At 50.1% G+C, this 57,671-nt stretch carries 48 protein-coding genes and 1 pseudogene (1 of these 49 running past the window's edge); 21 read left to right on the top strand and 28 right to left on the bottom strand.

The genetic code is table 11. The features are described 5' to 3' along the window. The 3 genes from Q7P68_RS06305 to Q7P68_RS06295 all read right to left on the bottom strand — a co-directional run. Nucleotides 1–238, bottom strand: partial view of a hypothetical protein gene (locus Q7P68_RS06305; RefSeq protein ID WP_304224172.1) — the start only. The gene continues 446 nt to the left of window position 1, outside the view; 238 of the gene's 684 nt are visible here — the first part of the coding sequence; it begins with the start codon at nucleotides 236–238; the stop codon falls past the left edge of the window. Nucleotides 239–378: 140 nt separating this feature from the next. Further along, complete coding sequence (locus Q7P68_RS06300) at nucleotides 379–1,446, bottom strand: DUF6175 family protein (RefSeq protein ID WP_304224169.1); 1,068 nt, start codon at nucleotides 1,444–1,446, stop codon at nucleotides 379–381. Nucleotides 1,447–1,539: 93 nt separating this feature from the next. After that, entirely contained in the window at nucleotides 1,540–3,087 is a 1,548-nt protein-coding gene (locus Q7P68_RS06295) for a hypothetical protein (RefSeq protein ID WP_304224166.1), read from the bottom strand. Between the two features lie 111 nt (nucleotides 3,088–3,198). Between Q7P68_RS06295 and alr the strand changes: the two genes are divergently transcribed. Together alr and Q7P68_RS06285 are read left to right on the top strand one after the other, a co-directional pair. Continuing rightward, nucleotides 3,199–4,317, top strand: a complete 1,119-nt coding sequence (gene alr / locus Q7P68_RS06290; protein WP_304224164.1) for an alanine racemase — start codon at nucleotides 3,199–3,201, stop codon at nucleotides 4,315–4,317. Nucleotides 4,318–4,334: 17 nt separating this feature from the next. After that, nucleotides 4,335–6,089, top strand: coding sequence for a formate--tetrahydrofolate ligase (locus tag Q7P68_RS06285; protein WP_304224162.1), 1,755 nt, complete (start codon nucleotides 4,335–4,337; stop codon nucleotides 6,087–6,089). Here the strand turns inward: Q7P68_RS06285 and Q7P68_RS06280 are convergent. From Q7P68_RS06280 to Q7P68_RS06270, 3 genes are read right to left on the bottom strand one after another with little or no spacing between them, the layout of a single operon-like run. Further along, a complete protein-coding gene (locus Q7P68_RS06280; RefSeq protein WP_304224160.1) occupies nucleotides 6,086–6,760 on the bottom strand; it encodes a tetratricopeptide repeat protein in 675 nt (224 codons plus the stop codon). The two genes, Q7P68_RS06285 and Q7P68_RS06280, sit on opposite strands and share 4 nt — an antisense overlap. Nucleotides 6,761–6,814: 54 nt before the next feature. Continuing rightward, on the bottom strand, nucleotides 6,815–7,093 hold the full coding sequence (locus Q7P68_RS06275) for a rhodanese-like domain-containing protein (protein WP_304224157.1): 279 nt from the start codon (nucleotides 7,091–7,093) through the stop codon (nucleotides 6,815–6,817). A gap of 15 nt (nucleotides 7,094–7,108) precedes the next feature. Beyond that, nucleotides 7,109–8,812 carry an FAD-dependent oxidoreductase gene (locus Q7P68_RS06270; RefSeq protein WP_304224154.1) on the bottom strand — a complete coding sequence of 568 codons (1,704 nt, stop codon included), beginning with the start codon at nucleotides 8,810–8,812 and terminating at the stop codon, nucleotides 7,109–7,111. A 167-nt stretch (nucleotides 8,813–8,979) separates the two neighbouring features. Here Q7P68_RS06270 and Q7P68_RS06265 point away from each other — a divergent pair, with 167 nt between their 5' ends. Together Q7P68_RS06265 and Q7P68_RS06260 are read left to right on the top strand one after the other, a co-directional pair. Beyond that, the gene (locus Q7P68_RS06265) at nucleotides 8,980–9,603 is read left to right on the top strand and encodes an ATP-dependent Clp protease proteolytic subunit (RefSeq protein ID WP_304224151.1); all 624 of its coding nucleotides are present in this window, start codon (nucleotides 8,980–8,982) and stop codon (nucleotides 9,601–9,603) included. Between the two features lie 64 nt (nucleotides 9,604–9,667). After that, nucleotides 9,668–10,615: a formylglycine-generating enzyme family protein gene (locus Q7P68_RS06260; RefSeq protein ID WP_304224148.1), complete on the top strand. Its 948-nt coding sequence runs from the start codon at nucleotides 9,668–9,670 to the stop codon at nucleotides 10,613–10,615. A gap of 55 nt (nucleotides 10,616–10,670) precedes the next feature. Here the strand turns inward: Q7P68_RS06260 and Q7P68_RS06255 are convergent, their stop codons facing one another. Genes Q7P68_RS06255 through Q7P68_RS06245 form a run of 3 tightly spaced genes read right to left on the bottom strand, consistent with a single transcriptional unit; the run spans nucleotide 10,671 to nucleotide 14,594 of the window. Continuing rightward, nucleotides 10,671–11,003, bottom strand: a complete 333-nt coding sequence (locus tag Q7P68_RS06255) for a hypothetical protein (RefSeq protein ID WP_304224145.1) — start codon at nucleotides 11,001–11,003, stop codon at nucleotides 10,671–10,673. Nucleotides 11,004–11,016: 13 nt separating this feature from the next. Next, a complete protein-coding gene (locus Q7P68_RS06250; RefSeq protein WP_304224142.1) occupies nucleotides 11,017–12,672 on the bottom strand; it encodes a putative manganese-dependent inorganic diphosphatase in 1,656 nt (551 codons plus the stop codon). 2 nt (nucleotides 12,673–12,674) lie between these two features. Next, complete coding sequence (locus tag Q7P68_RS06245) at nucleotides 12,675–14,594, bottom strand: glycoside hydrolase family 36 protein (protein WP_304224139.1); 1,920 nt, start codon at nucleotides 14,592–14,594, stop codon at nucleotides 12,675–12,677. Nucleotides 14,595–14,659: 65 nt separating this feature from the next. On the opposite strand from Q7P68_RS06245, the gene pth reads away from it, so the two are divergent. Genes pth through Q7P68_RS06230 form a run of 3 tightly spaced genes read left to right on the top strand, consistent with a single transcriptional unit; the run spans nucleotide 14,660 to nucleotide 17,083 of the window. Further along, nucleotides 14,660–15,328 carry an aminoacyl-tRNA hydrolase gene (pth, locus tag Q7P68_RS06240; RefSeq protein ID WP_304224135.1) on the top strand — a complete coding sequence of 223 codons (669 nt, stop codon included), beginning with the start codon at nucleotides 14,660–14,662 and terminating at the stop codon, nucleotides 15,326–15,328. Between the two features lie 32 nt (nucleotides 15,329–15,360). Next, complete coding sequence (mazG, locus tag Q7P68_RS06235) at nucleotides 15,361–16,176, top strand: nucleoside triphosphate pyrophosphohydrolase (RefSeq protein WP_304224132.1); 816 nt, start codon at nucleotides 15,361–15,363, stop codon at nucleotides 16,174–16,176. Next, on the top strand, nucleotides 16,166–17,083 hold the full coding sequence (locus tag Q7P68_RS06230) for a glycosyltransferase (protein ID WP_304224130.1): 918 nt from the start codon (nucleotides 16,166–16,168) through the stop codon (nucleotides 17,081–17,083). Before mazG ends, Q7P68_RS06230 begins: the two co-directional genes overlap by 11 nt. 50 nt (nucleotides 17,084–17,133) lie before the next feature. Here the strand turns inward: Q7P68_RS06230 and Q7P68_RS06225 are convergent, their stop codons facing one another. The 5 genes from Q7P68_RS06225 to Q7P68_RS06205 form a co-directional block, all read right to left on the bottom strand. Next, nucleotides 17,134–18,471: a GntP family permease gene (locus tag Q7P68_RS06225; protein ID WP_304224127.1), complete on the bottom strand. Its 1,338-nt coding sequence runs from the start codon at nucleotides 18,469–18,471 to the stop codon at nucleotides 17,134–17,136. A 92-nt stretch (nucleotides 18,472–18,563) separates the two neighbouring features. Next, the gene (locus Q7P68_RS06220) at nucleotides 18,564–19,841 is read right to left on the bottom strand and encodes a glycosyltransferase family 4 protein (RefSeq protein WP_304224124.1); all 1,278 of its coding nucleotides are present in this window, start codon (nucleotides 19,839–19,841) and stop codon (nucleotides 18,564–18,566) included. A 12-nt stretch (nucleotides 19,842–19,853) separates the two neighbouring features. After that, a complete protein-coding gene (locus Q7P68_RS06215; RefSeq protein ID WP_304224122.1) occupies nucleotides 19,854–21,209 on the bottom strand; it encodes a sigma-54-dependent transcriptional regulator in 1,356 nt (451 codons plus the stop codon). A 206-nt stretch (nucleotides 21,210–21,415) separates the two neighbouring features. Next, nucleotides 21,416–24,973 carry a pyruvate:ferredoxin (flavodoxin) oxidoreductase gene (nifJ, locus tag Q7P68_RS06210; RefSeq protein ID WP_304224121.1) on the bottom strand — a complete coding sequence of 1,186 codons (3,558 nt, stop codon included), beginning with the start codon at nucleotides 24,971–24,973 and terminating at the stop codon, nucleotides 21,416–21,418. Nucleotides 24,974–25,073: 100 nt separating this feature from the next. Beyond that, nucleotides 25,074–26,648: a DUF5312 family protein gene (locus Q7P68_RS06205; protein ID WP_304224118.1), complete on the bottom strand. Its 1,575-nt coding sequence runs from the start codon at nucleotides 26,646–26,648 to the stop codon at nucleotides 25,074–25,076. Between the two features lie 14 nt (nucleotides 26,649–26,662). On the opposite strand from Q7P68_RS06205, the gene Q7P68_RS06200 reads away from it, so the two are divergent. Further along, complete coding sequence (locus tag Q7P68_RS06200; RefSeq protein WP_304224116.1) at nucleotides 26,663–27,628, top strand: epoxyqueuosine reductase; 966 nt, start codon at nucleotides 26,663–26,665, stop codon at nucleotides 27,626–27,628. 1 nt (nucleotide 27,629) lies between these two features. Here the strand turns inward: Q7P68_RS06200 and Q7P68_RS06195 are convergent, their stop codons facing one another. Further along, complete coding sequence (locus tag Q7P68_RS06195; RefSeq protein WP_304224114.1) at nucleotides 27,630–28,214, bottom strand: DUF4398 domain-containing protein; 585 nt, start codon at nucleotides 28,212–28,214, stop codon at nucleotides 27,630–27,632. A gap of 123 nt (nucleotides 28,215–28,337) precedes the next feature. Here Q7P68_RS06195 and Q7P68_RS06190 point away from each other — a divergent pair, with 123 nt between their 5' ends. Then, the gene (locus Q7P68_RS06190; protein WP_304224111.1) at nucleotides 28,338–30,602 is read left to right on the top strand and encodes a hypothetical protein; all 2,265 of its coding nucleotides are present in this window, start codon (nucleotides 28,338–28,340) and stop codon (nucleotides 30,600–30,602) included. Here the strand turns inward: Q7P68_RS06190 and Q7P68_RS06185 are convergent. From Q7P68_RS06185 to Q7P68_RS06150, 8 genes are all read right to left on the bottom strand, one after another. Continuing rightward, nucleotides 30,574–31,716 (bottom strand): NlpC/P60 family protein, encoded by a 1,143-nt coding sequence (locus tag Q7P68_RS06185; protein WP_304224108.1) that lies wholly within the window; start codon nucleotides 31,714–31,716, stop codon nucleotides 30,574–30,576. The two genes, Q7P68_RS06190 and Q7P68_RS06185, sit on opposite strands and share 29 nt — an antisense overlap. A 7-nt stretch (nucleotides 31,717–31,723) precedes the next feature. Beyond that, nucleotides 31,724–32,140: an OsmC family protein gene (locus tag Q7P68_RS06180; protein ID WP_304224107.1), complete on the bottom strand. Its 417-nt coding sequence runs from the start codon at nucleotides 32,138–32,140 to the stop codon at nucleotides 31,724–31,726. 79 nt (nucleotides 32,141–32,219) lie between these two features. Then, nucleotides 32,220–32,561: a DUF190 domain-containing protein gene (locus tag Q7P68_RS06175; RefSeq protein ID WP_304224105.1), complete on the bottom strand. Its 342-nt coding sequence runs from the start codon at nucleotides 32,559–32,561 to the stop codon at nucleotides 32,220–32,222. Next, nucleotides 32,554–32,952, bottom strand: coding sequence for a fluoride efflux transporter CrcB (gene crcB / locus Q7P68_RS06170; RefSeq protein WP_304224102.1), 399 nt, complete (start codon nucleotides 32,950–32,952; stop codon nucleotides 32,554–32,556). The genes Q7P68_RS06175 and crcB overlap by 8 nt, the downstream gene beginning before the upstream one ends. A gap of 41 nt (nucleotides 32,953–32,993) precedes the next feature. Beyond that, entirely contained in the window at nucleotides 32,994–34,373 is a 1,380-nt protein-coding gene (gene mgtE / locus Q7P68_RS06165) for a magnesium transporter (protein WP_304224098.1), read from the bottom strand. A gap of 272 nt (nucleotides 34,374–34,645) precedes the next feature. Then, nucleotides 34,646–35,446, bottom strand: coding sequence for a glucosamine-6-phosphate deaminase (nagB, locus tag Q7P68_RS06160; protein ID WP_304224095.1), 801 nt, complete (start codon nucleotides 35,444–35,446; stop codon nucleotides 34,646–34,648). 24 nt (nucleotides 35,447–35,470) lie between these two features. Continuing rightward, a complete protein-coding gene (gene nagA, locus Q7P68_RS06155; protein WP_304224092.1) occupies nucleotides 35,471–36,640 on the bottom strand; it encodes an N-acetylglucosamine-6-phosphate deacetylase in 1,170 nt (389 codons plus the stop codon). Between the two features lie 20 nt (nucleotides 36,641–36,660). Further along, a complete protein-coding gene (locus Q7P68_RS06150) occupies nucleotides 36,661–37,854 on the bottom strand; it encodes an ROK family transcriptional regulator (protein ID WP_304224089.1) in 1,194 nt (397 codons plus the stop codon). A 122-nt stretch (nucleotides 37,855–37,976) separates the two neighbouring features. Here Q7P68_RS06150 and Q7P68_RS06145 point away from each other — a divergent pair, with 122 nt between their 5' ends. From Q7P68_RS06145 to Q7P68_RS06130, 4 genes are all read left to right on the top strand, one after another. Continuing rightward, nucleotides 37,977–38,177 (top strand): type II toxin-antitoxin system VapB family antitoxin, encoded by a 201-nt coding sequence (locus Q7P68_RS06145; RefSeq protein ID WP_304224086.1) that lies wholly within the window; start codon nucleotides 37,977–37,979, stop codon nucleotides 38,175–38,177. Beyond that, entirely contained in the window at nucleotides 38,174–38,590 is a 417-nt protein-coding gene (gene vapC, locus Q7P68_RS06140; RefSeq protein WP_304224083.1) for a type II toxin-antitoxin system VapC family toxin, read from the top strand. The genes Q7P68_RS06145 and vapC overlap by 4 nt, the downstream gene beginning before the upstream one ends. A gap of 38 nt (nucleotides 38,591–38,628) precedes the next feature. Next, nucleotides 38,629–39,696 carry an alpha/beta hydrolase gene (locus Q7P68_RS06135; protein WP_304224081.1) on the top strand — a complete coding sequence of 356 codons (1,068 nt, stop codon included), beginning with the start codon at nucleotides 38,629–38,631 and terminating at the stop codon, nucleotides 39,694–39,696. A 73-nt stretch (nucleotides 39,697–39,769) separates the two neighbouring features. Next, the gene (locus Q7P68_RS06130; RefSeq protein ID WP_304224078.1) at nucleotides 39,770–44,212 is read left to right on the top strand and encodes an acyl-CoA dehydratase activase; all 4,443 of its coding nucleotides are present in this window, start codon (nucleotides 39,770–39,772) and stop codon (nucleotides 44,210–44,212) included. On the opposite strand, the pseudogene Q7P68_RS06125 reads toward Q7P68_RS06130, so the two are convergent. After that, nucleotides 44,196–44,591 (bottom strand): annotated as a pseudogene (locus Q7P68_RS06125) (PIN domain-containing protein); the annotation flags it as partial. The gene Q7P68_RS06130 and the pseudogene Q7P68_RS06125 overlap by 17 nt on opposite strands. A 141-nt stretch (nucleotides 44,592–44,732) precedes the next feature. Here Q7P68_RS06125 and Q7P68_RS06120 point away from each other — a divergent pair. The 6 genes from Q7P68_RS06120 (at nucleotide 44,733) to Q7P68_RS06095 (ending at nucleotide 50,429) form a co-directional block, all read left to right on the top strand. Next, entirely contained in the window at nucleotides 44,733–45,182 is a 450-nt protein-coding gene (locus Q7P68_RS06120; protein ID WP_304224075.1) for a nuclear transport factor 2 family protein, read from the top strand. A gap of 1 nt (nucleotide 45,183) precedes the next feature. Further along, nucleotides 45,184–46,161, top strand: a complete 978-nt coding sequence (locus tag Q7P68_RS06115; protein WP_304224073.1) for an SDR family NAD(P)-dependent oxidoreductase — start codon at nucleotides 45,184–45,186, stop codon at nucleotides 46,159–46,161. Continuing rightward, a complete protein-coding gene (locus tag Q7P68_RS06110) occupies nucleotides 46,158–47,750 on the top strand; it encodes a phytoene desaturase family protein (RefSeq protein WP_304224071.1) in 1,593 nt (530 codons plus the stop codon). The genes Q7P68_RS06115 and Q7P68_RS06110 overlap by 4 nt, the downstream gene beginning before the upstream one ends. A gap of 113 nt (nucleotides 47,751–47,863) precedes the next feature. Next, complete coding sequence (gene purE / locus Q7P68_RS06105) at nucleotides 47,864–48,358, top strand: 5-(carboxyamino)imidazole ribonucleotide mutase (RefSeq protein ID WP_304224069.1); 495 nt, start codon at nucleotides 47,864–47,866, stop codon at nucleotides 48,356–48,358. Next, the gene (locus tag Q7P68_RS06100) at nucleotides 48,355–49,515 is read left to right on the top strand and encodes a 5-(carboxyamino)imidazole ribonucleotide synthase (protein WP_304224067.1); all 1,161 of its coding nucleotides are present in this window, start codon (nucleotides 48,355–48,357) and stop codon (nucleotides 49,513–49,515) included. Before purE ends, Q7P68_RS06100 begins: the two co-directional genes overlap by 4 nt. Nucleotides 49,516–49,523: 8 nt before the next feature. Further along, nucleotides 49,524–50,429, top strand: coding sequence for an alpha/beta hydrolase (locus tag Q7P68_RS06095; protein ID WP_304224065.1), 906 nt, complete (start codon nucleotides 49,524–49,526; stop codon nucleotides 50,427–50,429). On the opposite strand, the gene Q7P68_RS06090 is transcribed toward Q7P68_RS06095, so the two are convergent. After that, a complete protein-coding gene (locus Q7P68_RS06090; RefSeq protein ID WP_304224063.1) occupies nucleotides 50,426–51,352 on the bottom strand; it encodes a radical SAM protein in 927 nt (308 codons plus the stop codon). The genes Q7P68_RS06095 and Q7P68_RS06090 overlap by 4 nt on opposite strands. Before the next feature lie 151 nt (nucleotides 51,353–51,503). Here Q7P68_RS06090 and Q7P68_RS06085 point away from each other — a divergent pair, with 151 nt between their 5' ends. After that, on the top strand, nucleotides 51,504–52,532 hold the full coding sequence (locus Q7P68_RS06085) for a glycoside hydrolase family 5 protein (RefSeq protein WP_304224062.1): 1,029 nt from the start codon (nucleotides 51,504–51,506) through the stop codon (nucleotides 52,530–52,532). A 150-nt stretch (nucleotides 52,533–52,682) separates the two neighbouring features. Continuing rightward, on the top strand, nucleotides 52,683–54,770 hold the full coding sequence (locus Q7P68_RS06080; protein ID WP_304224060.1) for a methyl-accepting chemotaxis protein: 2,088 nt from the start codon (nucleotides 52,683–52,685) through the stop codon (nucleotides 54,768–54,770). On the opposite strand, the gene hisD is transcribed toward Q7P68_RS06080, so the two are convergent. The 3 genes from hisD to hisE form a co-directional block, all read right to left on the bottom strand. Continuing rightward, the gene (gene hisD, locus Q7P68_RS06075) at nucleotides 54,771–56,084 is read right to left on the bottom strand and encodes a histidinol dehydrogenase (protein WP_304224058.1); all 1,314 of its coding nucleotides are present in this window, start codon (nucleotides 56,082–56,084) and stop codon (nucleotides 54,771–54,773) included. A 3-nt stretch (nucleotides 56,085–56,087) separates the two neighbouring features. Then, nucleotides 56,088–57,212, bottom strand: a complete 1,125-nt coding sequence (gene hisC, locus Q7P68_RS06070; RefSeq protein ID WP_304224057.1) for a histidinol-phosphate transaminase — start codon at nucleotides 57,210–57,212, stop codon at nucleotides 56,088–56,090. Continuing rightward, nucleotides 57,209–57,671: phosphoribosyl-ATP diphosphatase (gene hisE, locus Q7P68_RS06065; protein WP_304224055.1), on the bottom strand; the 463-nt coding region annotated here is incomplete at its 5' end. The genes hisE and hisC, both read right to left, overlap by 4 nt.

Raw genomic sequence — 57,671 nt, 5'->3', positions numbered from 1 at the left:
TGTATTTTGGCAGGGCTTCGATGTCCCGGAGACCGCCCCCATTCATATAGACTTCGAGCCAGTCTGGGATAGAGCCGCCTAATGCCATGGTTTTGTGGTCAATAACCACGTAATTCGGTCCTTTAGCCGGAACTTGGGCTTTAGAATCCTGTGCAGCGGGTTGACTTGCACAGCCGGCAAAAGAAAGTGCAACCAAAGCAACTGCTATAGCTGCCATAGCTACATAAATCTTTTTCACTTTCTCCTCCTTGCAACCGGTTTATAACCGGTAATAGGTCTTTTTAAAGGCACCTACCAGGCGCCATAGTAACCAGTATCACACTAATAACAATTTATCAGGTGAGGCTCTTTCAAAACTTAGAAAGTTTTGAAATGAGCTCAGGTCCCGGTATTAAACGTAATAGTTTTTCCGCGGGTATAGACCCAATAGGCTGATTCCATTCCAGGTGTTTTTTCAAAGGCGCTGTAACAGGCGTCTTCCAGGTCAGAGAGGGACCCAAAAAAGTAGACATCCATGATAGTCTGATCTGCCGCGCTGGGGCCCATGACTATTTCTCGCACCCGGCTTCTTAAGTTTCTTCTAAAGGTGGAAACCGCTCGAGAGTCCGGGGTTCGTTGAATGATCACCTGGTATCTGATACCATTGGCATAGCGATTTCTCAGAACCGTGGTAGAATCCCGAATGATACGAGGCATGAGCTGTGCCGTCCCGGCGGTCAAAGCATTCAGCAAGGCATCTTCTTGGGAAGAGGTGCTGATTGAACGGTCGGTTCTAAAGGTAACTGAACCAAGCAGTTCCGCGGTAGAGGGATCATACATATTGGCGGTAAAATTCGCTTCTCCGTAGTGTCTGTTGTTTTCGGTGGATGAACGGGGTACACAGTCAAGCTCCACATAGACATCGGCTCCCAATTTTTGGGCTATGTACTGGGTGATGCTCATGGAAGCTCCTGCTTCGGCCTCATAGGCTGCACGCTGATCCTCTATGTTTTTCAGTAACTGATCATATTGTACCACATCGTAACCCTGTTTAAGCAGGACCTCATTTCCTTTAGTTAACATGGATCGTTTCTGAAATTCGGTAACGGCAGCTCCATCCTTTACGACCATCATGTATTTAAGCCGCTTAAGATAGTTTTCGAAAAATTGTTTTTCCTTTGGACTGAGCTCTGGCGGGGCTTCATCCTTCGGGGCTTCCGCAGTAGTAAGCGCTGGATTTGTGGTACTTGCTGTAGTAGTTGCCTCTGGGGCTGTCCCTGTTGTCCCGCTCGATTGACTCGCTGGTTTCTCTCCGGTGATAAGCTCCTGAGCTCGATTTCGAGCGTCAGATTTCGGGGCAGTGGCTGCCGGTTTCTCCTCTTGCTGTGGTGCCGGAGCTGGAGATGAAACACAAGATACAAGCCAGAAGATGGCTGCCAGTGGCAGAAACATTTTATATTTTGTCATCTAGAATCCTCCTTACATAATTGCCGCGTAGTAAAAAGTATACTGCAAGAAGGATTAAAAATCAAAAGCTTCCTTAGTTTAGGAGACCCTGAATTAGTTAGACGGGTTTTGAGTAATGTTGCTCAGTTTTACCGCAAATTCATCAATAATAGCTGTTATCGGTTGTGATGTGTTTGCTGCTGTTTGTTTGTCTTCTGAACTATTTCCTTCTGGTATAACGTCCAATGTGATAGTGGACAAAGATTTACCTGTATCGGAATTTCCAAGACTATAGGAGCCTGTACCGGGGTATACATAGTTTGTGGGGAGTTTTAGTACTAATAGTGGCGATTCTCCGCTGTTGTCAATGTTATATAAGATGAGTGATGCATTTCGTTGTTCTATGCCAAGAGAAAGCTGTGAAAATACCTTTGCTGAAACATTTTGATTGGGAAGTTCAGCCGCAGCTCGTGTTTCACCAATAGAGGCCTCAAGTGTAATTTTGCCGTTTTCAAGGTATAGATTAAAATTCAACGGTTTTTCAGGCTCATTTTGATTATCAAACTGGGCTGAGAATAGGGAGCCATATCCATTACGGGTGTAGGGGGCATAACGAAGTATAACGGTTCCCACTGGTATGGTGCCATCGACCGCGGGTAATAAAGGCTTATTTACCCTGTATTGATGGGCAGAGCCGATTGCTAAGCCAAAATTATCATCTCCAGGAAGCCAGAGCGGTTCTTGATTGCCAAGCTTCACAAATGAAAGGGGTCCTCCTGTTGAATCAGTCAGAGCTTCCAGGTTTCCCAGGAAGCGAAACCAATAGGTATAGGGGCCTTTATTTTTATCTAAGCCAGGAATGGGGGCGTTTCTAGAAATAGCGGCTTTTAGTGTAGCACTAACACTGGGTATCAGGTTTTGTTCACGGTTCGTACCAGGATTTTCAGGATAGAGTTCAAGTCTGATGGTCTGAAAACCCTCTGCTTCCGGTGTTTTCCAAAGTATATTTTGAGCTCCTTCTGTAAGCCGTCCCTGTTTGATAATCCGGCTCCCTTCGTACCAAATGAGGTAAGGATCGAGCCTTTTATCTGCGGCAACAACACCTTCAAGGAGAAGCTTTACAGCAGGTGGAAAGAGAGGGGCTGTTTCTGAGGGTTTTATGCCAGGGGGGTAGCTGCGAATTTCCTGAATATTCAGGATTGCGTCTCCAAGATAATAAAAGGGAAAGATCTTTTCGGCCAGAATTCCATCAACCCCTATAACTTTGAGCGACAGTGTGTAGGGGCCTATAGAAAGATCTGAAGGCAATGAAAAGGTCGGGAATGAGGAGTCCAGATTAGCGACGAAAACTCTGGTTGCGTTGGTATCGGTCTGGCTCTTAGAGTACAAGATTTCCTTACTTTGCTTATTGCCCTGGGTATCTAAAAGGGTTACAGACAGCCCCTGTACATCTGGGTCAGAACTTACGGATGTTAAAAAGGTTGGCCTCAGGTTGGCCGTTGCAGTAACGAAACCTCCCTGATCCAGTGTTTGGCTGCCATTATATACTGTGAACTTATATACGGTGGAACGTGGTGCCAGTGCAGAATAATCCTCACAGGAAAGGAGAATGAACAATATGAGTAACCTTGAAAAATGTTTAAAATGTCTAAACTGCAACATGGCTCATCTATTAGTATACGATATATACGATAAAAATACCAGCCTGCCGGCACAAACTGTCGATGCAGCCTGCTGACGCAGGCGAAAAATAATGATTTAATGTAATACATTATGCGTGCAACAAGGGCAATAATTCATCTTGAACGGCTCAAAGCGAATCTACTTGAAATTCGAAAAAAAATTGGTCCAAAACCTGCTATCTGTATACCGGTTAAGGCCGATGCTTATGGTCATGGTGCTGTCCGTATTGGTATTGCGGCGATTAAAGCGGGGGCAAAATATTTAGCGGTCGCTTCGGTACAGGAAGGCATAGAACTGCGGGAAGCGGGAATAGTAGCTCCCATCCTGCTCTTTTCTCTTCCTATCCCTGAGGAGTTAGAAGATGTGGTTCGGTATCATATTACCCCCTTGGTTCCCGATGCGGATTTTGCCCGTCTTGTGGGAGAAACGGCGGAACGGCTAGGAGAGCTGGTCCCGGTACACATTAAAATTGATACTGGCATGGGCCGGATTGGCTGCCGTCCGGGAGCTGTTGTAGATCTTGTTAAAACCATTTCGGCCTATCCGTTTCTGCATTGGGAAGGGACGGCGACCCACCTCTCGGTGGCAGACTCCCTCGATGCAGATGATGTGGCCTATACAAAGAAACAATTACAGCTTTTTACCCAAGCTATTGATGCTATTCGGCAGGCTGGATACAATCCGGGGACTCTCCATGCGGCCAATTCTGGTGCGGTGGTTCTTCATGAGGATTCCTATTTTGATATGGTCCGTCCAGGACTCTTGGCCTATGGCTATCCGCCGATACCGGAGATTCCTGAAACGGTCCCTGTTCGGCCGGTTATGGAATTACGTACCCATGTGGTGTTTATAAAAAAAGTATTGAGCGGTGAATCCATATCCTATGGCCGAATATGGAAGGCTCCTCAGGAGACAACAATAGCAACCCTGCCCATTGGTTATGCCGATGGGCTACCCAGGAGCCTTTCAGGCCGTCTTTCGTTGTCAATTAAAGGAAAGCGGTACCCCTTAGTTGGACGAATTTGCATGGATCAGTGTATGATAGACGTGGGTTTTGACAGCCCGGTGCAGCGATGGGAAGCGGTTACCGTTTTTGGAGGTACCCCGGAGGACCCCACCGCAGCTGACTTGGCGACCCTGTTAGGTACCATACCCTACGAGATAACCTGCGGAATCAACAAGCGGGTGCCGCGGGTGTATATTGAATAATAATAAAGGAGCATCAGATGGCAGTCGTTAAGCGCAATCCCGTACCAAAGGATATTGAAATCGCCCAGGAAGCCCAGGCTGAACCGATTCTGCAAATAGCCCGAGGGTTGGGGCTGCCTGAACAGGCTGTAGAGCTGTATGGCAATTATAAAGCAAAGGTAGATTGGAAACTGGTCCGGAATGAAATGCCGAAGCGGGCCCGGTATATCGATGTTACGGCGATAAGTCCTACACCTTTAGGGGAAGGAAAGACGACAACTACGGTCGGCCTTGTTCTGGGCCTGGGCTTCCTGGGCCGCCGGGCAGTGGCCACCCTCAGGCAGCCTTCCATGGGTCCTACCTTCGGCATTAAAGGCGGAGCGGCCGGCGGCGGCTACAGCCAGGTTATTCCCATGGAGGATATAAATCTGCATCTTACCGGTGATATTCATGCGGTTTCTGCGGCCCACAATCTCTGTGCCGCTGCTATAGATGCCCGGCTTTACCATGAGAGCCGCTGGTCCGATGCCTATTTTGAAAAACTCGGTTTGCAGAAGCTCAATATCGATCCTTACCGGGTAGGTATTGGCCGGGTCGTGGATATGAACGATCGGGTGCTCAGGCACATTATTACGGGCCTGGGCGACCGGGAAGACGGTCCAGTTCGCCAGAGCCGCTTTGATATTTCCGTGGCCAGCGAAGTCATGGCCATTCTTGCTCTGGCTCAAGATTTGGCGGACCTGCGCCGCCGGATCGGACGGATGGTGGTCGCCCAGGATACTAAGGGCAAACCTCTGACGGCAGAGGATTTTGGAGTTGCAGGCGCCATGACGGCCCTGCTCAGAGATGCTATAAAGCCGAATCTGCTCCAGACCCTGGAAGGCCAGCCCTCCTTCATTCATGCAGGGCCCTTTGCCAATATTGCCCACGGAAACTCCTCTGTTATTGCCGACCAGATCGCAGTTCGCTACGCAGACTATGTGGTAACCGAAAGTGGCTTCGGCGCCGATATGGGCATGGAAAAGTTTTTCGACATTAAATGCAGGACGAGCGGTCTTGTACCCGATGCGGTCGTTGTGGTTGCCACCGTGCGGGCCTTGAAATCCCATGGAGGCGGTCCCGCAGTAGTTCCCGGGAAACCGCTCCCCAATGAGTACAAAGAAGAGAATCTTGAGCTATTGGAAAAGGGTCTAGCCAATTTAGCAGCCCACCTTGGCATTGTAAAACGTTTTGGAATACCCTCTGTGGTTGCCATCAATGCGTTCCCCACCGATACCCAGGCCGAGTGGGATCTTATCAGGGAAACGGCGGTAAAGGCGGGGGCAAGCGAGGCAGTAGTGACCCACCATTGGGAAAAGGGCGGGGAGGGGGCCGCAGAACTTGCCGCGGCGGTAGAGAGAGCCTGCGAAGAGCCAAAACAGTTCCGCTATCTCTATGAACTGAACCAGAGCTTAAGCTCCAAAATAGAAACCATTGCCCGTGATGTGTACGGAGCTGATGGGGTTGATTACAGCGACGAAAGCCGGGAAACATTGGAAAAACTCGAAGCCGACGGTTATGGGGCCCTGCCCATCTGTATGGCGAAAACCCAGTATTCTCTGTCCCATGATCCGGCTTTGAGGGGGGCCCCCAAGGGCTGGCGGCTTCCCATCCGGGAAGTCCGGCTTGCGGCGGGGGCTGGTTTTGTTTACCCCCTCTGCGGCGATATGACCACCATGCCGGGCCTACCCAGCAAGCCCGCCTTTATGAGCATCGATATAGACGAGAACGGAAAAATTACCGGCCTTTCCTAATGCTGGTCTAATAAAGTATTGATCAATGCGAGGTTTTGCTGGATTGCAGGGGTGCTGCTCAATTTAGCTGCTTCGGTAAAGCAGCGCTGGGCTTCTTTGTAATCCTTGTAGATATTAAGGGCTATAGAACCCCGGTTGTTCCAGGCAGGAAAATTGGTTGGGTCAGCAAGTGTTGCGGTGCCGAATTCTTCGTAAGCCCTGTCCCACTCTTTTTTCGCCTGGGCTTCCAGGCCCCGCTGCAGGGCCGCATCTCCTACCATCGTTTTTGCAAAGGCCTCATTATCCAAGCAGAGGGCAAGACGGAGTTCAAGAAAATGTAAATCTATATTATAATTCGATCCGGCAGGCTTTGATTCGGCTTTTAAGAGGTTTATTGCGGATCTATAATGAGCTGCCGCCTCCGATGCTTTTCCCCAAGAAAAATAGAGGTCTCCCAAAGCCCGATGGCGGCTTACCGAATCTCCGTAATCCTGGAGTTCCTTAAGGAAACAGCTTTCGGCTGCGGGAAAGTCCCGGAGCCCTAAATACACAAGCCCCAGGTTGTGGCGGATGCCAATACGCTGGGGCCATTTTTTTAACATTTTGATGAACAGGTCTCGGGCCTTGGGAAAATTCTGTTCCACAAAGGCATTTAAGGCCCGTCGTTCGTAAAAGGTATACAGAAGGCTCATAAGATCTTCAGTATACCATGTAAGGCCTTTTTTCGCCTATGAAAAAATAGTGTATTAGTATCCGGGCATATCCCAGAGTCCGCCGGCGTTAATCACATCGGTCCAGCCTGCTGCCTTGAGTACCCGGGCTGCCAGAGCGCTGCGGGCCCCCGAGGCGCAGTAAAGAACGATGGGGCGATCCTTTGGTTCCAGGTCCTTCATGCGGGACTGCAGAGCCCCGACAGGGATATTGATAGCCCCAGGGTAAGCTTCATCCATAAATTCGTCTTCGGTGCGGACATCGACCACGAGGGCCCCTGCTTTGATTTTTTCTTCGACAATGTTTCCTGCCATTCTGTTCTTCCTTTGTTATGCTTCGATTGCTAGACCGTCACGCAGTCTTAAGGTGGCCCAGCCACCCGATATATATGCGGTATCCTGGTAGCCCTGTTGGGTCAGGATACGGTTCGCCAAATGGCCTTCGAAACCACCTTCGGAGATGATATGGATCGGTTTATCATGAGGGATTTCTTCAAGCCGGTCCCGAATTTCGTCCAGCGGAATATGGATTGCATCTGCGAGGTGTCCCTTTGCATATTCCCCGTAGGTACGTACATCAAGGATGAGGACCGAGCCGTCCAGGGGGAGTTCATCGGCAGAAATCTGATTGCTATAACCAGAGAGCGCATTCATTGCGGTAAATGCTGCCATATTAAGGGGGTCATTGGCAGATGAATAGGGCGGTGCATAGGCAAAATCAATTTCTGTCAGATTTTCCACCGTGAGCTGGGCATAAATAGTCACCGCCGTCGCATCAATTCGCTTCTCTACGCCCTCTTTCCCATAGGCTTGTGCTCCCAGCAGTTTTCCTGTTTTTGCCTCGTATACAAGGGTTAAGAGCAGATCCTGATCGCCGGGGTAATAGGTCGCATGATGGGCTTTTAGGATAGTAGTTTCCTTTGCATCGAAGCCCGCTTTCCGGGCTGCAGCAAGGGAAAATCCGGTGCTTGCGGCGGTTTCGTCAAAAATTTTAACTACCGAGGTCCCGATGGCGCCCTTATATTTGAGCGGTATTGGTCCTACTTCTCCCCGTGCTTCGGAAAGACTTGCCACTACGTTCGTTGCCGCAATGCGTCCCTGACGGTTTGCAGGTCCTGCGAGGGGTATCCGTACTTTAGCTCCCGAAATGCGAGATACCACTTCCACCATGTCTCCAGCGGCCCAAATGTATGGATCCTGGGTTTTGAGGTATTCATCCACAACGAGGGCTCCAGTGTTGCCAATTTCAAGGCCTGCTTTTTTGGCAAGTTCAGTATTGGGCCGTACACCTACCGATAGCAGCACCATATCTGCCGGGATTTCGCTCCCATCATTCAATGTTACCTTGTCTTTCTGTATGCTCTGTACTCCCTTCTTGACGAGTACAGTCGCTCCTGCAGCTTCGAAACGTTCTTGAATCCTCTTGCCGTATAGAAGATCCATAGGGGGCATTAGATGGTCGGTCAGTTCTACGATAGTTACCGATAAGCCCCGTTCCACAAAGGCTTCTGCGGTTTCTAGTCCGATGAAGCCGCCGCCCACAACAACAACATGCTTTGGCTGGTGTTCTTTTATGTATTTGTTGATGGCATCCATGTCTGGGATGGTCCACAGTTTAAAGACATGGCTTTGGTCCACGCCGGGGAGCGGGGGAATGATTGGAGTTCCACCCTGGGCGAGAATGAGGGCATCATAATCAATAGTGCTGAGTGCTTGTTCAGGATTGGGTGCCTTGTTGTCCCGTACCGTAACCTTTCGATTAGTTCTATCTATATCAACTGCTTCGGTGTTTAATAAAACTTGAACCCGGTACCGGCTGAAAAAACCCTCGGGGGTCTGCAGGAGCAGTTTGCTGCGTTTTTCTATGGTTCCTGCAATATGATAGGGAAGCCCGCAGTTTGCAAAAGAAACATAGGGTCCCCGTTCAAGCAGTATAATTTCCGCATTCTCATCGAGCCGGCGAATTCGAGCCGCAGCGGTAGCACCTGCAGCAACGCCGCCGACAATGATTATTTTTTTGGCCTTTTCTGGCATTGGTTCCTCCCAGTGAAATATCTGGTCTTTAATATATCAAAAATAATATATATGGTCAATATAAATATAGATAATTTTTTATGAATAGGGATTCCAAAAAATCATTTGATTGACCCTTTTGTCATATCCACGTATATTGTAGGTACGAAAAATTACAGGAGTAATCTATGAAATCTATACATAGTGAATACATTCGCAGAAACGAAGGTGAAGAAGAACAGGAAGAGCGGGATAATATGCCTCCTGCCGGGCCAGATCCGCTGGTTGGAAAAATGCTTAAAACACGGACTATTCTGCTTTCCGGTGAAATAAACAAGGAACTGGCCGAGCGAACTATCCGGCAGCTTCTATTATTGGAAGACATGGGAGATGAGCCCATCAAAATATTTATCGATTCCCCCGGCGGTGATGCCGATGCTGGCTATGCCATTTTTGATATGATTCGCTTTGTAAAGCCCGATGTCTGGACTATTGGTATGGGCCTTGTAGCGAGTGCCGCAGCAATCATTTTACTAGCCGCTCCTAAAGAACGGCGGATCGGGCTGCCTAACAGCCATTACCTTATTCATCAACCTTTATCGGGTATTCGCGGTGTAGCTACGGATATCGAAATTCATGCCCGGGAACTGGAAAAGCTCAGAGAAAAAATTAACCGGCTTATCGCCCAGGAAACCGGACAGGCCTTTACTCAGGTAGAAAAGGACACGGACCGGGACTTCTGGATGAATGCGGAAGAAGCAATCAAATACGGTCTTATCAGCCGGGTCGTGGAACGGCGTTCAGAATTATAATGGTGATCTGTAACCATTGGTTTTGCAGATGGTTATACCCAAAACAAAACACAGAAGGATGAGCATGAATATTTTTACCCTAGAACGATATAAAATGAGTAATGTAAAAATAATATTATTTTGGGGAATTCTTCTTATTTTTGTTCTTTTTACACCCCTTTCTCTTTCATCTCAAAATATTTCTATGGTTTTTGTTAAAGGGGGGACCTTTTGGCAGGGCAGTAACGAGGCCCCTTATTCTGCCAACGAGCGGGCCCACCAGACAACGATCAGTTCCTTTTACATATCTAAAACAGAAATAACGCAGACCCAATGGCAGGATGTAATGGGAACAAATCCCTCCAAATTTCTAGGAAAGGATAGGCCTGTAGAATATGTTTCTTGGTTTGATGCGGTTAAATTCTGCAATGCCCTGAGCCTAAAGGAAGGTTTAATACCGGCCTATAAAATAAGTGATTCAAAAGTAGAATGGGATAAAACAGCCAACGGCTACCGTCTTCCTACCGAGGCTGAATGGGAGTATGCCGCCCGGGGCGGACATTCCGGGGCTATTACCGATGGTCCTCTTGCAAAAGCCCCCTATTCAGGGGCGGATACAAGCGCAACTTCTGTTGGTTGGTTTGATGCGAACAGTAACAAAGCCACAAAACCGGTAGCCCAAAAAGGACCAAATGCACTGGAATTGTATGATATGAGTGGAAATGTCTGGGAGTGGTGTTGGGACTGGTATGGTCCTTATCCGAAAGATCCTGTGGTTAATCCCGATGGTGCTGAAAATAAAACAGGGCAAAAGGTCCTTCGGGGTGGTTCATGGTTTACCCCAGAAAAACTACTCAGAACAACCTACCGGTACTGGAATGTGCCGACCTTTAAAGTAAACTCAGTGGGATTCCGAATTGCCCGCAACGCGGAGGATCAAAAAATAGAAGAAAAGAAAATGGATGACGAACTTTCTCTTCCCGGAGGATTGAACCTGTTCGAAGCCCTCTCTCCACCGGGAAAAAGCCATTGAACCAATTGTGGATTTCATGGAGCGGTAGAGACCGCTCCATGGCTGTTTTCCCTGTTCAGTTAATCCTTTTCCGAACCTCTTCTACAAGTCCTTCCGGCGAGAAGCCTCCAAAGAAAAGCAGCTTCCCGTTTAATACAATAGCAGGAGTAAGCTCCGCCATTGAAAGAACCCGGTTTACGTCTTCGTGACGAGCCAAATTTTCTTTTGTTGCTTCGTAAAAGGTAACTTGAGCTGAAATCCCAGCATCATGCAACAATGCTTTAAATTCTTTTACTAAAGCTTCTGTCGTTTTTTTAGCCCCCGGACTGCATTCCCCATCACCGCAATGGCCTTCGCAGCCCGCGCAAATTTCTTGAGTGGCGTAACCATAAATTTCAATACTGTTCATAGTTGTACTGATTCTATCCAATCTGGGTTTTTTCAACAAGCTCTGCAAGAAGCGGCATAAGTTGTTTCTTTCGGGAAACGATATCCTTAAGCACATAGACTCCGTCTTCTAGTTTGGGGAATGTGAGCTGAGCTATAAAGGTCTTCTCTCCTTCTACAAAGAGGATAGAGGTTAATTCGGTCACATCGGTAACCATGAGAGCGCTAAAGAGCCTTTTTTCCGCTGTTTTTACGGCCCGTAGTTCTGCAATAATCTCATCTTTTCGCGCTACAAGCTCTTCCGGCGTATCTGTTTCTACCTGGCTGACAGTAAAGCGGGCTCCCTGTTCCTGGTATTCCTTCATATCCATACGGACAAGTTCGTCCGCGGGCCGATTGTTAATCTGGCTTGCGGCACTCATCAGTTCTTTACCCAGTACCGGAATTTCAAGGCCTGTAATAGATGCAAGGTAATCCGCTGCTTCGCGATCTATATCGGTTGTGGTGGCCGATTGCAGAACCAGGGTGTCCGCTAAAATACCGCATAGAAGGATGGATGCGGTGGGTCTATCCAGGGGTATCCGCTGCTCCCGATACAGGTTGGTGATAATGGTGCTTGTGGCGCCAACCACCTTGTTGATAAAGGTGATAGGATAGCGGGTGGAAAGGTTCCCAAGCCGGTGGTGATCGATAACTTCCAGGATTTTATAATTCTCTATGCCCTCAATAGCCTGGGTCGGTTCATTATGGTCTACCATAATAACCTCCAGGTTAGGTTCCTTAATAAGATCCCCTTCGGAAAGCACACCCGCAATTCGATTCTCATCATCTACCACGGGCAGGCATCGGGATGCAGACTGGGAAAGGCTTTGGCGAATCTTCCGCACCGGATCCCTCAGGTTTACAGCCTGGATCGTCTCGTCTCCCATAAAGCCAACGGGAGTCGAATAAATAATCAGCAGCGATGTGGAGCTCGTATCAAAGGGGCTAATAATGATGGAAACCTTATTTCGTTCAGCCAGCTCGATGATATCCTTTTCTAAGGTAATCCCATTGGTAATAACAAGGGCCCGTACTTTTTTTTCTATACAAAACCGTTGTATTTCGGTCCGATCCCCTACGATGACCAGGGTATTTTCCGGCATTTCGGCCGACAGATGGGTCCTAAACGTTTCTTCTGTGGAACCTGCCACCACAATCAGGGATTTCCGCACCTCTGTCTCATCGAAAACCGTTATTGGCTGAGCTCTGAGGGTAGAAATAAGCAGGTTTATAGAGGTAGGAATAGCAGACTTTTTATGGGGATTTATTTTCTGCAAGATATACTTGGCAAAGGCGTTGTAATGGAGCAGGCTTTTGTAAGTTCCATCCTGATTCACAATCGGAAGGACCTTGAGGGACTCCCGCTCCATCCGTTCCAATGCTTCCCACAAAGAAATGTCTGTAGGTACGCTCACGGGTTTATCGTTAAGGTAATAGGCTACTTTGGGAACCAGGTCCGGTATGAATTCCGGAATAGGCATTCCAAAGCGGTTAAAAATATACTCAGTTTGGGGATTAATTTTCCCCGCCCTTCCTGCCTTATAGTGAGTAAGCCCCTGCAGGTTTTTGAGCCGCGCATAGGCTGCGGCAGAAACGACCGAATCTGTATCGGGATTGCGGTGCCCGATGACGTAAACCTGTTTTTCCATGCCTAATTTTTCCTGAAAATGGTGATGCTGTGCCGGGCAAACGAAGCCTTTTGTTTTCCGATTCTTTGTATATGGTTGATGAGGGGCCGCCCGGTTTCGAGAGCGTCAAACAGCTGCGGGGCCTGGGCTCGGTTCACCTGCATCCCGCGATTCGTTAGATTAATAATTCCCTGCACTTTTCCATCTCGGCTAAAGACATGGAACAGGTCCCGTTTAAGGCGGAGTACCCCATAATCGCCATATGCGAGTTCATCGTAAAGCTGGGAAATTCGTTTTGTCAGTGCCCTGTCTTCTTCGGAAAGATGGGCAGGATCATCGGAGAACATAACCTGGCTTGCAAGCATAAAATTGGTTAGGGCCACCACTTCCTTTTCCTCTTCGGTAAGCTTACAGTTTTGTGAGCGCAGGAAGACTACGTCAGGATCGTTTACATATATCGTATTATCCATGTAGGAGCGTCCGATGGTGTCATGGAGGCTGACATAGGCTGCAGGCCGGCCCACATGACCAACGAGCTTAACCTTGAACCAGTCCCATTGTTCTTTAGTATCCGCTCCAATCCGGGAAAGGGGGAAATGTTTGTAGGAAGGGCCAAAGGGAACCCCGCAGCCTAAATAAGCCACAGGCAGCTCTGTTTTGGTTGTCTGCCGGGAGGTCAGAATTGCGCAGGCCCTTTCATAATGCTCATAGGCAGCTCCTCCTCCTGCAAAGTCTCCGTGAAGGAGGCCCGCATAAAGAAAATCTAATTTAAGATACCTGTAGCCCCATTCGTTAATGGCCCGATCCATTATACGGTCTAAATATTCCTGAACAGCAGGAAGCGATAGATCAAGGCAATAGAACTGTTTATCCCACAGGTCGTTGTATCCGGCTACGACAAGGGCTCCCTCTCTATCCTTTAGCACCCAATCGGGATGTTCTGTAAAGACAGGAGACTTCCGTGTAACCAAGAAGGGTGCAATCCATAGGCCGGGAATATAACCCTTAGCCTCTATCGCTTCGGAGACGGTTTTAAGCCCCTTCGGAAACTTGTTGGTGTCTATTTCCCAGTATCCGACTGCTTTTTCCCATCCATCATCGATCTGAAACACCGTAGGCCGCTTGCGGTCCACATACTGCAGCTTGATAAGGTTGTCTGTGGTCCCCAGGCTCTCCAGGTCCTCCAGGATGAGCTTTTCATTAATGTCTGTGTAGTGATTGTACCAGGATTCAAAACCGCCGGGCATATCGCGCTTGGTGATCCATGGACTAGCCTGCGGGATTCTCTCCCTTCCGCTGCCCTGTCTCAGGAAACTGAGGTCCGAAAACCGTTGTTCACTTTGGTACAGCCTGCGAAGTGTGTCTTTTAGATCAAAAAAACCTTCTGCACTAAACACATATAACTCAGCAATGGTCTCTCCCGAGGCCCATGCTTTATTCTGGGCAAAGGCTTCTATGGAGATGCGGCCTGATTTTCTGTCGATCCGATAGGTAACAGGCGGTAGTGCTCCCCCTTCTCTGGATGCAATACAGAGGTAGGTGCTGCCAGAACGGATGTACATAATAAAATGTCCCAATATTTCACCTTTTCCGGGGTTGTCACCGTCGCGATTGGTAAATTTCAGAAGCTCTGGCACCACATGTACTTTCCGTGGCAGGGATTCGTTCCCAACCAGTTCCCAGCCTGCAGACCAGGACTGCCAGCCCCCTGGATGAATGGCCAGTTTTGATTTTTTAGCAAGAGCCTTAACGAATACAGCATTAGCCTGTGCCAACTGGGCTGCCTCTTCAAAGGTTACCGAATCGATGAACAGTGCTGCCTGTTCATCGCTGTTTTGGACTTCTCTGATTTCTTCGGGAACACTGACAGTGTATTGGATTAAAACTCCATTTTGTAATGCATCGAAAGATCTGATGCTGCGTTGAATGCCATTAATTTCCATAGGTGCTGTCCTTTACTAAGTTTATGCTCCAGTTTACTATGACTGCGGGAGAACTGTAAATAAGAATGATTGAACTCATCGTATTGTTAGGAAACCATGGTAAGCAATATCAGAACAATCGGCACAATACAGCCTGGCTGCTCTGGGAAAAAACACGGCTTAGTTCACTTGTGTCGATGCAAAAAAAATTCAAAGGCCGTTATGGAAGCATCGATTATCAAAAATTAAAAGGTAATAGGGGGCTCCAGGAATGGCAGGATAAAGCAGAGCAGTTACTAAAACGAGGGCCTAAGGTTCATCAATTTCCGGATCAGTATCCGGATAAAATTCACTGTTTATTGCCCGAAACATATATGAATCTCTCGGGCGATGCTGCAGGAGAAGCGGCTTCGTTTTATAAAATACCTGCAGAACGTATTTTGGTTGTCCACGATGAACTTGAATTGCCCTTAGGAACGGTATCGTTTAAATTTTCTGGCGGTTTAGGGGGGCACAATGGACTCAGGTCTATGAAAGCCAACCTTGGTACCGCAGATTTCTGGCGTTTTAGGATCGGTATCGGCCGGCCGGATCACGGCGATATTGCTTCCTATGTGCTTTCAGATTTTACAAAAGAAGAATCAAGCATTCTTGAGGGTGTTCTTTCAATATCTGCCTTCGCTCTGGAGTTTGCCCTGGTGTTTGGCCCCGAGGTGATGCTCCCTGCTTGGAATAAACGATCTCTCATTACTTGACCCTTTTGGTTCTTTTATAGCTAATAGTTGTTATGGAAACAAAAAAAAATACCACAGAATCATTTGATGAGCTCTATTCGGTGGTAAAACGGCTTCGGGCAGACGATGGCTGCCCCTGGGATCGGGAGCAGAGTCCGGAAAGTCTTCGGGGCGCGCTGATTGAGGAAACCTATGAATGTGTTGAGGCCATAGATTCAAAAGACTGGCTCCATATTCGAGAAGAACTGGGAGATATTTTCCTCCTCGCAACCATGATTTCCTATATGCATGAACAGCAGGGCCTTTTTGCTGTCTCTGATGTTTTACAGGAGATTACTGCTAAGCTGATCCGCCGGCATCCTCATGTTTTCGGCGAAAGCAGTGCTTCTACCAGTGCAGAGGTCCTGGAACAGTGGGCAAAAATTAAGGTGGAACAAGAGGGCAGAAAACCAAAAGATTCACTTATGGATCAGGTTTCGCGGGCTCTGCCGCCCCTTGAACGGGCCTATAAAATTCAGAAAAAAGCTGCAAAAGCCGGTTTTGACTGGCCTGATTCGGCAGGAGTTTGGGATAAAATTGAGGAAGAACTCGCAGAGGCTCGGGATGCATGCCAAACCCACCAATGCGAAGCTTCGTCTGAAAATAAAGAACACTTGGAAGAAGAGCTGGGGGATCTTCTTTTTTCTGTGGTAAATATATGCCGCTACCTCCAGGTTGACCCTGCGGTAGCCCTCCAGCGGACCAATAACAAATTTGTCAGGCGCTTTAAGCATGTAGAACAATCCATGAAAGCCCAGGGGCTACCGATGGACAAGGAACATATATCACTCATGGAACAATACTGGCAGGAGGCAAAAAATGAAGACTAACCTTGTGGTGACTGCTTCTGACAGAAAATATGGAGATTTTCTCATAGAACATTGGTATGCTTCTCTGAGGGATACCTCAAATCTTAATCTTTTTGATGTAGCAGTCTTAGACTATGGTCTTAGTGTGGCTCAACGATTTTACCTACAGTCCAATGGCGTTTTGGTACGATCCTGTAAGCGTGACGGTCATGTTACTTCAATTCGATACAGAGACTTACAATACTTGTTGCAGGAGCATCCTGTATATGAGCAAGTTATGCTCTGTGATTCTGGGGATATTATTTTTCAGGGAGATATAAGTCCGCTTTTTGAGGTTGAAAAGGACCAATTCCGCGCTGTATGTGAGGATTATAAACCCCTGGTGTCCATTTTTATATCTAGCGATTTTTTTGATCCCGATGATAAAGAACGACTTTTATCTTGTTTCATAAAAAACCCTATGATAAATGGTGGAATGGTGCTTGCTCCTCGAGAAAAAATGTTAGCTCTTAGTGAGGAAATGCTCAAAACTATAAAAGATATGAGCCGTTTCGGACCAGACCAGGTTGTATTGAATGGGTTTCTATATGATAAAGGATACTATAGGCTCGATTCAATATACAATTATGTGATTGCCACTGCGAAAGAAGGAATAGAAATTAAACATGGAGTGTTTTATACAGGAGCGGGGCGGCGTATTGTAGTTGTTCATAATGCGGGTAATGTAGGAGCATTACGTCCCATAGAACACTTCGGATATGGTCCAAAACATAATATACTTAAAGATGATGTATACAGGACCTTAAAAGCCTTTTATGAATCTACAGAAGGACTGTTTAAAACCCAGGAACTCTTTTTGGATTCTCAACGACGATTTAAAGCTGCAGTGCATAAATTTTTAAAAGATATTGGGATAAAAACCCGATAAAAAAGGGGATGTCCTAAATCTATTGGACATCCCCTTTAAATCTAGCTCAATTAGCGTATGAAGAGAGACATGATTGCCACAACGATCATAGCCACAATGCCTTCCACCGCCGTCGCCGATGTATAGGCTTTATAGGCTGTGTTAACCGGCATATTGGAGAACTGGGACACTACCCAGAAGTAGGAGTCGTTTGCATGGGAGACCACCATGGCTCCGGCTCCGATAGCGATGACAGTCAATGCCGGGTTCAGCCCTAGGGTCTGAAGCAGGGGGGCGAGAATAGTTGCGGTTGTGATAATAGCGACTGTAGAAGACCCTTGGGCAGTCTTGAGGGCCGCAGCAATAATAAAGGGAAGGAAAATCCCAAGATTCAGACCGGTCATGTTGGTTTTTATAAAATCAACAATCGGCGAGCCCTGCAGCACCTTCCCAAAGGATCCGCCTGCGCCCGTAATGGCAAGGATTATCGCCGCATCTTTAATACCCGCAGCCATCCACTTGTCTACGGCAGTTCCCATTTCGTCCTTTTTAACGAGCAACAGGGAAATGAGAACACCGATGGTAAGGGCTGTAACCGGATCCCCGATAAAGCTGATAGCCGGAGTGAGCCATCCTTCCTTTCCGAAGGGTTTAGTCGGGAAATCTGCTACAGATTTAAGGAGTATGAGAATGATGGGCACGACCAAGGGCATAAAGGACATGAAAGCTGAGGGCAGTTTTCCGTATTTATTGATAAGATCCGAATAAGACTCTTCTACATCGGAGGGGATGTCGTATTTTTTACCGATCGTGATGGCCCAGAAATAGCCCGCCAGCATAGCCGGAATAGCCGCAATAAGACCGTACAGGATAACGAGACCGAGGTCAGCCCCAACAGTGCCTGCTGCAGCTATTGGTCCCGGTGTAGGAGGAACCATAGTGTGGGTTGCATAGAGGCCAGTAGATAGGGCGATGGCCATGACAGCCATAGAAGTGCCTGTTTCCTTTGCGAGGGCTTTGTTGAGGGGGGTAAGAATAACATACCCCGAATCGCAGAAGACAGGAATAGAAACGACATAGCCCGCCACACTCATCGCCAGCGGAGACCGTTCTTTCCCGACCAGTTTCAGGATAGCCTGGGTCATAGAAAGGGCCGCACCGGTTTTTTCCAGGATAATACCGATGATGGTACCAGCTACAATGACGATACCAATACTGGACAAGGTCCCGCCAAAGCCGTCTTTAATAGCCTTGACTACATTGAGAGCTGGCATGCCAATAGCAAGCCCAAAAAGGAAAGCCACCATGATGAGTACTACAAAGGCGTTTACTTTAAGCTTCCCGGTAAAGAAGACAATGAGCACCACTGTAACCAGTAAAAGCAGCAGCGCAATACCACCTGATACCATATATACCTCCATTTAGTCCCTCGCGGACCGTGTAAGGGGCTTATCGAAACCCCTTCAGCTTATTGTAAAGGTGTTTCTCAGTATCGTCAAATTTAGACCTGTCCGAAGTTCATTAAAACTTGTTTAATACGCTGTTCCAGTAGTGAGAATGAGAAAAAACGTTTACCTAGCTCAAAATTTTTCATAGTCATCATGCGGACCGCTTCAGGGGTATCTAAAATCGCCCGAACCGCATCCAAAGTATCATCGGTGATATAGGAATCCATGGTAACTACATCAAAATCGACGGGCTCAATATCCTGTTCAAAAATAGAATAACGGTTGACCAGGATAGGTTTACGAAACCATATTGCTTCAAGAAATGCATTGCCAAAACCTTCATACAAGGAAGGATAGGTAACAAAGTCTGCGTTAAGATAACAATCCCAGAGACTGTATTTTCTTTTGCCCTCCGGCGTAATTCCCCGCGAAGGACCGATAATATCTGGCCGTACAATCACATCAACACCTAAAAGCCGGCCGTATTCCATGGTGCGGTTAAAATACCCGCTGCCCTCATCCCGTTCCTGGTGGCTGATGAGCAACTTAGCCCGGTGGTCCTTGAGCCTATGAGCAAGTTCTATTGCATGTTCTATGCCCTTTCGGGCAATAATACGCGTTGGCTGTAAAAGCAGTGTATCATCGGCGCCAATCCCCAGATCGGATCGCAACATGCGGGCATAATCATCCATCTCCGGAGGTTCTTTGGAAAAGTCAAATACATTGGGAATAATGATTGATGAAAGTCCGCAGCGGTATGAGAGTTGTTTTCTTGCTTCGCTGTTGATAACCACATGATTTATGGTATGAAGTCTCGGAGGAAAGGACATGGCCAGATAATCTTCTACCGCGTTAACCGTAAAACGCTGCCGTTCCCAGGCGAAATCATGATGGTGAGCAATGGTCGGCAAGCCGGTTTCCGCGATTACTTCGGTTATTGCAAGCCCCAGGGGAATGTTCATCGGTATAGTCACAGCATTTTCGATGATGAGCAGATCCAGTTTAAAGGTATCGATAAAGTCATACAGTGCCTTTTTTAAATGAAATCGTACTTCTTGAATCTCTCCTGTCAGGGCTCGGCTGCGAACTGTCGTGCCGAAACAACGTTCCTGTATCTCCTGGATTTGCGGATGTCCAAAAAAGGCAAGATCAAAAACCATGGATCTTTTAGGATCCCAGTCTGAGAGACCAGAAAAAAAGAAACATTCATAGCCCATCCGCTCCAGAACTGTTCTCCATTTTTCTGTTTCGAGAGAGACCCCGTCGGTTCCCTGAAAACGGGTAGAAATAAATCCTACATTATGTATATGGTCAGATCTGCTAAGGTACACGGTGATTCCTTGTTATCCTGTCGGATAGAGCCGTTCCAAACGGGACCGAAGATGCCGTTCGGTAATGCCGAGTGCCCTGGCTGCAGCACTTTTATTTCCCTTGGCATCGTTGAGTGCTTTTTCGATCAGGCTCCGTTCAAATTCTGCCATTTGCTGCTCATAGGTTTTATCTACCGTTTCCCATGGAGCGTTTTTGTTGAGTGGCGGCAGATCCCGTTCCAGAATAATATCCCCTCTGCATAAGACTACTGCACGTTCTATAATATTTTCCAGTTCTCGAACATTTCCGGGAAAATCATGGTGCATGAGTGCATTCATCGCTTCTCGAGAAAGACCTCGTACATTGCGATGGTTCCGTTCGTTAAATTTATTGATAAAATGCTCAACCAACACCGGTATGTCTTCTTTCCGATGCCGAAGCGGCGGAAGTTCAAGGGTGATAACATTGATACGGTAATAAAGATCTTTCCTGAACACCCCCTGTTCCACCAGGGCTGCGAGATTCCGGTTCGTGGCCGCAATGATGCGTACATTAAGCTGCCGCGGGGTGTTTTCTCCAAGCCGTTCAATAGTCCCAAATTGAATAGCCCTGAGCAATTTTACCTGGATGGCTACAGGTATATCCCCGATTTCATCAATAAATAAGGTTCCGCCATTTGCCATTTCGAAGCGGCCAATGCGATCCGTATCGGCACCGGTAAAGGCCCCTTTTTTGTGACCAAAGAGCTCACTTTCTGCTAATGATTCTGCGAGGGCAGAAATATTTACCGCTACAAAAGGCTGATTTTTCCGAAGTGATCGTTCATGGATGAACCGAGCCACCAGCTCTTTACCGGTACCGCTTTCACCGCTCACGACTATCGTTGCATCACTCTCTGCGCAGCGTGCTGCGGTCTGCATGACCTGGGCCATTTTATTACCCTGATAGATGATACCCGCCGATGCGGGAGAGCTTTCTTTACCTTCTGCGGGGGGTAAAAAGGCTTCCCGTATTAAGACGCCCTTCTCATAAATGCGGAGCACCATTTTTTCTATTTCTTCGGCATTGGTTGGTTTTACCAAATAGTCATCTGCACCCTGTTTGAGAATTTCTACCGCCTCCCGGGCGTCGGAAAAGGCTGTCATGACCACTATCGGAATCATAGGATTCATTTGTTTAATAGCATTTAAAACTTCGATTCCGTCGCCGTCGGGGAGCCTGAGGTCGGTAAAGACAAGATCTATAACCTGGTCATGGGCAATCTGGAGCCCTTCCTGCTTCGTCTCCGCAGTAAGATATTCGACGTGAGGATACTGCAAGTGTTTAAAGATTAATGCTAACCGCTCTAATTGGGCTGGATCATCATCAATCGCCAGTATCGTCATCATTATATAAACTATATATTGCTTTTTGATTTCAGACAATAGAAAACTTGGAAATATCTAAAAACTCTATTTTTAAATAGTTGAGGTTCCTATGCGGGGGTGGCCGACCTGGACTAATTCACTTTCAGCAATAAAAAGGGACTGTCCAGGTTTTCCCGGACAGTCCCCATGCTCTTTAACACTCAGAAGTGAGTGTTTTTACTATTTTTTTAGAAGGGCCGTTCAGCCAGGTACTTGTACTCCTTCCAGGTCCGTTCGATCTGGGCCTTGGCCTTAGCAAGCAGTGCATCGGCCCGGGCTGGATCGGCTGCTTTAAGAGCCTTGAACCGAACTTCCTTGTACATGAAGTCTTCCACCGGTGTGGTCGGATCCTTGGAATCCAACTGGAAGGGGTTTTTACCCTGAGCTTTGAGCCGGGGATCGTAGCGGTAAATCGGCCAGAGTCCGCTGGTGACCGCAGCTTTCTGCTGATCCATACCCTTCATCATATCAATGCCGTGGTTAATACAGTGGGAGTAGGCAATGATGATGGACGGACCATCGTAGCTTTCAGCTTCCCGGAATGCTTTGATAGTCTGGGCTATATTAGCGCCCATGGATACCTTGGCTACATACACATAGCCATAACTCATAGCGATAGCACCCAGGTCTTTTTTGGTAATTTCCTTTCCGGCTGCGGCAAACTTAGCAATGGCTCCCACGGGAGTTGCCTTAGACATCTGTCCGCCGGTGTTGGAATACACTTCAGTATCCATGACCAGGATGTTAACGTTTTTGCCAGAGGCAATCACATGGTCAAGACCACCAAAGCCGATATCGTAGGCCCAACCGTCACCACCGAGGATCCAAACAGACCGCTTAATAAAGTGGTCCGCCAGGGAAAGGAGGTTCTTGGCCAGGGGCTTGCTGTCCTTTTTCAGGGCAGCCTTGAGCTGGTCTACCAGTTTCCGCTGTTCTTCGATAGCTTCGTCGGTTTCCTGGGTGTTTGCAAGGATCTTATCGAGTAGATCTGCCTGGATACCGGCATTTTTAGCTTCCAGTGCTACTTCACGGGCATGTTCCGCCAGCTTGTCGCTGGTAAGCCGCATACCCATACCAAATTCTGCAGCATCTTCAAAGAGGCTGTTAGACCATACGGGGCCCCGTCCGTCATCCCGTTTGGAATAGGGGGTAGTGGGGAGGTTTCCGCCGTAGATTGAAGAACAACCGGTAGCGTTGGCAATGATTGCACGGTCGCCAAAGAGCTGAGAAAGCAGTTTGACATAAGGTGTTTCACCGCAGCCTGCGCAGGCCCCTGAGAATTCAAAGAGGGGCTGTTTCATGCCAATGCCTTTGGCAAGGTTCAGGTTAAGCAGCTTGGAATCCGTATTGGGAATCTTGAGGAAGAAATCCCAGTTTTTCGCTTCCGCTTCCCGCAGCGGCATCTGGGGCTGAAGGTTAATTGCCTTAAGCTCCGGATTTGCCTTGTTCTTGGCGGGGCAGATGTTGACACAGGCGCCGCATCCGGTGCAGTCCTCGGGGGCAACCTGGAGGGTGAATTTCATCCCTTCGAATTCCTTGCCCTTAGCATCGGTAGACTTAAAGGTTTCGGGCGCTCCGACAAGTTTATCCGGAGTATAGGCCTTCATGCGGATAACCGCATGGGGACAAACCATGGTACAATTACCGCACTGGATACAGGTTTCAGGATCCCAAACAGGAATTTTTTCGGCAATGTTCCGTTTCTCGTATTTGGTCGTACCGGTGGGAAAAGTTCCGTCGTCGGGCATTTTGGAAACCGGGAGTTTATCGCCCCGGAATGCAATGATTTCGCCGATAACTTCCTTAACAAAGGCTGGAGCATTTGCCGGTACTGGGGGAATCATTTTAATGTTGCCGGAAACGGTCTTGGGATAATTGACCTGCTGAATTCCAGCCAGCGCCATATCAATGGTATCAATGTTCTTCTTAACGACTTCCTCGCCCTTCTTTCCGTAGGTCTTCTTGATGGATTTCTTAATAAGTTCCACCGCTTCAGCTTCGGGGAGGACGCCGGAAATTTTAAAGAAGGCGGTTTGCATGATAACATTGATGCGTCCGCCCATACCGGCCTTTTCGGCAAGACTAATCGCATCAATAACGTAGAACTTAAGTTCTTTGTCGATGATCTGCTTCTGTACTTCTACGGGCAGATGGTTCCAGACCTGGTCTGCAGGATAGGGACTGGCCAGCAAGAAGGTCCCACCCTTTTTGGCCTTGGAAAGCATATCGACTTTTTCGATAAAGCTGTATTTATGACAGGCAATAAAATTGGCCTTAGTTACCAGGTATGGCTTGCGAATCGGTTTTTTGCCGAACCGCAGGTGGGAAACGGTAACCGTACCAGCCTTCTTCGAGTCGTAAACAAAGTAGCCCTGGGCGTAGTTGTCGGTGGCCTCTCCGATAATCTTAATGGAGTTTTTATTTGCGCCGACCGTTCCATCCGATCCGAGACCGTAGAATAGGGCTTCATGGACGCCCTCTTCTTCCAGGTCAAAGTTCTCATCCCATTCAAGAGATGTAAAGGCCACATCGTCGTAGATACCGACGGTAAAGTGATTTTTAGGAGTACTCTGAGAAAGGTTGTCGAAGATTGCCTTGACCATTCCGGGGGTAAATTCAGCAGAACCCAGTCCATAACGGCCGCCGACAATCTTGGGATATTCCTTGAACTGGCTCTTTCCGCCGCTCATGGCTTCGCCGACTGCGGTGCGAACATCTTCGTACATCGGTTCGCCAAGGGAACCCGGTTCCTTAGTCCTGTCGAGTACAGCGATTGCTTTGACGGTGGCGGGCAGAGCCGCTACAAATAGAGATGCATCGAAAGGACGGTAAAGATGAACTTTAAGAACACCAACTTTCTGGCCTTTTTTATTCAGGTAATCGACGGTTTCTTCTACCGGTTCAGAACCAGATCCCATGATAACAATAACCCGATCCGCATCGGGAGCACCGTAGTACTGGTACAGTTTGTACTGGCGGCCAGTGAGTTTGGCGAACTGGTCCATGTATTTCTGGACGATGGCGGGAACTGCGGCGTAGTACTTATTCACCGTTTCCCGGCCGGTAAAGTACACGTCGGGGTTCTGGGCAGTACCGCGGATGGCGGGATTTTCGGGGGTAAGACCCCGAGCCCTGTGTGCAGCTACGAGGTCGTCGGAAATAAGCTGCCGCATCTGTTCATAGGAAAGTTCTTCGATTTTCTGAACTTCATGGGAAGTCCGGAAACCGTCAAAGAAGTGCAGGAAGGGTACACGGGATTCCAATGTGGCCGCATGGGCGATCAGGGCTAAATCCATGACTTCCTGGACATTGTTCGATGCAAGCATCGCAAAACCAGTCTGCCGGCATGCCATAACGTCTGAATGGTCCCCGAAAATGGACAAGCCCTGGGCAGCCAGGGCTCGGGCGGCGATATGGAATACGGTGGAAGTAAGTTCGCCGGCGATTTTGTACATGTTGGGGATCATGAGCAGGAGGCCTTGGCTGGCGGTAAAGGTGGTGCTCAGGGCTCCTGTGGTCAGGGCTCCATGGACTGCACCGGCCGCACCGGCTTCCGACTGCATTTCAACAACCTGAGGTACGGTTCCCCACAGGTTTTTCCGACCCTGGGCAGAATACTCATCAGAGAGTTCTCCCATAGGACTGGACGGAGTAATTGGATAAATAGCAATTACTTCACTGAGGGCATGGGCCACATGGGCAGCCGCAGTGTTTCCGTCGATCATAACAATCTTCTTATCGGACATATGCCTTCCTCGTTGGTGGGATAAAATATGGAAGTGTTTCTTCTATACTATAGCTACAGAGAAAAATGTGCAAGCACCCTGTATCGTCTGGAAAAATCGGCTACGCCGAATCTCCCGGTGTCTGCTCTTGTTTTACAAAGAACTGCATTAACTGTACAAAATAGTAAATAACCTTGTACACTTCGGTTATTCTCTGGTCTATCGGTTTCTCGCTTGAGTTTTCTATGTCCTTCCAGTTAATAATGATCTCATGGGGGCTTTTTTGAAAATCTTCCAGGATCTGTTTCAGATTTTTTCCGACCACAATAAGGTTTTGAGCGCTCATGGTGATGAACTTAAGGGCCTCATCATTAATGCCCTTGAGCAGGGTTCTGACATATTTCAGCTGTTCCTTATCCCGGTCTGCCTTGGCCATGGCAATTCTGAGCCTTCCGCCCATTTCTGCATCGTCTGCCAAAGAATCGTCAAAGGTAATTAATTTTTCTGAAATAGCCATCAGTTCATGGTAACTTTCCGAAAGCTGCTGGGAAAGAATGTTGGTAGACCATTGGCCCCGGACGAGCAGCAGGTCGCATAGTTCACGAATATCCTTTTTAAAGAAATCCAACAAAAAGGCTTTTAGATAATTAAGCCCCTGGATATGAATGAAACCGCCCAGCATTTTTTTCTGAAAGGGCGCATTTGCTTTTTCTGTATAATTTTTCAGCCTGCTAACCGCTGGAGTGCCAAAAATAAGCTTAGCCAGTTCATCAATCTTTGCGTTCCGCCGTTCCTGGACCAATTGCTGGATAAGCACTTCCACCTGGGTTCGGGTTTTTTGCAAATAGGCATCGAGAATATATTCATTCGGGATGTGCGGCTTGGGCATCCAAGTGGGATTTTTATCAATGTGACGAACCATAAGTTCAAAAATGCCCGAGCGTTTGAGGTCTCGGAAGACGTTTAACAGTTTGCTCCATTGGTCCAGGGCGACTACCTCGACCCCTTTGTAGGTTTTAAGAACCGAAAATACCGGTTTCCAATCCTGTTCAAAATCGAGGGCGTACAGTACTTCCAGGAAATCCTTTATATCGTCGCTGATGTATTCGCCGCGGATCGGTTCAAACTGGGGTTTATAGGTAAAATTACGCTCTGAAAGGTTGGCATCAAATTTCTTGAGGAGGAAAAAATAATCAAAGTTAACGAGCTGCACGAAGGTCAGAATCTGGTTGTAACACCGGTCTATGGCACTGCTCCGTTCTCCATCGAAGCCTGCTATAAAGTTAGTGAGCTCGTTGTTAAGCTGTTGGGCCAGTTCCTTAATGGTTGTTGTTTTGGCCCGTTCTTTAATGGATTCCTCGGAAAGCCGTTCCTGCAATTCCAGCATTCCCTTGTCCATAAAGAACTCTATGACAATTTGTTTCAGCTGGTTTGATTTATCCGCATTCTGCAGAAAAACCTGGGCCGGGGAAAGAATTTTATAGATGTCGTAGAACAGCTTGGCAAAGACCCCTAGGACCTCTTCGCCCCTGACTTTGTAGAATTTGTATTTATTTTTCGTTAAATCCCGTGCAATCTGTTTAAGCTGGCGGCGTTTTTCCGATTCGCTGTCTGTTCCGCCTGTAAAAAGAGAAAGCAGTTTTTCCAGAAACTCGATTGCCATGGGAACCCCTAGATAAAATATTCCACTTTCCATACAGTAACGGTAAAATGCCGCTGTCGTCAATAGATGCTTTTATTCGCAGCTCCACACTTGCCAAAGGTTTTAGCCGGGTTCGGTTTATCTCTCCCTACGATCCACAAGCTTTTCTTGGGGCTCGGGTCAGCGGAGACAACCATTGGCAGGGCGCCCCATCGCTCCTTATGGCGGCCCTGCCTTATGGGAACCTGGGAGTTTCGAGCGATCAGGGAAAGCCAAGCACGGTAGCTCCCTTTGCACGGAGAAACTATTACGCCGAGGCGGTGGCAAGACTTAAAGAGATAGCCAGGGAATTACGGGAGCGATGGGGCGGTTCAAAGAGTGACTACCGGATTTTATGCAATTCTCCGGTACCGGAAAAGCCTTTGGCATTGCGCTGCGGTCTTGGCTGGCTCGGTAAAAATAGCCTGATTATTACCCCGGAAGCGGGATCTCTAGTTGTTATTGCCTCCATGACGGTCCCTTTCCCGCTCCCCCCCGATTCGCCCCTGCCAGGGGTGTTCCCCTCCTCTTTTAATCCCTGTCTTTCTGGACCATTTGAGATAAGTGATCTGTCATTCCCGGCCTGTAAGGTCTGCGGCGATCAAAATGCCTGCAGCACTGCCTGTCCCACCGGAGCACTGGATGGATCGGGCGTTCTATGTAAAGAGAAATGTATTCAGTGGTACGCTTCGGGAAATGGAGAAAAGGTTCCGGACTTTGTAGCCCAGGTTTGGGGTGAGCGATTATATGGTTGTAGTAATTGCCAGGATAGCTGCCCCCACAACAAAAAAAGTGTGGACCCAGTGGAGACGGAACGGGGGAAGCTCCCCGATTGTTTCTCTGCTGAATGGTTGTTAGCTGCGGGAGATGAGGAAATCAGGGCCGTCTTAAAGGGAACAGCCCTGGGCCTTCAGTGGCTCGGACCACAGTCCCTGCGGCGAAACGCAGAACTTGCGGCCCGGCACGACGCAGCGCTGGCGGTGCGCCGCGCTTGAATTATTTTTTCTTAGAAGCCGCCTGTACGGCACTGCTGATTGTTGAAAGAATGTCGCTCAGGGCTGTGCGGGCAGCATTGCCCTTTTCTATAGCATTTTTGTAGTTGCTGTTGCTCTGATCTTTTTCTGCGGCCGCAAGAGTAGTCTTGGCTTCGTTAAACTGGGCTGTCACCTGGGTGAAATTCAGCTTGATACGGGCAACTTTTTTAGCCCCGTTCAGTGCATTGGTGACCTCCAAAACAAGAGATTTGCCCGATGCGATAAGACCCGCAGCTTCGTCCTTAGCCCGTTCAAGCCCCGCATTGCCCTCCGCAATAGCCTGATCTGCAAGTTTTATGGTTTCCTGTGCCAGAGCCTTTGCATTGTCATAGCGTTTTGCTTCCGCTTCGGTATTCATTTTTGCAAGGGAGTCAGCAGCTCGTTTCAGGGCCTCCGGGGCATAGAGGTTTGCATTGGTGTCTGCTTGGGCTTTTGCAACCGCAGCCTTTGCGGCTTCCATTTCAGCGGTTGGCGGTTTTGCGCAGGAAAATAATACGACGAGGGACAGCAGAAGTATCCCGGTAATTCGTAAGCTATGTCGTTTCATTGTAGCCTCCCATCAATGTATATCTATCTATAGTATACGATATCGGCATGTTTATTTCCTGTCTGTAGCTCTTATCTGTCCCAGCTACCTGTAAAAACTAACAATTTTGTGTATCCTGAATCTATGAAACACCTGAAAATAGTTCCATTCATGCTTGCCATACTCATTTCCGGGGGCTATTTACTGAATATTCCGGACCTCCCTTTTGGACCTTTTTATGATAGATTGATGAACCTCCGGGGCGTGCTCGAAGCCCCGCGGGATTTGGTGGTCATTGATACGAAGGCACAGGACTCAATAAGTGCGGAAGATGCTTCCCGTATACTGCTGGTCCTTTCCGCCCTAGAAAGCCGTCTTGTCCTATTTCAGACGAATGTGGTTTTACCTGACGAAAAGCAAATCTTTAGCACCCAGGACAGGCAGCGTTTTGTACAAAAAGAATTTTCCCGTATTCAAAAAAACATTAGCAGCCTCTTTGACGGTATCCGGCTTGGCTCGATTCGGCCCCAGGATGCAGAACGTTATGTTAAAGATGTGAATGGCCTTGTGGAGGAAAGCAAGAACCGGCTTTTGCTTACACTGGCCGAATCGAGCAATATGCGGGAACTGGAATTGGAAAAATACCGGGCACTTTTTAATCGGGTTATTCATTGCGATGATCTTAAGTGGGGATCCGGAAAAACTGGTGCATTGGAAATCTGGGGCGGGAGGGCCGTTTATTCAAAAGCAGAAAAAGATGCGGATGGTGTGCTGCGGTACTTGTACCCCATCAAGGAACTTCCCAATAAAGAACTTGTTCACGCTGGTTTTGCCCTCCTTATGGATATTATGGGAGATCCCCAGATAGAAAAAAAGGGAACCTGGTTAAACATAAAAACAGAAAAGGAATTATATGAACTTCCGCTGGATTCAAAGGGCCGCTTTTATGTTCAGAACCCTGAGCATTACCAGGTCTTATCAATAGAAGAATTCACGGCATACCTTGAACAGGAACGAAAGCTTTACGAAGCCTTAAAAGAGATGGAACGGTCCGGTTATTTTATCAATCTGGATGCTTTAAAGTATCCGACAACCCTGTACGAATATGCCCAATCCCTGGAAAAGGAAGTCTTAGAAAATCCCCTTCCCGATACTATTAAGCAATGGCGGGAAGCCCGGAACGACTTTTACGCGGCTGCGGGAGATTTTTTAACCGGTTCTGCGGAAAAAACTATTTTGCAAGGCTACGATACCCTGCTCACTACAGAAACCTTGCAGGAAGGGGGGAAGGAACGGATTACGTCACTCAAAGAGCTTGCTTCCCAGGCTTTTTCGTGGTCCAGAAATGCCTACCATGAACTCTTTGGCTTGCATACCAGGCTGGAGTCTTCCCTGAGGGATGCTTACTGTATTGTCGGTTCTGTATCCGGTGATGCAAATGCTACGGTGGCCTTGCTCAGTACGATATTGTCCCGGAATTATATTTATCCCGGAAAGCCCTTGTATCTTTTTATTGCAACAATTATAGGGATCCTGTTTTTATTAGGGGCTACCTATATTTTTAGCCCCCTTTATTTTGTTGTATTTACTATTGTTATTGCAGGAATTGCTTTGCTGGCTGGCGGTATGCTCCTGATTATCGGCGGGTATTGGTATGCACCGCTTATTCCAGCCATTATTTTTGGGGGAACCGGAGCCCTGTACGGAATCATTCAAGCCGCTTATATCATGTATGTGCGGCGCCATCAGGAGCTTGCCTTAAAACATCGAATGTCTTCCGGGTCGTTCAAAGCAATGCTGCGCTCTATCCCATTAAGGCAAGTATCGTCCGTACCAACCCCTGATATTATTCAGGAGGTAGAGGCGCTGATACTCTGTGTACGGCATGCATCCTTTGTCGGAGAAGAACAGCCGGCAGCCATGCTTGAATATGCTGAAGCCCTGAAACAGTTCAGAGCAAAAACCGCTGAACTGGTAAAACAACAAGGCGGCACCATGCTATGGGCTGACGGTGAGGTTGTATTTACCGCCTTTGGCTTTCCGCCCCCTTATCAGGGACAGCAAACGGGGATTGCTGAAAAGGCCCTTGGGGCTGCACAGTCGCTGCTCGACGCTTTTCTCCATGAGCCTGTTACGTTAGGCATGGATTTTGGCAAAGCAGCTTATTATTTTGATGCTATTGCCGGTTATTCCGCCCTTGGCCGGGTGCCGGTTCGGGCCCGGGTTCTTTCGGGGCTGGCGGCTCGCTACCAGCACCGTATGCTGGCCACAGACGCTGCCCTGGCTTTTTTACGAACCGGCACCCGCGGTGAATTGCGGGCCGATAAGCTTGATGTATTGGTCGACAAGCAGGAAGGCCGGGAAATAGCGTTCTTCTCTTTCAATTATAACGGGCATTCAGGGTCTTAAAGACCGAGTTCATGAGCTTAAAGCGGACCACCTTGCCGGCTCCATATTCGGGGAAGGCCCGGTAGCGCTCGCCGTCATCGGAAAAAGCCGAGGCTTTTTCGCCGGGGAAGGCAGGAAAGCGTTTTTGTGTCCACTGGAGCGAAGGGTCTTTTAGGCTGAGATCCGGTTTCGCCGGATCAAAGAGAATCCACGATTCATGGACACCCCGTTCGTCCAGAGGCGCTTCGTCGGTGCTCTGGAGGTAGCGGATCCGGCCCTTTTGCATGTCGATGGATTGGATGATAGCCGAATGAACCGCCCTGCCATCGCTCCCCCTAAACAGAATAATGTCACCGCTGCGGAGGTTTTTTATGTTATCCGGTACCTGTTCGAGTTCGGGCCGTTTTGAGTCGAAATACCAGGTTCCGACAAAATGGGAGGGGTCAAGCTTTTTTGATAACTTCAGGGCCTTCTGCACCGTGGACCTGAGATCCACGCCGGCCTTGCGGGCTGTATAGGTTAGCACATGCCAGACAAATCCTGAGCAGTCCATGCCGAGGCGGCCGATGCAGTACAAGTAGTTGTATATGTCGGAGTTTTCTACATCCTGGCCGTTGTGCAAAACGTAGGGCCGGTGCGGAAGGCCCTTGTAGGCCTGGGCTTTCATTCTGGCAATTTCATACAGGTCCCTGGTCCAGGTCCAGCGGCGGCTTGAGAGGTCAAAGATGAGCACCTTTTCCTTTCCATCCTGTAGTATCTGAATGTATCGGTGGAAGTCATCGGTGGCTAAAATGTCATCTATGCTGGCCCACAGATCTGCCGGGTTCGATTTGCCGCCCCCCTGAATGAATAATTCTGTATCCGCCAGTTCGGAGCGTTCGTTGTTTTCCGCAAAGGGAAGCCGCACGTTAATGATACGGCCGTCGATGATATAGGTTTTAAAACATTGTCGGTAGGCTTCTTCTATGGCAATTTCGGTACCCCGGTCCCATTGCTGGGATGGGGCTGCAAACTGTGCGACCCCCTGAGAACCGGAGGGAGATTCCGGTAAAAGCCGGTACGGAGCACCGAGTGTCAATACAAAAACGATGTATATGGTGATAAACCTGTGTTGTCCGTTCATCAATATATTCATCAATATGCTAAATATATTGGACTTCGAACTCGACGGGGATTGCTTTTTTAAGGAGAGCGCTGACTCCGCAGTACCGATCTTGAGAAAGACTGATGGCTTTGCGGACATTTTCATCCTTGAGCCCGTCCGAGGCTTTAAACTCATAGATGATTTTAACCCTTGTGTATGTTTTGGGATGTTCCTCAGTGAGGTCTCCCTGTACCCGCAGGTTAAAATAGCTCACGGGCTCGCGCATTTTTTTAAGTATGGAGATGACGTCCATGCCGGTGCACCCCGCGAGGGACACTAAAAGGAGCGGTTTGGGCATGGGACCAGAGTTTTTTCCGCCCACCGCTTCGTCCGCATCCAGGGGAATGCGGTGGCCGCCGACTTCTGCGGAAAAGGCCATGTCGCTTTCCCATTGACAGCTTATTTCATGCTGCATGTTATGCCTCCTTTATAAGATTGCTGAAAGGCCGCATACCTTCCGTTTCGCGGTCAATATGTCGCGGTGACGGAATGATTCAGGTGCCGGAATGATTCCGGTATTTTAACACCCGTATCGATTCTATGGTTACGAGGCCCTCGGTTACCACTTCGTCCAAAAAAGGAATGAGTTTATCAATTTGTTCCGGTTTATCGATGATTTCAATTACAATGGGTAGATCGTTAGAGAGGTCCAGTATGTGAGCGCTTTTAAGCCTGCTGTCGGCGCCAAATCCCATGATGCCCCGCAGGACTGTCGCTCCGGCAAGATCCAGTTCCCGTGCTTTTTTGACAATTGCCTCATAAAGGGGTCTGCCTTTGTGGTGGTCGTTCTCACCGATAAAAATGCGGAGTAAGATGTCCTTTTCTTCGCTATGCATGAAATACCCCCGTTAGTATCGATTTTAACACAGAAAAGGTAATCATGCCCAAAATCACTGCCGCAAGTCCTATGGCGTTATGGAGCAAGAGATTGAGCAGGGTATATCCAAGTTCCCGCTCTTCTGCGAGCGTTACGGTTTCCAACGCAAAGGTGGAAAATGTGGTAAAGCCACCGAGAAAGCCTGTGGTTACAAGGAGCCGCAAGGCTGGAGATGCGGTTGTGTTTTTAAAGGCCTGAAAGAAGAAACCGATGAGAAAAGAACCGATAAGATTTACCGTCAGGGTTCCCATGGGGATGGGGGCGGTCGAATGTTCAGAAATGAGCCGAGAAAGTAGGTAGCGGGATACGGCCCCGGCTCCTCCGCCGAAAAGCACTGCCAGTATGTTCATGATACGGACAGTATGGCGAATTGCGGCGGAGTGTTCAATTCCTAGATGCCAAGGAGGAGCCGGGCGGTGCTAAAATAGATGAACAGCCCCGAAATATCGACAATGGTGGTGAGGGCTGGGCTGGCTACCAAGGCCGGGTCGAGCCCAAAGGCTGCTGCAATTAGGGGAAGCAGGGCTCCGATTATGGTGGCGCTTAATACCTGTATGCCTAGGGCTATGCCGATGGCGAGGCCGATGTTCACGATACTCATGCTTTCAGGAATGCTTGCTCCCTGGGATGTAAAATAAACCCGCACAAATGCAAGTATTCCCAGTATGAGGGCAAGCAGGAATCCTACCCGGGCTTCTTTCCAAATTACCTTAAAAATGTCCTTAGGACTGATTTCTTTAAGTGCCAGGGCTCGGACTACCACTGTAGCAGATTGGCTCCCTGTGTTGCCCCCCGTATCGGCCAGCATGGGCATGTAAAAGGCGAGGATCATCAGGTTCATGAGGGTCGATTCGAAGGATTGGAGGATAGCCCCCGATACAAGGCCCAGGACTGCGAGAATAATGAGCCAAAGGACCCGGTGGCTGAAATGGGTCCAGATAGAAGTCTGGAGATAGGTGGTATCTTCGTGTTTACCGGAAATGGCCATGAACCGTTCCATGTCTTCGGTTCGTTCCTGCTCGATGACGTCCAGGGCGTCGTCATGGGTAATGATACCCACCAGGTTCCCGTTCCCGTCCACAACCGGCAGGGCTACCAGGTCATAGCGGGAAAATTTGTAGGTTGCTTCTTCCCGGTCTGCTTCGGCCTGTACCGAGATCACCTGGTCGTCCATAATATCCTTAAGTTTTTTTGTTGGATGAGCAAGAATGAGGTCCGCAAGCCGTACGGTCCCCGCGAGGTGCCGGCCTTCGTCCAGCACAAAGATGGTGTAAATGGACTCCTTTGCAGGCCCTTCCAGGCGTATTTTTTCCAAAGCTTCCCGGACAGAAATGGAGGCTGGCAGGGCTATGTAGTCGGTGGTCATAATGGAACCGGCGGTGCCTTCTTTATAGGAAGCCAGCTTTTTAATGTCCTCCCGTTCCCGCTGGGCAAGCACGGGCAATACCGAGTCAAATTGTTCTTCCGGCAGGGATTTAAGGAGGTCGACCCGGTCGTCCGGCGAAAGGTTAATAACAAGCTTTGCCAGGTCGGTCTTATTTAGTTTTGATGCGATATGTGACTGGACGGTGCTTGGAAGTTCACAGAAGATATCCGCCGCTGTCTGCAGGGGCAGTTTTTCCAAAACGAGATTGACATCGTCTTCGGGAATAGCAGAGAGAATTTCCGCCGCTTCGGTGGGGTGCCGCTCTCCGAGAAAGGCTGCGATATCCTCGAATTTGCCCTCTTCCATGAGGGCCTTGATGTCCGGTGCGATGAGTTGATCCAGCATGATTGCCTCCTATAGATGCATTTTGTCGGAAGCACCAACACTGGATTGTCTGATTTTTATGAGAAAGTCCGCAGACAATAACAGGAGGGCTTCCGGTTTAGAACGGTGCATTCAGCACAGGGCCGAACGCATAAGTGAGGTTCCGGGGGCTGACTACTACCAGGGCCGTCGGAATCGTTCATACCTGTCCTCCTTCCTGTTATATTGAGCGGTCGTATGTTGGCCGCTGTTGGATTTTTATATATTAGCCAATAGCATTAAAAGTTTCAAGTTTAAGCAGGGAGCCGGTTTGCTTTTTCTATGTCCATAAAATAGCGGACCGTACCCACCTTAAGTTCGTCTGTGGCATCATCGTCGCAGACAATGATAGCCCGCTGGTGCATCTGGAGTGCCGATATGGGCCACATATGGTTAACGCCCTCTTCTATGGCCGCATGGAGGGCCCGGGCCTTATTGTGTCCGCTGGCAATGATGACTACTTCCCGGGCATCCATGACGGTGCCGATGCCGACCGTTAAGGCCGCAGCGGGAACCTTATGGGGATCCCCATCGAAAAAGCGGGCATTGACGAGCCGGGTGTCCCAGGTGAGTTCCTTGTCTCGGGTCCGGGAAGAAAGGGAAGAGCCCGGTTCATTAAAGGCTAAATGGCCGTCTACGCCGACGCCGCCGAGGAATAGTTCGATACCCCCCGCATCTTGAATGGCCTTTTCATAATCGGCACACTCTTTGGCCGGATCCTGAGCCATACCGTTGAGTATATGGACATTTCGTTCATCAATATCGATATGAGAAAAAAAGTTATCCCACATGAACCGGTGGTAGCTCTGGGGGTGCTGGGCATCGAGGCCGAGGTATTCATCCATATTAAAGGTGACCACATGGGCAAAGGAAACTTCGCCTTTCTGGTGCATTCGGATGAGCTCCTGGTAAACCCCCAGGGGGCTTGAGCCGGTGGGCAGTCCCAGCACAAAGGGCCGTTCTTTGCTGGGCTTATAGTCATTGATTCGTTTTGCTATATAGGCCGCGGTCCACTGGCTGACCGCTTGGTAATGGGGCTGAATAATTAAACGCATGGCACACTCCTTGTTGTTCTTATTCTATAAAAGGTTCTTTTTAAGGCTGCCGCCGACCACGGTGGCGAGGACCTGGAAATTATTGTCGAACACGACCAGATCCGCTTCGTTGCCCGGTATAATCGTTCCTCGGCGGGCAAACCGCATAACCTGGGCGGGATTGGTGCTTGCCGCCTTGACGGCATCTTCCAAAGAAAAGCCAAAGCGGACAAGGTTCTGTATGCCCCGGATCATGGTAAGGCTTGAGCCTGCGATGACATCATCAATCTTTCTGTGGAAGACTCCATCCCGGAGGACTACCTCTTCGCCGTTTGCGAAAAAGGGGCCTGCTTTTTGTTCAGTAGGTTTCAGTGCATCGGTGACAAGGACTATTTTGTCCGCCGGCTTATCGCGGCGAAGCAGGGTAAAGAGGTCCGGGTGGACATGGAAGCCGTCGGCGATGATTTCGCAGGACATTTCCGGGTGTATGAGCACTGCCCCAACCGCATTGGGGTTTCGGTGGTCCAGTTTGCTCATGGCGTTAAAAAGGTGGGTTGTATGGAGTATGCCGACCTGCATGCCTTCGACCATGTTTTCGTAGTTGGCGTTGGTATGTCCTGCCTGGAGGACAATGCCTTTTTTAACGCAGAAGAGGGCAAGCTCCCGCATGTTTTTTAATTCCGGGGCTACGGTCATGTTCACAATGTGGCCACCTGAAGCTTCCCAGAGCTGTTCCATGAATGAAAGGTCCACAGGGCTTAAGGTTTCTGGCTTTTGGACTCCGAGACGATCGGGGGAAATGAAGGGGCCTTCCAAATGAAGCCCCATAACTTTAGCCCCCGACTCTTTTCCGATTGCGGCGGATACTTGGCGTACCGCCTGGAGCATGGCCTTGGGTTCCGCGGGGTACAGGGTAGGGTTAAAGGCGGTAACGCCATATTCTGCAAGAAGCCGGGACATTTCCACCACCGATTCGGTACTGGCATCATCGGTGCCGTAGCCGCCAAAACCGTGGATATGGGTGTCTATCAACCCGGGGGCAATATAGCTCCCTCCCACATCGATCAGCGTTACGTCCGAGCTGAACCGTTTCTGTTCAAAACGGCGCTGGGCAAAAACGTCGGAGACCACACCCCCTTCTACCAGGACCGCGCAGTGTTCCATGGCCGCAAAGCCCGTCAGCACTGTTCCGTTATGTAAACATAATGATCCCATTCGTGCTTCCTCTCTTTCCCTTACTTTGCCGTTTTTTTGCTTCCCTGGGAGACCAAAGCAAAGACCTCATCCCAATCGAGCCGTACATAGCCCCGGACATCCGAAAGTTCCGGTACCGAAAATAGCTTGCCTAAAAACATAGAGGCCGCCCCATGGGCCACGTCCATCCGGCCCCCGGTGGAAAACTCAAGCCGGCAATTTACCCGGTCCATGACCTTTTTAAGGCCATCCAGGCGTTCGTTGTAAACACTCTGTACCAGGTCTTGCCGTGCACAAATATCACCGTGCAGGAATACCACCTCGGGGTCAAAAATAGAAACTACCGGTTTTAAGCTTTCAAAGAGTTCGGCCACAAAGGTTTTGTATACCTCATCATCCTGCTGGATCCGCACCATTTCCTGGAAGCTCATGCCAAACTGGCTCCCGTCGCCGGGTCTCCAGAGGACGCTGGTAAATTCCCCCGCCGCGTATCGTTTGCCGTAGTGGAGCTTGCCTCCCAATACCAGGGCCATGCCGACTCCCATGCCGGGCCCGAGTCCGGTCTGAGCATTGTGCCCGTGGTGCTCGGCCAAAACACAGAGAAAGTCCTTAAGGGCCGTATCCCGGTAACGGGCCAGGGCTTCCCAGGCACAGCAGTTTGCATCGTTTTCGAGCAACACCGGCACGGGATAGCTACAGCCGATTTCTTTGCCAAAGGGGTAGTTTTCCAATTTAAAGGGATCCGATTTGATGATGGTGCACTCGTCGGGATTCACAATTCCCGGAAGGCCGACGCAAATACCTAGGAGGGGGAGCCGGGTGCTTTCCACCACGGGGCGCATCCGTTCTACCACTTCGGCGAAGACCTCGGAAAAGTGTTTTGCCTGGACTGTGCCTTCTATTTGATGCAGGGTCGTGCCGTACACATCTACCACTACGCCGCGGAAACGGTCTACCTGCAGCTCAAGGCCCAGGACACAGCCCATCCGTTCGTTAATGCGCAGCAGTATGGGCCGCCTCCCGCCCTGGGAAGTTACTTCCCCTTCTTCGGCTTCGTAGACCACGTTCGCGTCGATGAGGGTCTGGATAATGTTGGTCACCGTGGACCGGTAAAGGTTGAGTTCCCGGGCTATTTCAATCCGGCTGATGCCGGGTTTGCGCCAGATGGTCTGGGAAACCATGGAGATATTGGCATTCCGCTGGAAGTTATTGTTGTTGATCCGCATAACTGGCATTTTATGCTCCTCGTTGTTCAGTATAGTACAGGATTTATGTTTGTACAAGGTGTGAACAAACGATTTGTAAAACATATTGTTTTTACACAATGTTTTGTGTATATTATTGTTTGGAGGTTGCTATGGCTACAAATTTAGCAATTAACGATGAATTATTAAATTACGCTCTAAAAATAGGTGGATTTCGAACAAAAAAAGATACCGTTAATGCTGCTTTAGAGGAATTTATCCAAAAAAGAAAGGCGGAAGACTTAATACAGCTTTTTGGTAAAGTTGAATATGATTCCGACTATGACTATAAAGCTTTGAGAAACAGGAAATGAAGGTTTTAGTAGATACTTCGGTATGGTCATTGGCTTTAAGAAAAACGGATAAAAATGAATTTGATGTTAAAATTGTAAACTATTTAGCTGAATTAATAAGGGATACTAATATTGTGATAATAGGCCCCATTCGGCAAGAAATACTGACTGGAATTTCACAAAAGGCAAAATTTGAAGAACTGAGGGATAAATTATCAATATTTAAAGATCAAATGTTGACCACTGATGATTATGTGCTTGCTGCAGAATATTTTAATACCTGTCGGACAAAGGGTGTTCAGGGTTCACATATAGATTTCCTCATCTGTGCTTTTTCAGTAAACAATAACTATCCCATTTTTACATTAGATAAAGATTTTGAAAACTATAAAAAGTATCTACCAATAAAAACGATGAAGATAGAAAGTGTATAATTAAAACAGTCATTGCGGTATGAGGGGAAGGAGTTAACATGAGGCGCGCTCTGCTCGGGGTAACAATATTCATCGCCATATTCTCTTTTGTCTCCTGCGAAAGCATTAATACCCGCTACGATGAAACCGAGTCCTACCGTATTTCCCTGTGGAACGATGTGCCCCTCCTGTCCCGCGACAGCGGACCGCCTGAGGCTGGGCGGACAGGCGATGCTGAGACGGAAGCAGTGCCCGTAAGCCCCTTTGCAGCCTATAGCCGGGACTTCCTTGCCAATATATGGAAGACCTGTGAGGCCGATGTGACCATAGTGTACCGGTACGGCTGGATCCTTTTTAGGGAGGAGCTCAGGCGGTCCGCGGATGTGCAGCTTTTTCTCCAGGTGCTCTACAGGACCGATGAAAGGCCCCGGGGAACCGTATTTCTTTTCCACGGCTATGCTAACGATTCAAGCCACATGACCGGGGTAGCCGGCGCCTTGCTTGCCCAGAACTGGGCGGTGGTGCTCACGGATCTGCCGGGCCATGGCCTTTCCACGGGACCGCGGGGCGACGTGGAACATTTTTCCGATTATGGCGATACGGTGCAAAGGGTCCTCGATACCATACTTACCCAGTTTGATGATGCCCTGCCGCTGCCCCTTATGGCCTTTGGGCACAGCACCGGCGCCCTCGCGCTGGTTGATTACAGTATCCGCTATGAGAGCAGGTTTTCCCGCATGGTGTTCTATGCGCCCCTTATCCGTTCAGCCTGGTGGAATACGGCCCGCTTTGGCCGCGCGCTGCTGGGCCCCTTTGTCCGGACTACCCGGGCTTTTGCCAAGTCCCCCCTGGGGCTCCGGGTCTTTCCCGTCCACTGGTTCGACAGCCTTGTCGCCTGGGAACGCTCTGCCCGCAAGCAGCAGTACATTCCCCTGCCCCCTACCCGGATCATCCAGCCCGAAAAGGACGATGTGGTCTTGAGCGATTATAACGCCCGGTTCCTCATGATCCGAGCACCCCGCACAGAACTTATCCGGCTTGGCGGCCTCAGCCACTTTGCCACCGACGCCCGCATTCCAGACCGGCGGCTTTTAGACGCGATTGTTGATTATTTCAACGCTCAATAAAAAGGCAGCTTAACAAGCTTTGTAGTTCTGTCATATTGACCGGCCCATAGGGTCCTGAGTATCATCGGTCATTATGAATACAAAGGCCCCCTATTTAGGAATTGATTGCGGTTCAACCACCGTAAAAGTTGTTGTACTCGACGATACTTTCACTATATTGGATACCCTCTATGCATACCACCGGGGCAATCCTTATGGAGTGCTCCAGCAGTATCTGCAGCACAGTCCCTATAAAACCTTTCGCTTAGTGGGTGCCACGAGCAGTACCCCCTATTTTGTGCTGGCGGACCACCGGTCGGAAAATAAAATTTGTTTTATCGATGCGGTGAAGCGGCGGTATCCGGATGTAAAAAACATCCTGCTCGTGGGCTCAGAAAAATTTGCCCGTATTATCTTTAATGATGATGGATCATACCGGAAGATGAAGGCCAATTCGACCTGCGCAGCCGGTACGGGCAGCTTCCTGGACCAGCAGGCGGTGCGGCTCGGTATTGAGTCCGCTTCCCGGCTTGCCGAACTGGCCGAGCAGTCAGGTCCCCAGACTCCGCGGATTGCAAGCCGCTGCTCTGTTTTTGCGAAAACCGACCTGATTCATGCCCAGCAGGAAGGCTGGGGGCTGCCTGAAATCTCCGATGGACTCTGCGCAGGACTGGCCCGGAATATCGCCGATACCCTTTTCCCCGCAGAACAGCTTGCAAGCCCCACCGTCATGGTGGGCGGTGTGGCCCTTAACAAACGGGTCGTCCAGCACCTGTCGGACCTTGCGGAAACGGAAATCATTCGGGACGAACAGGCCGCGCTCTATGGAGCCATCGGGGCGGTTCAGCGGGCCTTACTGGCCAATCAAAACGATCCTGCCCCAGCAGAAAAAGAACGAACCCTTGCAGACATACTAGGCAAACAGGAAGCGCGGCGCCGCTACGTTCATCAACCTTTGGAAAAGAAAAACCCCCAGTATCCTGACTTTAGTTCATACAAAAGTTACAACCTGGTGACCCAGCGGCTCGGAGAACGGAACCCCGTAGAGGTGGACCTGTATGTGCCGCTCCCTAAAGGAACGCTGCCGGTGTACCTGGGAATCGACATTGGCTCGACCAGTACTAAAGCTGCCCTGCTGGACCAGAACCGCGCCATGCTCGCAGGGCTCTATACCCGGACCGCGGGGGATCCTATCCGGGCGGTGCAAGGGCTTTTGGAGGCCCTTGAGCGTATAGAAAGTGATGAAGCGGTTCATTTTGATGTACGCACCTTCGGAACCACCGGCTCGGGCCGGAAACTTATCGGGGCCATTGTGGGGGGCGACGGCATTATCGACGAAATTACCGCCCATGCCCGGGCTGCGGTGGAACTGGACAGGCAGGTGGATACGATTATCGAAATTGGCGGCCAGGATTCCAAGTTTACGGTGCTGAAAGACGGTGTGGTGGTCTTTAGCCAGATGAACACGGTCTGCGCTGCGGGAACCGGAAGTTTTATAGAAGAACAGGCGGTCAAGCTTGGGGTACCTATCCGGGAATATGCCGCCCGGGCCCTGGGGCACGCTGCGCCGGCCACCAGCGACCGCTGTACGGTTTTTATGGAGCGGGACCTGAATAACTACCAGAACGAGGGCTATGCGGTAGAAGAGCTCCTTGTGGCAACCCTCTTTTCTGTGGCGGATAACTACCTTTCCAAGGTCGCCATGGAGGGCTCCATCGGCTCCCATGTGGTATTCCAGGGTGCTACGGCTAAAAACAAAGCGCTGGTGGCCGCCTTCGAAGAACGGCTTAAGCGGCCTATCGCGGTGTCTCCCTACTGTCACTTAACCGGCGCCATGGGGGCGGTCCTCCAGACCCTGGATGACCAGGCTGTGCCGGTCGGGGCTTCCAAATTCCGGGGCCTGGCTTTGCATCGGGAAACGATTGCCCAGCGCAACGATGTGTGTTCAGGCTGCACCAACCACTGCAAGCTGCACATTATCACCGTACAGGGCGAAGAGATTGTCTACGGATACCTCTGCGGCCGCGGGGCGGGGGACCGGAAATTTGTATCCAAAAACAAGTCCGGTTTTGACCTCCTGCGGGAACGACGGCACCTTTTGGAACAGGCCGTTCAATCCGTATCCAAACAGGGCCAGCAGAATCGGGCCAGGCAGAGCCTCACGGGCCGTCTCCAGGATGCGGTGGTTAACTTTTCGACCAGTACCATAGACCTGTTCAACGATGCGTTGCACCAGGCTGCGGACAGTGTGCTCAACACCCGGGCGACTAGCGCCCAGACTGGCAGCGTACAGGCCGCGAATGCTGCTGACGGCACCGGCCGTTCATCAATCCGTATCGGTATTCCCCGGTCTCTGTATCTGCAGGAAGACAGCAGGCTCTGGCAATACTTTTTCCAATCCCTGGGCTTTACCACCCTTATGGGTGAGGACTCAAGCGCTTCTATTGGCATGGGTAAACGTATTGCCGGCGCGGATTTTTGCGCCCCCATTTCGATGATCCACGGGCAAGTTCAGGACCTCCTTGAACGGGCCGACTATGTATTCCTCCCGATTTACCTGGAAGCACCGCGCCATGGAGAAACTGCGGGTCAGACCGAGGAACGACGCTTCTTTTATTGCAATTATTCTCAGTATACGCCTACGCTCGTGAGCGTTGCCACAAACCAGGGGGAACGGATTCTAAAACCCCTCATTTACTCCAGTTTTGGCAACGACAGCGAAGCGATTTTTGAGCTCCGGGAAATGCTCAGGCGAATTCTCGCAAGCCGGGGGCTCGACGTGCCGGTTCCTTCGGTCCTTGAACGGCTGTACCGGAACATGAAGGCGATCAAAGCGGCATTTAACAGTTCTCTCTTAGAGCTATATCAGCGGGTACGGCCTGAGACCGATGAGTTTGCCATCATGCTGACCGGGAGGCCCTACACGGCCCTGAGCAAGGGGCTTAATAAGGGAATTCCCGATATGTTTGCTGAGCATGGGCTCAAGGTTTTTTTCCATGACATGTTTCCCACGCCGGAGGGACATTATCATGACCGCCAGCTGCAGGCCTATCACTGGTACTACGCTTCCCGGGTTATCGAGACCGCCCTGTATTGCCGCAATCATCCGGTAATGTACCCCGTATTGGTCACCTCCTTTAAATGCGGACCCGACTCCTTTGCCATTGAGACCTTTAAGGAAATTCTGGACAAGGCCCATAAGCCCTATCTTATTTTACAGATTGATGAACATGACTCGGCGGTGGGCTACGAGACCCGGATCGAGGCAGCGGTCCGGGCCTTTAGGAACCATTTTGCGACTGCCAAGGAGGGGCCTCAAAAGATTGCGGCCCCATCCGTGTCTAGTCAGGCCGCTCTGAAAACAGAAAAGACTCCTTTCCCGCGGAACAAGACGGTGCTGCTTCCGAACTGGGATCCCCTGGTGGTAGAGCTTTTGGCGGCGGCCCTCCGAGGCCATGGCATCGACGCCCATGTTTTGGAAGAAAAGAGCGAATATATCCAGCATGCCATGACCCACAATTCGGGCCAATGTATCCCGGTGAGCGTTATTGCCTACGAAGTGATACGGTATATCGAAAACCATGAGCTGGACCCTCGCAACACGGTTCTCTGGATGGTCAAGGCCCTGTGGCCCTGCAATATACCCCTGTATCCACTCCAGATAGAAACCATACTCCGCAAGGCAGGTAATGGAATGGAGTCTGTTCAGGTCTTTACGGGGGATCTTACCTTTATGGACGTTTCTGCCCGTATGACCCTGGATGCCTACTATGCCTATGCGCTGGGGGGACTGCTCCGGAAAATCGGTACGAGAATTCGGCCCTACGAAACCTTGCCCGGGGCGACCGATGCGTTTATTGCTTCGGCCCTCCAAAAGTGTGCCTCGGCCCTGGAAAAACGGCAGCCTATGGTGCCGGTTATTAAGGAGATTGCCGCCGGTTTAAGCTTTATTCCTAAGAAAGAAGGGAAGCGTCCCAAGGTTGCCCTTTTCGGCGATTTTTACGTCCGGGACAACGATATTTTTAACCAGGACCTGATCCGGGCAATTGAACGGGCCGGCGGGGAAGTGGTGACCACTTCCTATGTGGAATACCTAAAGGCGACGGTGGACGCCTTCTTTGACCGGCTTCTCATTGAGCGGCGCTACGGCCCCTGGCTGGGCTATCGGGCGGTGATGATGGCTATAGCATCGGTAGAAAAGGCGCTGGAACGCCAGACTGGACTAGCCCTCAGCGAGGGGCCCTGGACAAACCGCCGGCGGCAGGATGCGTACCAGTATTTTGGTATCCGGCCGGAAATGTCGGGAGAAAACTACGACAACGCCCTTAAGCTGCTTAAAATTCTGGACGAACACCCCGATTTGGCTCTTTTTGTGCAGGCTGCCCCGGCCTTCTGCTGCGCCTCCCTAGTCACCGAGGGGATGAGCAAAGCTATCGAGAACTTAACCGGAGTCCCGGTGCTTTCCATTACCTATGATGGCACGGGAGCCCAGAAAAACGACGTGGTAGAACCCTACCTGGCTAAGTACGGGAGTTAAGTGAGCTTGAAAGCATATCGATACATTCCGCAAGCGAAATAGTTCTGCACGGCAGAGTATCACGATGCTGTAAAAGATGTATGTCCCCGCTCACCAGTATTGAACCCGGAATGGTGCACGCCAGATCGATGAATTTGTTGTCCGAAGAATCCTCCACAATCCAATTTTTGCTTTGCGGAGGTTCGTCATGGATAATAAAAAAAGGCAGTATTTCTTCATCGATAAGGTAACTGGTTTCTTCTTTGGTTAATCCAAACTTTCTATAGGAAAGAACCTGTATGTATTCATTTAAAATTGATGGGCAGATATGAGCTTTGATATTGCCTTTAAGCAAAGCATGATGGAGCGGCAATGCGGTTCCGCGGAATAATAGCATGGAAAGTAAAGTATTCTGTCAAATTTACATTTAGAAAATAGGATCAGTATGCCTTTCAATGAATGTAATAAAGATTTGCTTTTACCGTAAATTGCCTCTATACTAGGAATCATTACGGAAAAACGAAAAGAGAGGGACCTATTGATGAACGACGACCCCTATGTGATTACCAGTCTTGAGCAGTTTACTGCCCTCTGGAGCCAGACCTATAACCGGGAAGGAAAACCCGACTGGTCCTACATTATTCCCTATTATGACGAAGCTATCCATTTCCGGGACTGTATTCAGGAAGTCCGGGGGCTTAAGAATTTCAGAGAATTAACGGAACGGCTCACCAAGCGTTCCCAGGACCTGTCCATGGCCATAAAAAATGCGGTCATGCAGGACCGCTTAATCTATATGGAATGGGAAATGACTATCCTTTTCAGAAATACCCGGTCTTCGGTTGTGTATGGGGCGAGCAGAATAGTCCTTAATGAACAGGGAAAGATTGTGGACCAGCGGGATTATTATGATCTCTGGGGTGATATTTTTGATAACATTCCTGGGTTTAACAGGATGTATCGATCCTTTATGAGACGGGTGTTCGGATAACATGGAAAAGCAAACACTTTTTGCCCGCATGAAACGGTATTGGCCCCAATACAAGTGGTCCAATGTGTGGGAAATGATGCAGCACAACAAGCTGCCTCCTCAAGAATGTCGTGAGGAGTTCCGGGGAAAACTAGTGGTGATAAGCGGGGCTACGTCTGGTATCGGCTACCATACGGCCCGCCGTTATGCTGCAGCGGGGGCGGATATTCTATCCATCAACAGGAATCCCGAAAAATCGCAAGCCCTCTGCCAGGAGCTCCAGGGTGAATTTGGGATCCGCTGCGACGCCATTGTGGCGGACCTTTCGGTATTGGCGGATATACACCGGGTGGCCCAGGAACTTAATGCATGGCCCCGGCCCATCGATGTGCTCATCCACAATGCAGGGGTGTATCTAAACAAACGGACCGAGACTGTTGATGGCCTTGAAACGACCTTTGCGGTCCATTACCTTTCGTCTTTTATCATCAATTTTATGCTCCTCGACCGGCTTAAGAAGGAAGGGCGGGCCCGTATCCTGTTTGTCAGCTCTGAGGGGTACCGTTTTGCGGTCTGGGGGCTCGATCTGGATAATCTGCAATTTGAACGGGGTGGGTATTCGGGGTTAAAGGCCTATGGGTCTGCCAAAACGGCCCAGATCCTTTCCATGCACCGCTTTGCGGAGCTATTTAGGGGGTCGGGGGTGACTATAAACGCCATGCATCCGGGTATGGTGGCCACCAATACGGGGAACGAAAATCACGCCTTTTACCGCTGGTACAAAAAGAATTTTATTGACCGCTATTCTCAGTCTCCTGCGGTTTCTGCGGAGGCACTCTATTATCTGGGTGTTTCCCCAGAACTTGTGGGGGTGACCGACAGGTTTTTTAATCTGACAACCCAGGAAAACCTTGCGCCGCCTGCTCTGGACCTTGAAATGGCGGAGCTTCTCTGGCCTATCAGCATGCAGCTGGGGAGACTTTCGGGGGGACTGCAATGATGGAAGCCCATGAACTGATTGTTGTCGGAGGCGGTATAGCGGGGCTCACCGCCGCTGCCTATGCTGCAAAACGGGGTATGGACGTACTCCTTATAGAAAAGAACGAAACCTGCGGGGGGCTTATCAATACCTTTTCCCGGGATGGCTTTACCTTTGATGGCGGTGTACGGGCCCTGGAAAGCGCGGGCATTATAAAACCCATGCTGGCGGACCTGGGGATTGAACTTCCCAGCGTAAAAAGCCCCGTTTCAGTTGGTATTGGAAAAGACATTATTACCGTGGAGAGCGAAGGGGATCTGGATTCCTACGAAGCGCTGCTCCGCAGAACCTATCCTGAAAGCGGCGAAGATATTGATAGGCTTGTGTCGCTTATTCGAACCGTGATGTCCCACATGAAGATCCTCTACGCGGTGGATAACCCGCTTTTTAAAAAATTCCGGGAAGACCTGGGGTATTTCCTGCGGGTATACCTTCCCTGGATGGGTAAATTTATCCTTACCCTCCGGAAACTGGATAGCCTCAAGGGCCCGGTAGAAGAGTACCTTGCGGGCATCATTAAAAATCCCTCCCTGCGGGATATAGTGGATCAGCACTTCTTTAAGGCCACACCGACCTTTTTTGCCATGAGCTACTTTTACCTCTACACCGATTATTTTTATCCTATTGGCGGTGTTGGGAAGCTCCCCGAGCGGGTCCAGGAAAAACTCCTTAAGTTCGGCGGAAAACTCAAAACGGGGCGGCGGATTGTAACCGTGAAACCTGCAGAAAAAGTGCTGGTCGATGACCATGGCAACAGTTACGAGTACAAGAAGCTCATTTGGGCTGCGGATCTGCGTTTTCTCTATGCCAATACGGAAACGGGCGGACTTCCTGAGCCGGTAGTCCGAAATATTGCTGCCACAAGGACCGCCATGGAGACCGCGAGAAGTTCCGAGTCTGTGTTTACCCTCTTTATCGCGGCGGACCTGCCGCCAGACTATTTTAGCGCCCTGTCCCGGGGGCATTTTTTCTATACCCCCTCAGCCCAGGGACTGGGATCCATTCACCGCAAGGAGCTTGCATCGCTTCTAGAACGGTGGGAACGGCTGAGCCGAGCTACTATTCTGGACTGGCTCGATCGGTTTTGCCGCTACAACACCTATGAAATATCAATTCCTGTATTAAAGGATCCCCAGGCGGCCCCTCCGGGCAAGACCGGTATCATTGCGAGCCTCCTGTTTGATTACGAACTGGTAAAGCGAGTCCATACCGATGGCTGGTACGATGAGTTTAAGGCCTATCTGGAACAAAAAATCCTTTCGGTGCTTACTGAAAACCTATACCCCCAGCTTGCGGGCCGCATCCTTTTTTCGTTTTCCGCGAGCCCCCTCAGTATCGAAGAACGGGTAGCAAGCTCTGGCGGCGCAATTGTCGGCTGGTCCTTTGAATACCCTATCCCGGTTACTTCCAGCATGCTTGGTGTAAACGAGTCGGTCCTGACAGCCATTCCCGACGTATACCAGGCAGGCCAATGGTCCTACAGTCCGACCGGAGTGCCCACGTCCATTATGACAGGTCGTCTTGCAGCTGACCGGGTAGCAAAAAAATAGCCCTCAAAGAGGCTGCCCCTTGTTGTCTCAATGTCCCTTCGGTATTTTCCCTCGGTCATTGTGTAAAATTTCCATTTATACTATAAAACTGGCAGCACAGAAGGAGCCAGGCTATGCAGGTATTGATTGGAATGATTATGGGATCCAGTTCCGATTGGGAAACCATGAGTCACGGAGCGGCCCTGCTCGATGAATTAGGGATTCCCTATGAGGTGGAAGTGGTGTCGGCCCACAGAACACCGGATAAACTTTTTTGTTATGCAGAACAGGCCGAGGGCCGGGGCATCGAGGTTATTATTGCCGGCGCTGGCGGAGCGGCCCATTTACCGGGTATGACGGCCGCAAAAACATCCCTGCCGGTGCTGGGCGTTCCGGTCCAGTCCAAGGCCTTAAATGGTCTTGATTCATTGCTTTCTATTGTACAGATGCCTGCAGGGATTCCTGTGGGAACCCTGGCTATAGGCAAGGCCGGGGCTGCCAATGCAGCCCTCCTTGCGGCAAGCATCCTGGCTAATAAATATCCAGAAATCCGAGAACGGCTTAAGGCATACCGGAAAAAGCAGACTGAGACGGTTTTAGCTAAGCCAGATCCCCGGGAGGGCCTATGAGCGAATACGGCGCATTACCGCCCAAGCCGGCGCAGGGGCCCCGCACCGCCGCCCAGACAAGCAGCGCTCCCATGAAGCGGATCGGTATCCTGGGCGGCGGCCAGCTTGCCCGCATGCTGGCCTTGGCGGGCCACAGCCTGGGACTGGAGTTTGCATTCCTTGACCCCGCTCCCGACGCCTGCGCCGCTGCGGTGGCCCGCCAGGTGCGGGGCCCCTACGACGATACAGCAAAACTGGAAGAGCTTGCTTCCTGGGCAGATATTATCACCTACGAGTTCGAAAATGTGCCAGCCCAAGCGGTCCGGTTTTTGGAGGAAGGCCGGCGGCTGGTCTATCCCCCGGCGGAAGCCCTGGCCGTATCCCGGGACCGGCTTTCGGAAAAAACGCTTTTTACCGAGCTTGGCGTTCCTACCCCGGCCTTTGCGGCCATAGAAAGCCTCTCGGATCTTGAGTCGGCGGTAAAAACTATCGGACTTCCTGCGGTGCTTAAAACGCGAACCCTGGGCTATGACGGCAAGGGCCAGTCGGTGCTTCGCCGCGCCGAAGACTGCGCAGCCGCCTGGGAGCATATCCAGGGGCGGAGCGCCATCCTCGAAGCCTTTGTGCCCTTTACCCGGGAAGTTTCGATTATTGCTGTCCGGAGCAGCACTGGAGAAGAAGCCTTTTATCCCCTGACAGAAAATATACACCGGGAGGGTATCCTCAGGTTCTCCCGTCCCCATGCCGCTGATCCGCGCCAGGCAGAAGCGGAGTCTTATGCCCGTAAAATCCTGGACCGTCTCAATTATGTGGGGGTCCTTGCCCTTGAGCTTTTTGATACCCCCGAAGCCCTGGTGGCCAACGAAACCGCCCCCCGGGTTCACAATTCGGGTCACTGGACCATAGAAGGGGCTTCGACAAGCCAGTTCGAAAACCACCTGCGGGCTATTCTGGGGCTTCCTTTGGGTCGTACCGACCTGCGGGGGGCCGCTGCCATGATAAACTGCATCGGAAGCCTGCCAAAGCGGGAAGCAATTCTTGCCATACCGGGGGCCCACTATCATGATTACGGCAAGGAAGGCCGGCCGGGCCGCAAGGTGGGCCACTATACGCTGACCGCCGCAAGCGACGAAGCGCTGGATGAGCTTATACGGCGCTTTGTGCCGTCATCAATATAAATCCTCCTATGACGCCCAGCTTCCAGAGCCAGGTATGGCGGCAGATTATCCAGTTTATGTTTCGCCGCAAGGACCTCAGTATTTTTGAAGAACGGGAGCGGTCGGAAAGGACCGCCCGCTTTCATCCGCCCTTTCCGCGCTCTCTCTCGATAGATGAATACGATATTGATGGAATGCGGGGAGCTCTAGTAGGGCCCAAAGCGGCACCGCAAGGCCCTATCGTGCTGTATTTCCATGGAGGGGGCTACGTTTTGGGCAGCATCGAGTCATCCCTCCTTTTGTGCGCCCCCCTGGCGGAAGCCCTGTCACTTCCGATGTTCCTGTTCGAATACCGGCTTGCGCCGGAACATCCCTATCCGGCCGCCCTGGAAGACGCCCTCGCGGCCTATCATTGGCTCCGCTCCAGCGGGTATCAGGGTAGGCAGATTGTGTTTCTGGGAGATTCGGCTGGCGGGGGCCTTGCATTGGCCGCAGCCATGGCTCTGAGCGACAGGGGCGAGCCCTTGCCTGCAGCGCTCCTCCTTTATTCTCCCTGGACTGACCTGACAAACTCAAGCGATTCCCATCGCACGAATGCCGGCCGGGACGTGATGCTGACTACCGGCATGCTCCAGCGCTGGGCTCGAGCCTATGCCGGGTCACGGCCCCTCGATGATCCGTATATCTCCCCACGCTTTGGATCCTTTAAGGGCCTCCCGCCCATACTCATCCAGGTTGATGAAAGTGAAATCCTTTTGGATGACAGCCGCTCGGTTGCCGACGCAGCCCGTGCCGCTGGGGTTCCTGTGGAACTGGAGATATGGCAGGGGCTCTGGCATGTGTGGCCTGCAGTGGGAACCATGATTCCCGAAACGATGCTCTCTTTTCAGCGTATAAAGGATTTTTTAAGCCCCTTTCTCAATTATACAAACTAAACAAAAACCTCAACCGGTATAGTATAAGGCTCTAGTTTCCGTATCAGAGAGGCCCGGCGCTCAAGAAGATACGCTTCGTCTACCGGTTCGGCCAGGGGATCCTCCGGTGCGGGGCGGGCCTTCCCGTAAAGCTGCAGGCGCTGGGGACCAGGCCGCGGCGGCGGCACAGTGCCCGACAATTCCACTAAACGCCGGACCAGGTTTTCCCAGGCGCGTACTTCTTCCTGCGGAGCTGGCTGGCCGCCGATTTTACATACCATGGTCTGGATCACAAAGGGGGCCCGCCCCGCAAAGTCTTCGATAGCCCGGCACAGGCTTTCAAAACTAATGGCAGAGCGGTTTATCTTCCGGTACCAGGCTTCGGTTCCCGCATCGACCTTAAGCCAGATTTCAAGCTCTTTCCCTGTCCCGCTGAAAGGTTCCATTGCTCCCCTGGCTGCGATGGCAAGGAAATCCGCCGTTTCTGGATTAAGAAGCCCGGTACCGTTAGTAATGAGTACCAGTTTTGCCTGTGAATACAATTCGTTCCGCAGCTGCCCGGCCAATTCAAGGGCCGGCCTAAAGGCTGGGTGCAGGGTAGGCTCTCCATTGCCTGAAAATGAAAGGTCCTTTACATTCAGGTCTGTGCTTGTCTCCGAAGGAGAAAAAACTGATCTGGATCGAAGTCCTTGGCTCCCATCCATATTCAGCGCCACAGCAAATTCCCGCAGGCCCCTCTCCAGGGCTGGGAGCGAAAATTGTATGTCCGAGGTAAAGGGGAACACCTCGCAATAGGGGCAGTCAAAACTGCAGGTCTTTTTGTCCGAGAAGAGGTTAATGCCTATCGAAAGGCCTCGGGCCCTGCGGGATATTACGGGATAAACAATAGCTCCCGCTTCCCGGTCAAGCCGGTGGTCTTGGGCAGAACGAATGGTAAGCGCCATACCGAAACTATACTATTACGGAGACCTTCGGTCGAGTAAAAAAACTTTACAGCTGTGCTAAGGTAGGCTACAGTTATATTGGTTGGCAAATATCAATCAACATGAGACTTGTACCGGTTCCAATAGCAACCGGATAAAGGGGAGTGAACCTATGAAACCCATGTGCAAAACTATCGGCATCGTCTTAGCATCAATTTTAACGATCATTTCCTGTGCTCCGGACAATCGGTTCTTGGCGGTTGATAAGTCAGGCAAGACGGTAGTAGAACGTTTCGGCCAATTGCAGGTGATGGGTACCCGCCTTGGTACCCAGGAGGGTAAACCAGTGCAGCTCCGGGGCATGAGTTCCTTTGGGCTTCAGTGGGCAGGTAAATATGCCAATGATGAGGTGATTCAATGGCTCCGCGATGACTGGAACATGCAGGTGTGGCGGGCTGCCATGTACCTGACCCAAGGGGGCTATATCGAAAACCCGGTTATTAAGGAAAAAGTCATTAGTTCTATAGAAGCGGCGCTTAAGCTGGGGATTTATGTTATTGTAGACTGGCATGTGTTAAGTGATAAAAATCCCTTAGTGTACAAAGATAAGGCTATCGAGTTTTTTACCGACATAGCCCAGAAGTATGGCACATACCCGAACATTATCTACGAAATCTGTAATGAACCGAACGGAAAGGAAGTGACCTGGCAGGGCCAGATAAAGCCCTATGCAGAGGCTGTCATCGGTGCGATCAGGGCAATAGACCCGGACAACATTATTATTGTGGGCACCCCCAACTGGAGCCAGGATGTGGATGTGGCTGCGGAAGATCCCATCAAAGACTATAAAAACATCATGTATACCCTGCATTTCTATGCGGGGACCCACGGGGAAGCACTGCGGAAAAAGGCGGAAAAAGCCCTGGCCAAGGGGCTCCCGATTTTCGTCACCGAATGGGGAACCTCCGATGCTTCTGGCGGCGGAGGATTTTATCCTGATCAGTCAAAGGTGTGGCTTTCGTTCCTGAAAAAACATGGCATTTCATGGGTCAACTGGTCGGTCAACAACAAGGGCGAAGAATCGGGGACCCTGGTATACAACGCCGACCGGGAAGGAAAGGGCCGCTGGCAGGATGCGGACCTTTCTCCCTCAGGCCGCTTTATCCGCAAGGTTCTCAGGAACGAAATACGGATTCCTTAAAAATTTTAATTTCTAAGTGGTCATTAACACAAAAAATTTTATTTCGATCTCTTAAATTAACTATAAATTCATTGGTGAAATTTAATACATTAGATATAATTGTAGTCAATATTGTATACATAACTGCCTATGAGCTTGAGAGGAGTCATTATGACTATACAAAGACGCATCAGTATTGTTGCTATATTATCAATTTTAATAGCCGTTTTTCTTGCCTTAAGTGTTGCGACTTTTCCTATCATGACCTATATCGAAAAACGGTTTTATGACCAAGTACCCTACATGCTCAACTCAATAAAGATTGATATTCAAACTGAAATTGCCCGAGGTACAGAAGCTTCCATTTCTTTTGCCCGCAATCCGGCTCTTATAGACTGGATTAAATCTGGAGAAAGGGACCAAAAACTTACAGCAATTATGACAGCTACCATGGCGGAACTGGCAACACGAAAAGGTTTTTCTACTTCTTTTGCCGCCAGTACTGTTACGGGATCCTTTTATGACAAGGGTAAATATCTAAACACCCTCACAAAGAATGATCCTGATGATAGCTGGTTTTTTGATAGCCTTTCATCTCCAGAAGATGTGCTGCTCAATGTGGATTATAACGCCAAACTCGATTCCACTCTGCTTTGGTTTAATGCTCTTGTCCGTGACAATGGGAATGCTATTGGTATCGCTGGTATCGGAATATCTTTAACCGATGTGGTCCGTCAGTTTAAAAACTCAGAACCAAGTAAAAACAGTGTAGTATTGCTCTGTGATAATACAGATACGATTCTCATTACCAGTCTTGATGAAAATAACAAAACAAAATTAAGCGACTTTGTTCCCTCAACAATGCAGCCAATAAATGGTTATAAAGGCTTACAGTCCTTTGTTCAAAAGGGCCAAAAATACATTGTCGCACAATCACCCATACAGAATAGCCTCTACACCATACACACAATTATGCCGATTAATGATTTTTTGCCTACTTTATGGGAAATAAATGGTCTTGCGATACTGGTTGCTATCATCCTTGCGGTACTTATTACCTTCATTTTGCAATTATTTTTGCGATTCTCATTTAAGAACCTCCGTAAATTGCAGGATGCCCTTCATGACATCGCAAGCGGTAATGGTGATTTAACAAAACGGATTGAGGTGACAAATGATGAGGTCGGCTTAGTTTCTGACCGATTTAATACTTTCGTTCACAATTTGCAGTCCATGGTTGTTGAAATACGGAACGCAATAGATAAAGCCAAGGCTCTCAATACCAGCATTCTCCAATCGAACCACGAAAGCAGTGTTGCCATGGTAGAAATTGCAGAAAACATTAAGGCTATCAACGAACGGTCTGTTTCTCTGGATACGAACATGGATGAATCTAAAAACAGAGCTAGCGAGATTATTCAATCGGTGAACCAGTACGGAAACCGCATTGTAGAGCAATCAGCCATGGTTCAGCAATCAACAGCTGCGATTGTGGAAATGCAGGCTTCTATCAAAAATCTTTCGGAACTTTCGGAGAAAAAGAACAAAACAGTAGCTCAATTGGTAGAAGTAGCTCAAGATGGCGGCCGTTCATTAGAAGAAACAAAGGCATCCTTTAATGAGCTTATCGAAAAACGTATGCAAGCAATTAGCGATATGAACCAATTGGTCGCTAAAGTTGCAGCCCAGACAAATCTTCTTGCCATGAACGCCGCGATCGAGGCTGCTCATGCGGGTGAACATGGGGCAGGATTTGCTGTTGTGGCCGATGAAATACGAAACCTGGCCGAAGCTACCGCCACAAATGCGAAAAATATAAGCCTTGCAATTAAGGCTATGAAAGATGGTGTGGACCTGACCGGACATACTATAGACAAGAATCTAGAACTGTTTACCGCTATCGAGCAAGAAGTACAGTCTATGGGAAATAGTTTTAGTGAGATCTTCCATGCCCTCAAAGAAATCGCAGTGAGCAGCGAACAGGTCATGCAAGCTATGAATCGTCTTAACGATTATACGAGCGGAGTCAAAGATGATGTTCATCGGGTTGATGAAAACACCAGACTGCTCGCGGATATCTTTGATACGGTAAAGAACCTCTCCTCCGAAATACGAAATGGAATCACCGAGGTTGCTGCCGGTACCAACGAAATCCGCGACGCTATTCATCTCCTCAACGAGCTGAACCAGCAGTTTACAGACCAGTTCCAAACGATTATCGACCAGGTCCAGAGTTTTAAAATTGCTGAAAACGACTGATTAAGGCTCTATTTTCCCCCTGCTTTCGGCGCTCCGGCGGTGGGCATCCAGGCCTTCTGCCCGGGCTATAAGGGCGGCGGCCCGGCGGCTCGCTTCAAAGCCAGCGCCGGGGGCACAGCGGAGGCTTGTCACGGTTTTAATAAAGTGCCGTACCGAAAGGCCGCCGGTAAAGCGGGCGCTGCCTGAGGTGGGAAGCGTATGGTTTATCCCCGCCGAATAGTCCCCCAGCACCTCCGCCGCCAAAGAACCAATAAAAAGGCTTCCGTAGTTTCTGAGCTTTGGTATGATGGCTTCTGCTGCCGTAAGGTGCAGTTCCAGGTGTTCCGGAGCGATCGTATTGGCGATGCGGACCGCTTCATCGAGCGACGTATAGATAACAATGAGTCCACCGGCATCCAAGGATGCGCGGGCAGTTTCTGCGGTGCTCAGCGTTCCAAGCTGCTTTTCCAGGGCTGCGGTTACCCTTTCCGCCATGGGCCGGTTCGGTACAAGGAGCCTTGCCCGGGCATCCGGGTCATGTTCCGCCTGGGCAAGCAGGTCCGCTGCGATAAGATCCGGCTCGGCATTTCCGTCGGCGATGATAAGCACATCCGTAGGACCCGCCACAAAGTCTATGCCCACCTGGCCAAAAAGAATGCGTTTTGCCGCGGCCACATACTTGTTCCCGGGCCCTACAATAACATCGCAGCGGGGCACCGATTCGGTTCCAAAGGCCGCCGCCGCAATAGCCTGGGCGCCGCCGGTGGCAAATATGCGGTCCGCCCCGGCAAGGGCTGCCGCAGCGAGAATCCGCCGGTCGGGCTTACCGTCCTCTAAGGGCGGCGAGAGGAGAACCACTTCAGCGACCCCAGCCACCTTAGCGGGGATGACCCCCATAAGGACCGTAGAAATGAGGGGGAAGCGCCCTGCAGGCACATAGACTGCAGCCCGTTCAACCGGAATACAGCGCTGGCCCGTAAAAAGCCCGCTCTCTAGTTCGCTTTCAAAGTCGGCAAACTGTTTTTTCTGAAGTACCGCAAAATGCCTGATATGGTCCGCTGCGAGGCGGAGAGCGGCTGCTAGCTCTCTGTCGAACCGTTCCAGTTCTTCCAATGCATGGCGGGCCTCCGCAGGAGAAACTTCCAAGTGTTCGGGGCTTGAGCGGTCAAAGCGGGCCGCATAGTCCCGCAGGGCCCGGTCTCCGCCGCTCTGGACCTGGGCGATAATATCTCGTACCGTCTGCTCTACCCTGCCAGGGTCTGTTTCCGCAGCTCTCCCCGCAGCGCCTGCGTGGTTCCAATAGGCATTAAAATCCGGTGCATCTATGATAATCATATCCTACCCCTGTGAACGCTCAATGATATCTCTGCAAATGCGGACAAAGCTCTCCATTTCTTCGTCGGTGCCGATGCTGACCCGGAGATACTCGCTGATCCGCGGCTTGTTCCAGTGCCGCACAAGAATTCCCCTGCTGCGCAGTTCCTGGAACAGCTCAGCCCCAGACCGCTCAGGGTGACGAATAAAAATAAAGTTTGCAGCCGAGGGAATAACCTCAAAGCCGGCTTCTTCCAGGGCCCGTCTTGTATTTTCACGGGTTGCCGCGATTTTTGCCGCCATAGCATCGTAATATTCCCGGTTTTCGATGGCCGCCTGGGCGCCCGCCAGGGCAAGCCGGTCCAGGGTATAGGAATTAAAAGAGTCCTTAACGCGCCTCAGCCCCTCGATAAGGTCCGGCTGTCCCAGGGCGTAACCCACCCGGAGCCCCGCGAGGGAGCGGGACTTGGACAGGGTGTGAACCACGAGCAGGTTGTCATAGCGCTGCACCTGGTCTGCCATGGACTCGGCGCCGAAATCCACATAGGCTTCGTCTATAAGAACGACGTTCTGTTCCTGTTGATGAAATGCCACCAGGTCTATAAGGGCCCCTTTCCCCAGGGCGCGGCCGGTTGGTGCGTTGGGGTTAGCGAGAACAACGCCGCTGGCAGGGCGCCGGTAATGAGCCGTATCGATTTCGAATTTCTCGGTGACGGGAACTGTTTCGTACTCGATATTCCAGAGGTCAGCGTAGACGGGGTAAAAACTATAGGTAATGTCGGGAAAAAGGAGGGGCTGGCGCTCTGTTCTGTCCCGGGGCCCAAAAAAGGCGGCAAAGGCAAAGGCGAGAATTTCATCGGACCCGTTGCCCACAAAGACCCAGTCCGCTCCTGGTAGGCCATATCGAGCAGCGATTGCGCTTCTTAAGACGAAGCAGGTCGGGTCAGGATAGAGCCTCAGGTCTTCGTTCGCTGCGGCTCGAATTGCTTCGAGTACCTTCGGTGACGGAGGGTAGGGGCTCTCGTTGGTATTAAGTTTGATGTACCGACGGTCCCGGGGTTGTTCCCCCGGAGTGTAGGGTTCAAGCTCGGAGATCCTTTTGCTCCAATAGGGGCTCTTCTCCATGGTTTTTTCTGTAGGTCTTTTCATTTTTTGTGCCGCCGGTCCAGTTCTGCCATAACCTCAGCCACGGAAACCCCGGCCCGGGTCATGAGCACCGTGGTAAAATAAAGGAGGTCCGCCACTTCCCAGACTATTTCGTCATGGGTTTTGGCGGTGCAGACTTCTTCTGCCTCTTCCATCACCTTTTCCCTAACCCGTTCATCGTCCAGGGTAGCCGTGTAAGACCCCGGTTTGGGATTGCGGAACCGCTCGGTTACTATGCTTTGCAAAAGTTCCCAGGTATAGCGCTGGTCCGTAAAGCAGGTCCAGTTTCCCGTATGGCAGGTGGGGCCTGAAGGAACCACCGTGGCGAGCAGGGTGTCCCGGTCGCAGTCCGCCCGGAGCCGCAGCAGTTTGAGGGTGTTTCCCGAACTTTCGCCCTTCATCCAGAGTTTGTTGCGGCTCCGGCTATAAAAGCAAAGGTTACCCCGCTGAAAGGTTTCCGCC

It is taken from the genome of Gracilinema caldarium, from assembly GCF_029265695.1.
GTDB classification, from domain to species: Bacteria; Spirochaetota; Spirochaetia; order Treponematales; family Breznakiellaceae; genus Gracilinema; species Gracilinema caldarium_A.
This window is presented reverse-complemented; position numbering and strand designations above follow the sequence as displayed.

Coding starts and splice junctions, on each gene's coding strand:
- Q7P68_RS06200 (WP_304224116.1), top strand. CDS start 26,663: ATGCCGCTGTCGTCAATAGATGCTTTTATTCGCAGCTCCACACTTGCC.
- Q7P68_RS06225 (WP_304224127.1), bottom strand. CDS start 18,471: ATGGTATCAGGTGGTATTGCGCTGCTGCTTTTACTGGTTACAGTGGTG.
- Q7P68_RS06145 (WP_304224086.1), top strand. CDS start 37,977: ATGGCTACAAATTTAGCAATTAACGATGAATTATTAAATTACGCTCTA.
- purE (WP_304224069.1), top strand. CDS start 47,864: ATGCAGGTATTGATTGGAATGATTATGGGATCCAGTTCCGATTGGGAA.
- Q7P68_RS06175 (WP_304224105.1), bottom strand. CDS start 32,561: ATGCATAGCGAAGAAAAGGACATCTTACTCCGCATTTTTATCGGTGAG.
- Q7P68_RS06205 (WP_304224118.1), bottom strand. CDS start 26,648: ATGGAAAGTGGAATATTTTATCTAGGGGTTCCCATGGCAATCGAGTTT.
- Q7P68_RS06260 (WP_304224148.1), top strand. CDS start 9,668: ATGAATATTTTTACCCTAGAACGATATAAAATGAGTAATGTAAAAATA.
- mgtE (WP_304224098.1), bottom strand. CDS start 34,373: ATGCTGGATCAACTCATCGCACCGGACATCAAGGCCCTCATGGAAGAG.
- hisC (WP_304224057.1), bottom strand. CDS start 57,212: ATGAAAAGACCTACAGAAAAAACCATGGAGAAGAGCCCCTATTGGAGC.
- nagA (WP_304224092.1), bottom strand. CDS start 36,640: ATGGGATCATTATGTTTACATAACGGAACAGTGCTGACGGGCTTTGCG.
- Q7P68_RS06080 (WP_304224060.1), top strand. CDS start 52,683: ATGACTATACAAAGACGCATCAGTATTGTTGCTATATTATCAATTTTA.
- Q7P68_RS06100 (WP_304224067.1), top strand. CDS start 48,355: ATGAGCGAATACGGCGCATTACCGCCCAAGCCGGCGCAGGGGCCCCGC.
- Q7P68_RS06135 (WP_304224081.1), top strand. CDS start 38,629: ATGAGGCGCGCTCTGCTCGGGGTAACAATATTCATCGCCATATTCTCT.
- Q7P68_RS06250 (WP_304224142.1), bottom strand. CDS start 12,672: ATGGAAAAACAGGTTTACGTCATCGGGCACCGCAATCCCGATACAGAT.
- Q7P68_RS06195 (WP_304224114.1), bottom strand. CDS start 28,214: ATGAAACGACATAGCTTACGAATTACCGGGATACTTCTGCTGTCCCTC.
- Q7P68_RS06095 (WP_304224065.1), top strand. CDS start 49,524: ATGACGCCCAGCTTCCAGAGCCAGGTATGGCGGCAGATTATCCAGTTT.
- nagB (WP_304224095.1), bottom strand. CDS start 35,446: ATGCGTTTAATTATTCAGCCCCATTACCAAGCGGTCAGCCAGTGGACC.
- Q7P68_RS06115 (WP_304224073.1), top strand. CDS start 45,184: ATGGAAAAGCAAACACTTTTTGCCCGCATGAAACGGTATTGGCCCCAA.
- Q7P68_RS06085 (WP_304224062.1), top strand. CDS start 51,504: ATGAAACCCATGTGCAAAACTATCGGCATCGTCTTAGCATCAATTTTA.
- Q7P68_RS06090 (WP_304224063.1), bottom strand. CDS start 51,352: ATGGCGCTTACCATTCGTTCTGCCCAAGACCACCGGCTTGACCGGGAA.
- hisD (WP_304224058.1), bottom strand. CDS start 56,084: ATGATTATCATAGATGCACCGGATTTTAATGCCTATTGGAACCACGCA.
- Q7P68_RS06285 (WP_304224162.1), top strand. CDS start 4,335: ATGGCAGTCGTTAAGCGCAATCCCGTACCAAAGGATATTGAAATCGCC.
- nifJ (WP_304224121.1), bottom strand. CDS start 24,973: ATGTCCGATAAGAAGATTGTTATGATCGACGGAAACACTGCGGCTGCC.
- Q7P68_RS06275 (WP_304224157.1), bottom strand. CDS start 7,093: ATGGCAGGAAACATTGTCGAAGAAAAAATCAAAGCAGGGGCCCTCGTG.
- Q7P68_RS06190 (WP_304224111.1), top strand. CDS start 28,338: ATGAAACACCTGAAAATAGTTCCATTCATGCTTGCCATACTCATTTCC.
- Q7P68_RS06230 (WP_304224130.1), top strand. CDS start 16,166: ATGAAGACTAACCTTGTGGTGACTGCTTCTGACAGAAAATATGGAGAT.
- Q7P68_RS06150 (WP_304224089.1), bottom strand. CDS start 37,854: ATGCCAGTTATGCGGATCAACAACAATAACTTCCAGCGGAATGCCAAT.
- mazG (WP_304224132.1), top strand. CDS start 15,361: ATGGAAACAAAAAAAAATACCACAGAATCATTTGATGAGCTCTATTCG.
- pth (WP_304224135.1), top strand. CDS start 14,660: ATGATTGAACTCATCGTATTGTTAGGAAACCATGGTAAGCAATATCAG.
- Q7P68_RS06255 (WP_304224145.1), bottom strand. CDS start 11,003: ATGAACAGTATTGAAATTTATGGTTACGCCACTCAAGAAATTTGCGCG.
- vapC (WP_304224083.1), top strand. CDS start 38,174: ATGAAGGTTTTAGTAGATACTTCGGTATGGTCATTGGCTTTAAGAAAA.
- Q7P68_RS06215 (WP_304224122.1), bottom strand. CDS start 21,209: ATGATGACGATACTGGCGATTGATGATGATCCAGCCCAATTAGAGCGG.
- Q7P68_RS06120 (WP_304224075.1), top strand. CDS start 44,733: ATGAACGACGACCCCTATGTGATTACCAGTCTTGAGCAGTTTACTGCC.
- Q7P68_RS06185 (WP_304224108.1), bottom strand. CDS start 31,716: ATGAATATATTGATGAACGGACAACACAGGTTTATCACCATATACATC.
- Q7P68_RS06180 (WP_304224107.1), bottom strand. CDS start 32,140: ATGCAGCATGAAATAAGCTGTCAATGGGAAAGCGACATGGCCTTTTCC.
- Q7P68_RS06300 (WP_304224169.1), bottom strand. CDS start 1,446: ATGACAAAATATAAAATGTTTCTGCCACTGGCAGCCATCTTCTGGCTT.
- alr (WP_304224164.1), top strand. CDS start 3,199: ATGCGTGCAACAAGGGCAATAATTCATCTTGAACGGCTCAAAGCGAAT.
- crcB (WP_304224102.1), bottom strand. CDS start 32,952: ATGAACATACTGGCAGTGCTTTTCGGCGGAGGAGCCGGGGCCGTATCC.
- Q7P68_RS06110 (WP_304224071.1), top strand. CDS start 46,158: ATGATGGAAGCCCATGAACTGATTGTTGTCGGAGGCGGTATAGCGGGG.
- Q7P68_RS06270 (WP_304224154.1), bottom strand. CDS start 8,812: ATGCCAGAAAAGGCCAAAAAAATAATCATTGTCGGCGGCGTTGCTGCA.
- Q7P68_RS06130 (WP_304224078.1), top strand. CDS start 39,770: ATGAATACAAAGGCCCCCTATTTAGGAATTGATTGCGGTTCAACCACC.
- Q7P68_RS06295 (WP_304224166.1), bottom strand. CDS start 3,087: ATGTTGCAGTTTAGACATTTTAAACATTTTTCAAGGTTACTCATATTG.
- Q7P68_RS06280 (WP_304224160.1), bottom strand. CDS start 6,760: ATGAGCCTTCTGTATACCTTTTACGAACGACGGGCCTTAAATGCCTTT.
- Q7P68_RS06265 (WP_304224151.1), top strand. CDS start 8,980: ATGAAATCTATACATAGTGAATACATTCGCAGAAACGAAGGTGAAGAA.
- Q7P68_RS06245 (WP_304224139.1), bottom strand. CDS start 14,594: ATGGAAATTAATGGCATTCAACGCAGCATCAGATCTTTCGATGCATTA.